The following is a 57,671-nucleotide window of genomic DNA, read 5'->3' as shown; positions in this document are numbered from 1 at the left end:
TGGCCGCCAATCACGTGGACCCGGAAAAAGGCGTGGAAAATGCGGAAGACGCCGTGGCCGGCGCCCGGGACATCATTGCGGAGATCATCAGCGAGGACGCCCAGGTAAGGGCTGACATGCGTGATTTCTTTTTCAAGACCGCCATGTACCGCAGCACGGTCGTGGACGGCAAGGAAGAGGAAGGCGCCAAGTTCAAGGATTATTTTGAGTGGGAAGAGCCCATCTCCAAAGCGCCGTCCCATAGAATCCTGGCCATGCGCCGCGGCGAAAACGAAGACGTTTTAAACCTGGAAATGGTTGTGGACGACGACCAGGCCCTGGAAATTATATACCAGCATTATCTCAAGGGCGACAGCCCGGCTTCCCAGGAAGTGAAGCTGGCTATTTCGGACGGTTACAAGCGCCTTTTATTTCGGGCTATGGAAACCGAAGTGCGCCTGGCCTCCAAGGAAAAAGCCGACGAAGAGGCGGTCAAGGTTTTCGCCGACAACCTCCGGCATCTGCTTTTGGCGTCCCCCCTGGGCCGCAAACGGGTGCTTGCCATCGACCCCGGATACCGCACCGGCTGCAAGGTGGTGGTCCTGGACCGCCAGGGAACCCTGCTGCACTACACCGCCGTGTTTCCCCATTCATCGGACCGCCAGGTTTTGGAAGCCGAGGAAACCCTCAAGAATCTGGTGCGGCAGCATCAGATCGAAGCCGTGGCCATCGGAAACGGAACCGCAGGCCGAGAAACTGAGGCCTTTGTCCGGCGCTTGAACCTGCCCCCGGAAGTCATGGTGCTGTCCGTGGATGAAAGCGGCGCCTCCATTTATTCCGCGTCCGACGTGGCCCGCAAGGAATTCCCGGACCATGACGTGACCGTGCGCGGCGCCGTGTCCATCGGCCGCAGGCTCATGGACCCTCTGGCCGAACTGGTGAAGATCGATCCCAAATCCATCGGCGTGGGCCAGTATCAGCACGACGTGGACCAGACCATGCTCAAGGGCGCTCTGGACGACGTGGTTATCAGTTGCGTGAACAACGTGGGCGTGGATCTGAACACGGCCAGCCCCCAGCTTTTGAGCTACGTGTCCGGCCTGGGCGCCCGCCTGGCTCAGCGGATTGTGGATTTCAGGACCGAAAACGGCCCGTTCCGCTCCCGCGCCGCCTTGAAGAAAATCCCCCGCCTGGGGCCGAAGGCATACGAACAAGCCGCCGGATTTTTAAGAATTCCCGACGCGGACAATCCCCTGGACGGCAGCGCCGTGCACCCGGAAAGCTATCACGTGGTGGAGGCCATGGCCAAGGACGCAGGCTGCGAAATTCCCCATCTCATGAGCGAGGAAAGCCTTCGCAAACAAATCGACCTGAACAAATACGTCACCGACAAGCTGGGCCTGCCCACCCTCACGGACATCATGGCCGAATTGGCCAAGCCGGGCAGGGACCCCCGCAAGGCCTTGGAAGCCTTCTCCTTCTCCAAAGACGTCACTGAGATGAAAGACCTGGAGCCGGGCATGGAGCTTCCCGGAATCGTCACCAACGTGACCAATTTCGGCGCCTTCGTGGACGTGGGCGTGCATCAGGACGGCCTGGTTCACATCAGCCAGCTTTCGGACGGCTTTGTCAAGAACCCGGCTGACGTGGTAAAGGTGCAGCAGCGGGTTAAGGTGCGGGTGTTGGAAGTGGACCTGCCTCGCAAGCGGATTTCCCTTTCCATGAAAAAGAAGATTGACGAACGGGATCTCCAACGCGGACCTAAAGGCGGCGGAGGAGGACGTCCTCCCAAGCAGAAAAAGGAAGACGCACCCTTTAACAACCCCTTCGCCAAACTGGGCAAACTGGGCAAGTAAATCAGCGCCCTTCAATCCCCGCGGAAAAATGCATAAACCTCAATCCGACCTGCTGATTATATATGAAATCACAGGTTGGGTTGAGTTTGCGAAACCCAACAGGCAATTTCATCCCCGCCGCTTTGACATCATCAGCGCGCAAAGAAGGCCGAAATTTGATTCGTTGGGTTTCGTATTGTTTTAATTGCTGATAAACAAATTGCCGTAAAACACTGGTTTTGAAGCCGCTCTTTTTCTTGCGCGAAGCGCCGTTTAAACATTTTTGATCGAACTTTTTGTAAAAAGTTTGCCGCCGGAGGCATTCTTTTTTTATAGTCTTTATGTCCTTTTTAAATAATCGTTTAAGGAGCGAATCCCATGCGGGCAGTGGTGCAGCGAGTCAAATCAGCCAGGGTGAAGGTGAACGGCAAGTCGGTGGGCGCCATTAACAAGGGCCTTTTGGTGCTTTTGGGCGTAGCCCCGGAAGATACATCCAAAGAGGTGGAATACCTTGCAAAAAAAATAGTCGGTCTTAGAATATTTGAAGACGGCAACGGAAAGATGAATCTCTCCCTGGATGAGGTCGGGGGGGAGATGCTGGTGGTTTCCCAGTTCACCTTGTACGGCGACTGCCGCAAGGGGCGCAGGCCTTCTTTTGTAGGCGCGGCTCCTCCTGAGTTGGCGGAAAAGCTCTATGAGGAGTTTGTAAACGTGGTGGATTTGCTGGGAATCAAAACGGAGACCGGAAAGTTTGGAGCCATGATGGACGTGTCCCTGGTTAACCAGGGCCCTGTAACCCTGATTGTGGAAAGCAAATAAGGAGGTTCCCATGAAAAAAGCGCGCACCGGTTTGTTGGCGGTATTGCTGGTTTTGGGGCTTTTTACGGCCAATGCCTTGGCCCATTGCGAAATCCCCTGCGGCATTTACGACGATCCCATGCGGATCGCCATGCTGAACGAGCATATCGCCACCATTGAAAAGTCCATGAAGTCGATCATAGAATTGGAAAGGGCGGATCATCCCCACTACAACCAGTTGGTGAGGTGGATTACCAACAAGGAGGACCACGCCAACCAATTCCAGGAGATCGTAACCCAGTATTTCATGACGCAGCGGATCAAGCCGGACGCTTCGGATTACGATAAGAAAATTGGCGTGCTGCACCGTATGCTGGTATACGCCATGAAATGCAAGCAGACCACGGACTTGCAAAACGTCGTGATTCTGCGGAATTTGGTCAAGGAATTTGAAACGCTCTATTTTGCTAAATAAACGAATAATTAACCATTAATTCCTAAAGTGTTGCAGGAGACTTGATGGCCGAAAGTTTAACGAAAAAACAAGCCCAGGATTTGTCAAAAAAACTCATGCGCAAGCCCAAACTGGTTTGGGATGCGCTGAGTAAAACCGAACAAGGCAAAGCCATGAAGTTCGCGGAAGGGTACAAAACCTTCCTGGATAACGCAAAAACGGAACGCAGGGCCGTGGCCGAGGCGGAAAAACTGGCTCTGGCCGCCGGATTCACCCCCGTGGAGGAGGCCGGAGCCAACGATCTTGTCTACAAGGTCTGGAAGAACAAATGCATCATCCTGGCCCGCCTGGGAAACAGGCCGGTTGCCGACGGATTGCATATTGTGGCGTCCCATATAGATTCCCCGCGCCTGGACATGAAGGCCAACCCCTTGTACGAAGATGTTGATATGGCCTTTTTCAAGACCCATTATTACGGTGGAATCCGCAAGCACCAGTGGTTCGCCCGGCCTTTGGCTCTCCATGGCGTGGCCGTCAACGGCAAAGGGGAAAGCATCGACATCCGTCTTGGCGAAGATCCCAACGATCCGGTGTTTACGGTCCTGGACCTGCTGCCTCACCTGGCGCGCAAGCTCCAGGCCGGCAAAAGCCTGGCCACGGCCTTTGAGGCGGAAAGGATGAATATCCTCCTGGGCAGCCTCCCTTTGGGGCCGGAAAAAACCTCAGACCGGTTCAAGCTCATGGCCATGAACCTGCTGCACGAAAAATACGGCCTGGTGGAGGAGGATTTTCTCACCGCGGAAATCGAAGCCGTGCCAGCCGGCAAGGCGAAGGACGTAGGCCTGGATAGAAGTCTTATCGGCGCTTACGGCCAGGACGATCGCTCCTGCTCCTACTGCGCCGTTCAGGCCTTGATGAAGCTGCGGAAAAAGCCGGAATTCACGGGCCTGGCCTTTTTGGTGGATAAAGAGGAAATCGGCAGCGAAGGCAATACGGGCGCCAAATCCAAATTCCTGGAAACCTTTATTGCGGATCTGTTGGAACTGACAGGGGAGGGCGCCTCGGCCCGAAATATAGGCTCGGCCCTCATGAATTCGAAAGCCCTGTCCGGCGACGTGGCCCCGGCCCTGGATCCGGATTACCAGTCCGTGCACGAGAAAAATAACGCGGCCAAGCTGGGCTACGGCATCTGCATGACCAAATATACGGGTTCGGGCGGTAAGTCCGGCGCTTCCGACGCTCACGCCGAGCATTTGGGATACGTCCGAAAAGTTTTTGAGGACAATAAAATTGTCTGGCAGATCGGCCAGTTGGGCAAGGTGGACGAGGGCGGAGGCGGAACCATCGCCAAGTTCCTGGCCGCCCATGGCATGGATGTGGTGGACTGCGGCCCACCCATCCTGGGTATGCACTCGCCTTTTGAAATCGGCTCCAAGGCGGACATGTACATGGCGTTCAAAGCCTATGCAGCCTTTTTCGAAGCGGGCTAAATTTTCAAGAGAATACACAACAAAGGCGGGACGGCTCATTTATCAACGCCCCGTCCCGCCTTTTTAATTTTATCTTTGCGCTACTCCCCTTTAAAATCGGGCTTCCTTTTTTCAAACATGGCGTTCAGGGCTTCCATGTGGTCGTTGGTGTTGTGGCATAAGGCCTGGAAGGCCGCCGACTGCTCCAGAAGATGAGGCAGGGTGAGGTATTGGCCCATGTAAAGAAGCCGCTTGGCCATACGCAGGGCTTCAGGCGGCTTGCATGCAATTTTATCGGCCAGTTCCCTGGCTTTTTCCATAAGCTGATCGTGCTCCACCACATAGTTGACCATGCCCATATCCATAGCGCTTTGGCCGTCGATGATATCCCCCGTAAAGGTGATTTCGCAGGCCTTTGCCATGCCCACGACGCGAGGCAGAAAATAAGCCCCGCCGTCGCCCGGAATAATGCCCACGTTCAGGAAGGTCTCGCCGAACTTGGCCTTGGTGGAAGCCACCCGCATGTCGCACATGAGCGCTAGGTCGCAGCCTGCGCCGATGGCCGGGCCGTTCACAGCCGCAATGGTCGGGACTTCCAATCCGTGTATAGCCATGGGGATGCGCTGGACGTTTTTCCTGTATCCGTCCATGAGCTTGGAAGGACTTCCGGCGAACATTCCTTCTTTCTTGGCCATTTCCTTCACGTTGCCGCCAGCCGAAAAAGCCGGGTCCGCGCCGGTGATGATAAGCACCCGCACGTCAATGTCGTTATTGATCATCCGGCAGACCTCTTCGATCTCCTGGATGGTGTTTGCGTTGGTGATGACGTTTCTGGTTTCCGGCATGTTCAGGGTCAGGGTTGCAACCCGTCCCTGGGTTTCGAAAAGGATGTCCTTAAACTTCATGGGGTTTCTCTCCGTTGTTTTTGGGCCAAAAGCCGTTTGATGAAAGGTTGATTTAACGCCTTATATCATCATGGCTTTGGCCGTTTTTGTCCAGGGGATTTTTACACGGGCGGGAAAAATCTATTCTTCCACTTCATACAAATATATCGGGTCATGATTCAAGGCGCCCTTGGGCTTGATCACGGTATAAGGGCTCCAGCCGGGCAGGGGGAAATTGGCCGAGGCCGCCTTGGCGCCGGGCTTGAGTTCGTCCTTGAGTTTTTGGGAGAGATCGTGCATGACGTCGGGAAACAGGTAGCAAAAAACGTAGTCCGCCTGGGAAAGGTCGGCCCGGAAGAAATCGCAGGCTTTGATTTTCGCCCTGGAGGAAAACAGGTTGCGGGTCTTAGCAGTGAGGAGCGCCAGGGGATTGAGGTCATAGCCTACGGCCCGGACTCCGTATTTTTTCACCGCGCCGGATATCACCCGGCCGTCCCCGCATCCCAGGTCTATAAACAAGGCGTTTTCCTCCATGGGCATGGATTCCAGGAAGGCCTTGACCCTGGCCTGAGGCGTGGCCACAAACAAGGCGCCCCGGGTCTTGGGCAGGACCATGGCGGTGCAAACCACATAGACGAATTTGATCAAAAAAAGCCCCCCAAGCAAGGCCAGGGGGGCGAGAATCCACATGGGCACGGGGCTGCTCCTTTGGCTGCCGGTTTTGTTCGCCGCCTTTATACCATAATTTTCACCCCATGGTCTCTTTTATCGGTCAGGATTTCAAAGGCCGCTCGATTGTTGGTGTACAAATGCGCCGTCTCGCCTTGTTTGTCTATGAGATCGATTTCGCATCGGGCGATTTTGGAGTTGAGGCAATGCTTCACACCGCCGGGAGGATTGTAATACGTCAGCCCCACAAAATCCTCAACCTCGGCCTCCACCCGCCCACGGATGGAAAACTCCTTGCTCTTGGAATGAAAATTCCAGGTGAAATAGTCGAACCTGCCTTGCGCCATCAGACTTTGGGGGATGGTGTTCAAAGCATATTCCTTGCCTTTGTGGCGAAGCACAACCACCGTCATGTACGGAGTCCAGACAGGCCCGAACTTTAGCCTTGCCGTCGCGAGCTCCAAAAAGCTGTCCGGGCTGTTGTCGAACCCCGCCACCTGTCCCCAGGCGTAAAGATCGGTGTGTTTGGTCCCCCAGTTATGGTTTTGGCTTCCGATCCATTCCTCCAACTTCCATTCCTGACCGTTCACCGTGACTGTTCCTGAAAAAGAGGCAAAAGGCAGGGGCACGCACGCCTTGGCCTTGGGAAGCCCGGCCTCGTATAATTTTTCCGCCAGCAGAAGCAGGGGAGGAGCGTATCCCGTATAGGCCAGGTCCCAGGAGATTTCATTGCCGCCTGTCTCGGCGCTGCCCTTTAGCGCCCCGCTATCCAGGGTGCAATCCCCGATATTGGCTTGCAGTCCGCTTTTGGAAAAAGACGTTTGGGATATGGGGACCTCAATTTTAGCGGCGGTGTGTTTGCCGGTTTCCTTGTCAAAGACCATGGCCCACACTTCGCCGATGGCCTTGTCCGGCTCGTTATTGGGCGAGAAGATGGTGTACCGGATCCAAAACGCCTGCGGCTTTGCAGGATGGTTGGCCCTTAAAAAATAGCTTTCGTAATGTCCTTGCTTTTGCCCTGGTGCGTAGCGGGTTTTATTCGCGTCTTCCCTGGTTGCCTGCATGGCCTGATCCCCCCTTTGGTGTTTGGAAGCGGTGAAATATTTCTACGGATGCTAAAGCTGACGATAAAAAAAATCGAAAAACCGAATTTTTCCCTCCGTAATGATTGCCGGGTGTTTTAAAAGGCGGTAAGCAGCTGCTCTTCGCCGCTTAACCGCCCCATGTATATACCAATGGCAGGCGTCCGTAAAGGCAAAGTTTTTGAAAGGGGATTAAACGTTTTGGAGATATTTCATTGAAACTGTAGGTAATCACGTACATCGGACGTTAAAACCCGCACCAAAAGCGACCAACACTAACTAAGTCAGAGGAATGGCTTTTGTGCAGATTAGAGTCCAGTATCGTTGAATTTTTTTATATCATCAAAAATGCACAAAATTTCATTATTAGTTAAAACTTTTATTTTTCCGATTGTGAGGCCTAAAGCCGGTGAATATTATTAACTCGCCTTCAACCTCAACCTGCTTCAGCCAGAGTTTGGTTGAGAGGATCAAGCTGCACAGGCGCCTTCTGACGGAAAGCGCCTGACACGCCCCCATTTTTATGAAGCGGCGGCATTGATGTGCTAGGTTTTGCAATTGTCGCGGAGGCAAGGGGAAGCATTAACCGCCAATTGCAGGGCCCTTCCTGTTTCTGGACAACGAGGGAGTTATGTTTTACCAGTTCCAGCCCGGTTCCCGGTCTATTATGACCCGGCCGGAACCACGAGAAGTGTCCACGTCGTACACCAGCATCATTCTGAATTACGTTGCTAACGTGCATCCGGAGATTGATCTGGACTTGCTTGTATCGCGCATCTCCGAACACAATGAGTACTTTATTCGGCCGGCGCCTGGAAAGATTCCCGAGCAGGTTTGCTTACGCCACCTCACCAATCCCAGGCTTTGGATTTCCAACCGGCTGGTTGCGGACGTCACATCCAGTCTGGAAGCTCTGATTGACGACCCCATGCTTGGTTACAAAGTGGGCAGATGGTCCCCCAACTGCGGCGCTTTTGTTAAAAATTCCCTGCTTGTGCCTTTTTTGGGCGTGGGGCCTGTATTGGGCCGGGCGCCGGAAATCCATGAGAAGTACACCCGCATTAAAAAGGTGGAGATTCTGATCAACAAGCCGGGGTGGCTGCGTATTCGAAAAACCCACAAGCCCGAGGCGATCATCACCTATTTCATGATCCTGTCGTGGATTGGAATGGCCGAGGCCTACGTGGAGTTGGCCGGAGTGGCTTCGCCGAAAGTATCGGTTGAGGTGGACCCGCGAGAGAACAACGCCTATTTTCTGGACATCAAGTACACCCGGACGCGGCTTACCGCCCGGTTCCGCAACCGTCTGGCCTGGTGGATTTTGCCGGCCCACACCCGGGAGAGCCTCATCGCCACGGATCAGATCGTTTCCGAGGAATACGATTACGCCGTGACCGAAGAAAAGATGGAGGACATTCTGGAGCTTCAGCGTAGCGGCATTGCCGCTTATTATGCGCACAAGATTGAAGACATTCTTTCCATCATCAACAAAAAATAATTCAAATCCCAAAAATAAAAACCGTTCCCTGGGCCGTCAAAAACGGCGCCGGAGAACGGTTTTGTTTGTATAAGTTCAGCAAGCGGGCTATTTGCCCGTGTTTTCAAACTCTCTGCGCAAATCCGACTTTTTAATTTTGCCCAAGGCTGTCATGGGAAGATCCTGCCGGAAAACAATCTGCTTGGGCACCTTATAGTCCGCAAGGCTCTGGATGCAGAATGACCTGAGTTCATCCTCGTTTGTTTCGGAGCCCGGATTGGGAACCACGTAATACCTTCCAACCTCTCCGTAGACGGGATCGGGAATGCCGATCCCGGCCACCATGTCCACCGCCGGATGAGTGGAAAGAATGTCCTCCACCTCTACGGGGAACACGTTCAAGCCTTCCTGGATATACATTTCCGTGCGCCGCCCCATGAGGATGATAAAGCCTTCCTCGTCCTTATAGGCCATGTCGCCCGTACGCAGCCATCCGGTCTGGTCAAATGTCTTGGCGGTTTCCTCCGGCATGTCAAAATAGCCGGTGACCACGCAGTCTCCTTTAAGCCACACTTCGCCGGTTTCGTTGACCGGAAGCTCCCGGCCGTCCAAGCCTACGATCTTAACGTCAAATCCCGGGAAAGGCTTGCCGACTGTGCGCCCCACCATGGTGTAATGGCAGTTCCAGGGAGTCATGAGAGCCCCGCCGGAAGACTCGCTGAGTCCGTAGAGATTCATGATGGTGGATTCGGGGTAGGCCCGATGCAAGCGCTCCACCAGGTCGGGCTCGGCGTTGGAGCCGCCGGTGATAATCACCCGGATATTGGAGACGTCCATTTTGTCGAAGCCTTCATGGGCCATGAGCATATGGTGGGTGGTGGGAAATCCGCCGATGATGGTGGGATGGTATTCCGCGGCCTGGTTCAAGACTTCCTCCGGCAAAAACACCGGAAGGAGAATGGTGGGGCCGCCGGCCAGAAGCATGGAAGCCATGCCTATGGTGATGCCGCCCACATGGGAGAGGGGCGAGGTCAGCATGAGGACGTCCTTGGAAGTCACCCTGACATGCTTGGTTTGAGCCCTGGCCGATGCTATCTGGCTTTTATGGGTGATGGCCGCCGCTTTGGGCTGGCCCGTGGTTCCGGAGGTGAAGGCGAACATGATCTCGTCTTCCGGCTCCACTTGGGCGTAAGCAGCCGCCAAAAGCTCCTGGTCCGGCTCCTCCTCCATGAGAGATTCCAGACTTTTGCAGCCGTTGGCGCCTTCGCCGCCGATAAAATAGCAGAACTCCAGGCCCTTCACCTTGCTTTTGTTCTGCTCGAGCAGTTCCACATAGTCCGTGTCGCCCACGTTTTTCAGGCTGACAACAGCGCGGGGCCGGCTCCTTTGCACCAGCTTGAGCAATTCCGGCGCAGGATGCCGGGGGCTTAAACCCACCACAGCGGCGCCGATTTTCGCTGCTGCAAAATACACCGCCAGCCATTCCGGCTGGTTCAGGGCGATGATTCCTATCCTGTCGCCCCTTAAAATCCCCTCTTTTAAAAACCCGTAGGCCAACTTGTCCGACAAGTCGTCCATTTCCTTAAAACTGATTTCCCTGCCGTAAAAATAATAAGCCGGAGCGTCCGGAGCCGCCTCGGCCATTTCCTTCAAAATCTGACCCATTAAATTCGCTTGTGACATGCCGCTCATAATCTTACTCCCTCAACATACTTTCCCGGGAACCCCGTAAGTTGACTTTTTGAACCACATACCCGGGGGGCAACAATTACTTCTCCGGGGACAAAAGGACCGGTTTTAAAAACCAACTTTACGTCCGCGGTAATCCTTGCTCATGATAACCAATTGGCGCTATGCGCTTTACTCGATGGGCGGACATTATCAGAAATATCCAACCAGTCAACCAATGGTTAAAATAGCAGAGAGCGTGCCATAACGGGAAATCATAATCCCGCAGGCGAGTTATACGTCGGCCGTTAAAGGCCGGTCAAGGGTAAGTTTTTAAAATAACAATTTATACGTTTTTGAAATTGGAAGCAGATTAATAAAAACAAGGGAGGGTATCTTTTTCAAGCAACATAAAATAAATCCCGTTAACGGGGCGTATTGCAACACAATGCGAAAAAATTCCTCCGTCTCAATCAACCGGGGGCCGCCGCTTTTTGCGGCCGGCCCCCGGCTTAATTGGAATCTTTGCAAATAGAATTACTTATTCGGACGCAAAGGTGTTTTCCAACTCACCCAGGCCTTTAATCCGGCACACAACCTTGTCTCCCGCCTTAAGAGTAATGGGAGGATCGCGGAATATGCCCACTCCGGATGGCGTGCCCGTGGAGATGACGTCCCCGGGAACCAGGGTGATATCCTGGCTGATGTATTCTATGACGGAAGGAATGTCGTAAATCAGGTCCTTGGTGTTTCCCTGCTGCATGACTTCCCCGTTCACGACAGCTTCCAGTTCCAGGTTGTTGATGTCTTGGATCTCGTCCAACGTTACAATGGCGGGGCCCATGGGGGCGAATGTGTCAAAGGACTTGCCGCGAAACCACTGCTTGTCCCCAAACTGGGCCTCCCGGCCGGACACGTCGTTTAAAATCATGAGGCCGGCGACGTGATCCAAAGCGTTTTCCTTGGATATCCGCTTGCCCTGTTTGCCGATCACCACGGCCAGTTCCACTTCCCAATCGATTTGGCCGGAACAAGCAGGTATAAGCACCGGGTCCGTGGGGCCGTTGACGGTATTGGCGGTCTTGCAAAAGAGCAGGGGGGCTGGCGGTACGGACATGCCGCCTTCCTTGGCGTGGTCCTCATAGTTCTTGCCAAGACAGATGATCTTGGACGGATTTGCCAGAGGAGGCCCCAGCCGGACGTCCATGGTCACGCCTGCGTCGCTCCAATTTTTTAACTTTTCCATCCATCCTTGCTCGAAAAACTCCCGTCCAATATCCGGTACATCATGGAACTGTTTTTTCAAATCCACAATGCGGCCGTATTTGAGCAGACCTGGGCGTTCCTTGCCTTTTTCTCCAAATCTTACCAGTCTCATTCCCCAATTCCTTATTCTAAGTGTTGGTCTTTTAAAAAAATTAAGTAGGAACATACCCCAATATGCGACGCATAAGCAATACGGAAACGCTGCAAAACCATTTACTAACAAAAAAGGCGCCGGTTAATACACGCCCCCGTTTTCCCGGGTCATGGGAACAAAGCGCACGGGGATGATTTTCTTTTGCTTCACTTCGCCGTTGGTTTTCGTCAGCAATATCAGGTTTTGATCTCCCCTCTCGCCCACCGGGATGACCATGCGGCCTCCTTCAGCCAGTTGCTCCACCAAAGGCGCCGGGATGTCCGTAGGCGCACAGGTGACGATAATGGCGTCAAACGGAGCATGTTCGGGCCAGCCTTTGTATCCGTCGCCAACCTTTACCTGCACGTTGCCGTAATGCAGCCGGGCCAGAATTTCCGCGGCTCGTTCTCCCAGGGGCGCCACGATTTCCATGGTGTACACCTCCCTGGCCAATTCCCCCAAAACCGCGGCCTGATACCCTGAACCCGTCCCGATTTCCAGCACCTTTTCCGATCCGTCCAATTTCAAAACCTGAGTCATGAGCGCCACGATGTAAGGCTGAGATATGGTCTGGCCTTCTCCTATGGGCAGGGGGTAGTCGTTGTAGGCCTGACTGCGATAGGACTCGGGGATGAACAGATGTCTTTCCACTTTGCGCATGGCGGCGAGGGTCCCGGCATCTTTTACTCCCCGTTTTTCAATCTGACTATACACCATCTGTTCACGCAATTTTTGATAATCAGGGCCAGGGGCGTTCCCGCCCGCCAAAACGGCGGACGCCCAAAACAGGCCTCCGGCCAGCGCCAGTGCAATCAGCACTTTAGATCCCATGGCTTCGCCTCCTGTTATTTTAGGGTATAGCTGTTGACTGATCTTATATAATAGGGCTATATATCATCCGAGTAAAACTTCAAAGCCTTAAGTTTTCCCTCATATTATACGGAGGAATTATGGATTTTTCGCCCCCTCCCTACGGTTTGTTTTCACCGGATATTGACCTGATGGTCAATCTTCCGGGCCTGGGCAAGCTGCGTGAAAAGCATCCCGCATACATCGCCCGCGCGGAAAATGCCCAAGCGGCCGCCCGAAAATTCGCTGTAAATCATATTTTACCCCGTTCTTTGGAAACTGACAAGAAATGCAGCCAGGATCCCGCCTATTTTGACTGGGATTTATGGCATGCAGCCAATCGGCAAAAATTCACCATAGCCTGCCTGCCGGAAAAAATGGGCGGCCTGGGATGGAGCGCCCTTGCCAATGCAGCCGCCGTGGAAGAGTTCTCCAGCGCCTGCATGGGCAGCACAGCCAATATCCTGTTCAATACTTTCGGGGTGTTGGGCGCCATGGTGGAGTGCAAAACCGGCATTGTACTTTCCATGATCAAAAAAATGCTCCAAGCCCAGCGGCAAGGCGCTCCCTTGTTTTACTCCTGGGCCATTACCGAACCGGGCGCCGGTACGGACATGGAAGACGCCAGGGCCATGGAGGCCATGCGCCCCTCATGTCACGCCCAAAAGGTTCGGGGCGGATACAGCCTGAGCGGCGTAAAATGCTTCATCACCAACGGCAGCCTGGCCCATTACGTCATTATAAACATGCCCGCGGATCCGGAACATCCCCTGGAATCCATGGCGACCTTTCACGTACCTACGGACGCGCCCGGCTTTTCCGTAGGCCGGGTGGAACGGAAATGCGGCCAAAAAGCCAGCCAGACCGCCGAGCTTTTTTTCGACCGGGTTTTCGTTCCCGACGCCGACGTCTGGGCCCGGCCAGGCAAAGGTTTTGACCACACCCGGGAGATATTATCCATAACCAGAGGCTTTGTGGGCTTGTGCGGTATGGGCATAGCCCGCGGCGCCCTGGAGCGGTGCATCCGCTACGCCGCAACCAAGCAGACGCCTCAAGGCCGCCTGATCGACCAGGATTGGGCGCGGTTCGCCCTGGCGGACATGATTAAGGATCTGCACATGGTGCGGGCTGCAGCCTACAACTTCGCCATGGCCCTGGACGCCTTCCACGTATGGAAGCTGTTCGACTCCCTGGCCGTCAAAGGGGCGGCTCGCCTGCCGGACAGGCTTCTGCTGTCCGATTCCCTGCTGGCCCTGGCCAAAAACACTCCGGCTTCGGAGGCCGGGTCCATCTTCAAGAAAAAAATCGTCACCGGCAAAGTCCTGGACGAATTCGTCAAGCACGGATCAGCCCTCAAGGTTGCCGGAACCGATCTCGCCATGAAGACAAGCTCCCGGGTTCTGGACATTGTGGGCCTGGAGGGCATGTCCCGGGAATTCGGCATGGAAAAATGCTTTCGGGACGCCAAAGTCACCCAGATTTACGAAGGCTCCAACCAGGCCAATCTGCTTGATTTGTTTCATGAGGAAATCGGCGTGCTGCTGCAGCGGGTTTTCTGAATTAGGAGATGTGGAATGGATTTTCCCAAGGAATATTTACAGGTTGTTAAAGAGATAGAAAAATTCGCCGTACGGGAGTTGCGCGAACCCGCTCTGGAATGGGATCTCAATCCCGATCCAAAGCATTTATTGGCGTTCTGGGAAAAAAGCCGATCCTTGGACCTGCCTTTCATCCCCGTCCCCGAAAGGTTTCAGGGCGTGGGATACGGCCCTTTATGCCAGGCCATGGCCGTGGAAGCCCTGGCCCGACAATGCCCTGGGGCGGCCTCCGTGTTTGTCCATCATTTTGCAGGATTATTTCCCGTGCAATTTGCGGAAGAAGGGCGGCAGAGCGAGTTATGGAGGGGGGTGACCAACGGACAGGGCGGGGGCATAGCAGGGGTAGTCTTGGACGGTGAACATGCATTAACCCTGACCATGAAAAATAACGATTGGGTTATCAACGGCCGATCCTCCCTGACCGCCAACGTCTCCTACGCCGGCTGGATGTGCGTTTTTACGAAAGCCAATAATCAGGAGAACCTCTGTCTAATCGTCCCTCTGGATGCGCCGGGCGTATCTTTAGGGCCGGACTCGGAGCTTCCCGGCCTGAAAATCAACCCCTTCCGTTCCCTGGTTTTTAAAGATGTAAAACTGCCGCCGGACGCTGTGATCAAAATTTCCGAAACATCTCAATCCATAAAAAGCCAGACGCGGGATCTTCTGCATGCATTCATCGCGGCAGCCGCATTGGGCGCGGCCCGTACGGCGTTCGAGAAAGCCCTGGCCTATGCCAAGGAGCGGTATCAATACGGCAAGATCATCATCCAGCACCAGGAAATCCGGCGCATGCTGGGCGCCATGCGCATGAACCTGGACGCGGCCAGAGCTTTTTTATACGCCTATTTCGACGAAAAATCCGGCGTCCATGCCGCGCATGTCAAAGCCTTTTGCACGGATGCGGCGTTCAACATTGTGGTGGACGCTATTCAAATTCACGGCGGTTACGGATACATGCACGAACAAGGCTTGGAAAAGCTCATGCGGGACGTGAAGGTATTGCAGGTCCTGGGCGGGTCCAATCCTCAGCTTTTGGTGGATTCGATAAAAGGATAACGTCGACCCGACAAACTATACCAAAGCGCCGTCATTCGAGTCATTTGTTCATTGATGTTTTAAAATTGCAACCCATCTCCAGCCGCTATTCCACAGCGGCACTGGGGCCCCAAGGCCAAAAGGCGCGGCCTGTGAAGATTTTCGAGATTGGGTAGGGTCGGCGGGCGGATGGAGTGGGTTGAATTCGTAATTTTGCTTGTTTTTGGATGGGCCGTTCGTCCGCCGGAATTTCATGGTTTCCAACAACAATCCGGCCGCTCCTGCTGCGCTGGCGCGCCCAGGCAGGATACTGCTCTGCCTGGGCCACCCATCATAGGCTGCGGCACAAAGCGTCATCCCGGCAAGGGCTATCCGTTTTTCAGGATCGTCCGCAAGCCGGGATCCTGCGTCTTTTTGGACTAGCCTTGGAAGACAATCACTCGCTCGAACTCAAAAAAGAAGAAAACAGACCTACGGAGCGAAAACAAAACGGGGAGGACATTCGTCCTCCCCGTTTTGTTTTTACGGACTATTTTCGAAAAGATTACAGCTTTTTCATGGTGTCCACCAATTCCTGGACGGCCGCTGCGGAATGCTTCAGGGCCTTGTCTTCGTCCTCGGTGAGCTTGATTTCCACGATTTCTTCAATGCCGGCGGCGCCCAGTTTGACGGGCACGCCGATGAACAGGTCGTTGATGCCGTATTGGCCGCTCAGCATGGCTGCGCAAGGCAGGATTTTTTTCTTGTCCTTTAAAATGGCTTCGGCCATTTCAACGGCGGCGGATGCAGGAGCATAGTAGGCCGATCCGGTTTTGAGCAGAGACACGATTTCAGCGCCGCCCGTGGCCGTGCGTTTGCACAGGGCCTCAATGCGATCCTGGGGCATCAATTCGGTGATGGGAATGCCGGCCACGGTGGAGTACCGGGGCAGGGGAACCATGGTGTCGCCGTGTCCGCCCAGCACAAAGGCGTGGGTGTTTTCCACGGATACGTTCAGTTCCATGGCGATGAAAGCGCGAAAACGGGCGGAGTCCAAAACGCCTGCCATGCCCATGACGCGTTCCTTGGGGAATCCGGAAGCTTCATAAGCCACGTGGCACATGGCGTCCAGCGGGTTGCTCACCACGATGATTTTGGCGTTGGGGCTGTATTTGGCCACTTGCTCGGTCACCTGGCGCATGATCCCCATATTGGTGCTCAGAAGGTCGTCCCGGCTCATGCCCGGCTTCCTGGGAATGCCGGCGGTGATGATCACCACGTCGGAATCGGCGGACATTTCATAGGAGTTGGCGCCCGTTACGGAGGCGTCGTGCTTTTCGATGGGCGCCGCTTCGGTCAAATCCAGCGCCTTGCCCTGGGGCATGCCTTCCATAATGTCGATCAACACCACGTCGGCCAGTTCTTTTTCACACAGCCGTTGAGCTGCGGTAGCACCAACGTTTCCGCCGCCAATCACGGTTACTTTCTTGTCCATGTTAAGCTCCTTTAATGTTGCGGTCCATGATTTATTGTTGCCAGGTCAATTTATATTAGTAACAAGCCAAAGCCTTCTTGTACCAATGCTTTGCGGAGCAATATGAGGCTGTCAAACAGGATCAATTCGTCCACTTGCTCAACGGAAAGCCCCTTTCCATCAAATGATGGAGAAAACCCTTCCCATTAATCACAGCTTCCGGGGAATGTCAACCAAATACGGGAAAGCAATTTAACGATTCCCGTAAAATGCCGTCCTCTTCTTCCTTATCCAAATAAACAGAACCCCAAGCCCTTATGGCAAGAAAAAAAAAGGAACAAAACCTTGGCAAAAGGGAATCAAGTGAAACGCAGGCGGGATGGATCTTTTTAAAATGCGATGAAACCGTAAAATGCCTTGATATCATGCCGTCGAAAAGGTATTCTTGTTTCCATCGTCAGACCGCCGGACTCAAAACCGGTATTCCGGCGAACAGGTCTTTTTTAATCTTCCAGCCAGTTACATAGCAGTCTTTTTAACCGGGGCGCCCAATGGGGCCATTGAAGCGTCGCCCATTTCGTCGCGCCGGGCGCTTAAAGTTAACTTTAAGATTAATATACTGAAGGAGGCGCTTATGTATGACTTCTTACTCACCCCCGAAGAACAGGAACTAAAAAAGGAAACCAGGGAATTCGTGCGCGAGGAGGTCTCCGGCGACTTCCTGAGAAGGCTGGATAAGGACGAAATCGTCTATCCCCGGGAGTTTGTGGAAAAGCTGGCTGAAAGAGGGCTCAGGGGCATTCGTTTTCCCAAGAAATACGGCGGGCGGGGCATGTCCTGGGTTGCGGACGTGGCGGCCACCGAGGAAATCGGCTGCCTGGGCATGGCCTTGGGCTGCGCGTTCGTTATGCCGTCCATTGTGGGGGAGGCTTTGAACAAGTTCGGCACGGAGGAGCAAAAGCAAAAATTTCTGAAGCCCTATATCGAGGGGAGTTTGGTGGCGGCCGAAGCCCTTACGGAGCCTCGTGGAGGATCGGATTTTTTCGGCGCCATGACCCGCGCTGACGACAAGGGGGATTATTTCCTGTTAAACGGCATGAAGCGCTTTGTGGTGGGGGCGGACGGCGCGGACTTTTTTCTGGTTTACGCCAGGACGAATTTCGATCCCGAGGCCCACAAATACAGCCGCCTGAGCCTGTTTATCGTGGAGAAAGGGCCGGGCGTGGAAACCGAATACCTCTTCGGCCTCATGGGATGCCGTGGCGGCGGCACGGGCAGGCTGGTTTTTCGGGACGTGAAAGTTCCCAAGGATAACCTGGTGGGCCAGTTGCATGGCGGCGCCTTGTGTTTTCATCAAATGATGATCCCCGAACGGCTCACCTCCGCCGCCGGATGCCTGGGCGTTTGGGGCGCCCTGGATTTGGCCGTGCGGTATTCGGACAAACGCCGCACCTTCGGCAAGGAAATCCGCAAGTACCAGGGAATCAGCTTTCGGGTGGCCGAGTCCATTACAAAGCTGGACGCAGCACGCGGCTTGACATACATGGCGGCCAAAGCCGTGGACGAGAACTATCCCAACATGCGCCGAATCGTTTCCGAAGCCAAGCGCTTCGCCACCGAGTCCGCCTGGGACGTGGTCAACGACGCCATGCAAATCATGGGCGGAATCGGCTATACGGACGTCTACCCCATAGAACGAGCGGTCCGGGACACCCGCTTGGGTATGATCTGGACCGGAACCACGGAAATTATGAACCTCATGATTCAGCACGAATACTACAATGAGGTGCTTTCTCCCGACTACAACCGCCGCAAGATGGAGGATGACGCCATGCAGCCGGACGATTCCGAACGCTGCCTGACCGACGACGACATGATCAAGGTTTTCGGCCCGGGTTTGGAATGAAATGTAGCAGAGGGGCTGCCGTGCCGGCAGCCCCTCTGCTACATTTAAAACATCCAGATAATCCAACCTGTAATTGCCACATTTTAAAGATTAAGATACAATCCTCCCAATCCGAATTTCTCGTTCCCATGCTTTGCGTGGGAATGCATACGGGCGCCGCAATATAGATGGCCTCGTCCATCCGCCCGAAGATATCCCAGCAAAGGCGCCGCCATGTCCGCATCCCACATCCTGGTCGACCAATACATGAATTATCTATTGGTGGAAAAAGGCCTGGCTCAAAACACCCTGGAGGCCTACGGAAAGGACCTGGGCGTTTTCACCGACTTTCTCCAGGAGAGAAAGATTGACGATTTGACCAAAGCGGACACTCCAGACATTCTCCAGCATTTGATCGAACTTCGCGCCCAGGGCCTGGGCGCTCGTACAAGGGCGCGGCATCTGGTGGCTATCCGGGGCTTGTTTTCCTTTTTGGAACAGGAAAAGATCATCAAACATAATCCCGCCAAGCTGGTGGATCTGCCCAAAACCGGCATGCATCTGCCGGACGTGATTTCCGTGGAGGAGATCGAGCAATTGCTGGAGGCGCCCAACGAGATGGACATTCTGGGCGCGCGGGACAGGGCCATGATGGAGCTTGCCTACGCTTCGGGCCTGCGGGTGTCGGAGTTGATCCATGTAAAGGTGCAGGACATTCATCTGGACGCGGGATTCGTCCGGGTTATGGGAAAGGGGGCCAAGGAGCGCATCGTCCCCATGGGCAGGCAGGCCAGGGAAAAGATAAAAACCTACATGGATAACGACCGGCCCATCCTGTTGAAAGGCAAGCCGGGCGAGTTTTTGTTCGTGGTCAGAGGAGGGCGCCCCATGACCCGTCAGGCCTTTTGGAAATTGTTGAAAAAATACGCCTTAAAGGCCGGAATCGCCAAGAATATCACCCCGCACACCTTGCGGCATTCCTTCGCCAGTCATTTGCTGGAAGGCGGCGCCGACCTGCGGGTGGTCCAGGAAATGCTTGGGCACGTTGACATTTCCACCACCCAGATATACACACACGTGGCAAGAGAGCGATTGATTGAAATTCACGAACGCTATCATCCCCGGCATTGATAAGCGCCGGGTCAAATTTTATTTGCGAGGACGAATATGAAAATCTACCAGTATCCTTCCCAGGCTGCGGAAAAACGGTTTAAGTCCATGGTGGACCGGGGCGTCTCGTTCCGGGTCAAGGACGTAAAAGCCGTATCCAAAATTTTGGAAGACGTGCGGAAAAACGGCGACCAGGCGGTGGTGGACTACTCCAACCGCTTTGACGCCGGCGGCATGACCGTGGAATCCATGCGGGTGACCGACCAGGAAATGCAGGACGCCCTGGCTCAGGTGGACCCCGAGTTTCAAAAAGCCATGGAACGGTCTCATCGCAATGTGGCGGATTTTCATCGGAGGCAGCTTCCCAAGTCCTGGATCACCACGGACAGGCCGGGCACGGTTTTAGGCCAGATGATTCGGCCTGTGGACGCGGCGGGCGTCTATGTGCCGGGAGGGCAGGGCGGAAGCACGCCTTTGGTCTCCTCCGTCATCATGGGCGGGGTTCCCGCAAAGATCGCCGGCGTGGAGCGGGTAATCATGGTTACGCCTCCCAGGGCCGACGGAACCGTGCATCCCTATCTTTTGGCCGCGGCCCGTCTTACGGGGATCGACGAGATCTATAAAATCGGCAGCGCCTGGGCCGTTGCAGCCATGGCTTTCGGAACCGAAACCATCAAGGCTGTGGACGTCATTGTAGGCCCCGGCAATATTTACGTGACCATCGCCAAAAGCCTGGTGGCTGGAACCGTGGGCATCGACATGATCGCAGGCCCCAGCGAGGTCCTGGTCATTGCGGACCACACCGCCGACCCCGATTGCATAGCAGCCGACCTTCTTTCACAGGCCGAACACGACCCCATGGCAAGCTCCATCCTGGTGACCACAAAAAGGAAGATCGCCCTCAACGCCAAAAAAGCCCTGGCCGAACGGGTGGCCAAGCTCTCCCGCCGGGAAATCGCGGAAGCATCGGTGCAGAAAAACTGCGTGGCCTTTGTGGTGGAAGACCTGGACGTCGCCGCGGACCTGTCCAACGCCATCGCCCCGGAGCATTTGGAACTCCTGGTGGAAGATCCTTTCGCATACTTTCCGAAAATCAAGCACGCAGGCGCCATGTTCCTGGGACAGTACACTCCCGAACCCGTGGGAGACTACGTGGCAGGGCCCAATCACGTGCTGCCCACCCAAGGCACGGGACGTTTCTCCTCTGCTTTAAATGTGGATAACTTCCTCAAGAAAATCAGCCTCCTGCACTATTCCAAGGAGACCTTCGACGCGGAAGCCGAGGACATCATCCGCCTGGCCGAGGTGGAAGGCCTCACCGCCCACGCCGAATCCGTCAAGGCGAGACTGAAAAAATAGGGGCGAAAAAACGAAAGAGCGAAAAGAAAAACTGCAAAACTGCGCCTCCGGCGGCCAACTTTTTGTAAAAAGTTGGATCAAAAACTTTTGAATTGCGCTTCGCGCACGGACTCAACAGGCCCAAGAAAAACGCGACGGGTTAATTTCTTGTTTGGGGTGGCCCAGGCAAGGCTTTTTCTGCCCATAAGTAACTTTTAAACGATAACTCTTAATATTTCAGAATGTTATTTGACGCGCGCTCCCATGCTGTGCGTGGGAGTGCATACCAGGGCAGCACAAATCTGTGACAATATTCAAACCCAAAAATCAAAGCAAATTCTTTCCAACCTTGCCGAATTTTTAAAAATAATATCCTTATTCAAGCACCAAAAATCCGTTATTAATATAAAAAATTAGGAAGGCGCCTTTTTATCTTGACGTCTCCCCATGGATGCCTATATTGTTTTCAGAAAAAGGAAGGCGCCTTCCTAATTAACTCTGACAACGAAAGGAGAGATGTTTAATGTTTAACCATAAAAGAGAACATGGCTTCGGCGAAGGCAGAGGCCGCAGAAAGCACATTCACCATCATGGATTCGGGTCGAATCGGCATGGCGGAAGGCCCCGCCTTATAAGAGATTTGGGCTGCCGCGGTCTATCCTGCATGGACGCCATGGCCCCGGCGGACTTCATCAGACAGGCTGAGGTTATGGACCCGCCGGACATGGCGATCAACACGGCGACTTGCCCTTTGTGCAAGAATCATTGCCCTATTGACGATCCCGGATGCAAAAAAGGGGAAGCCTATTTCAAGGCCATGAACCCCGATGAAAGGGTGCAATAATGAACGAAACAAACGAACAGGCAGCGCATGTCAACGGCGGAGATCTGGCGGAATTGTTTCATCGGGTTTCGCGCATGATGGGCAGGTCCCATCATCACCGTTCCGGATTTCGCCGCCATGGCCAAAACCGGGCCCTCTCCGTCATCATGGAAAAAGGGCCTATCAACCAGCGGGAATTGCTGGAAATTTTGGACGTCCGGTCTTCTTCGTTAAGCGAGATGCTGGCCAAGTTGGAGCGGAAGGAACTCATCGTACGCCAACGCAACGAGGAGGATAAAAGGAGCTTTATCGTCTCAGCCACGGAAAAAGCCAAAACCGATTTTTCCGGCCGCAGCAGAGGGGGAAGGAATTCAGAAAGCGTATTCACCTGCCTGGAGGATGAAGAACGCAGCCAGCTAAGGAATATCCTGGAAAAAATGATCGCCTCCCTGGGCGATGAGGCTCCGGGTCGGCGCACCGGATTCGGCCGCTGCAGAGACGGCAGAGGGAGGAGAGGCTTTAACGAAGGAAGCCGCAAGGGCAGGGGGCGAAGGCCTCGCGGACGCGGCGGCAGGGATGAACAATCCGTCGAATAGACGCCATTCTTGAGTCCTACAAGTTATGGCGCTTCCACCCATGCCCACGAGCGAAGCGCCATTGAAATGTTCAACTCTATTTTTTTAAAGCCTGATTGATTGAGTCGGCAGAATACCGCAATCTACAACAATTGGCCTTGATTGATACTTATCGCCCGCCGAAATTTGTTGATTTCCGGAGGCATTTTTGGCCGCGCCTTTTGTTCTTGCGAACCCAGGCAAAAAAAGCCTTGCCTGGGCCACCCTCCCTGAAAAATAATAACCCGCACGTCACGTTTTTCGTGGGCCTGTTGAGTCCGTGCGCAAAGCGCCATTTAAAAGATTTTGCGGAGCTTTTTACAAAAAGCGACCCGCCGGAGGCATTTTTTCCTTTCTCTTTAAGTCAAAGCCTGTTCGATATCTTCCTTTAAATCGTCGATGTGTTCGATGCCGATGGACAGGCGCAGGAGGAAGTCGGAAATGCCCACCCGGGCGCGTTCTTCCGCGCTCATGGGCTTGTGGGACGTTTCCTTGGGGGAGCAGATGGAAGACTCCACGCCTCCCAGGCTCACGGCCGGCTGGATCACCTTGAGTTTTCTTAAAAAGACGTCCACGTCCCCGATGGGTTCGTCCACTTCAAAGGACATCATGGCGCCGAAGCTCTTCATTTGTTTCTTTGCGATGTCATGGCCGGGAAAGCCGGGCAATCCCGGATAATTGACCTTGACGATCTTGGGATGCGCCTCCAGGAATTCGGCCAGGGCCTGGGCGTTTTCGCACTGCCGCTCCACCCGGATGGCCAAGGTTTTCAGGCTGCGTTCCAGCAAATAGGCGGCAAAGCTGTCCAGGCTGCCGCCCAGATGCCGGGCCAGGTCCAGGATCGGCTGCATTTTTTCCTTGGAAGCCAGGGCGAATCCGCAGCACACGTCGCTATGGCCTCCCATGTATTTGGTGCCGCTGTGCACTACGATGTCGATCCCCAGGGCCAGGGGAGCCTGGTTGATACTGGTTCCGAATGTGTTGTCCATGAGAGAAGTTACGCCATTTTCCCTGGCCCAATCCGCCGTGGCCTGGATGTCCAGGATGTTCATCAGGGGATTGGTGGGGGTCTCGATGATCACCATGGTTGTGTTGGGCTTTTTGGCGGCCATGATCGCTTCCGGGCTTGTGGCGACGAAATCGTATTCCAGGCCCAGGCGCTCAAAGTCGGCGGTGGCCATGGAGTGGGTGCCGCCGTACAGGTCGTCCAGCAGGATTATGTGATCCCCCAGCCTGGTATGGGCCAGGATCGTTGTGCTGATGGCGGCCATGCCCGAGCTGAAGAGCAAACCGTCTTCCGCGCCTTCCAGGGCGCAGACTTTTTTTACGACAGCCCCTTGATTGGGCGTGGTGAAATACCTGGGGTAGCAAACCTCTTCTTTATCCATATATCCATAGGCCGTGGAGGCGTATAAAGGGCTGTTCAATCCCTGGTATTGATTATCCTGTAGAGTTCCTGCCTGCACGCACTGGGTTTCCTTTTTCATAACGAATCTCCTTTTATGTGAGCAATACACCCGGCGCTGATTTTTTGTCCAGAACATTTTCAAAACGGTTAAGTTGCATATTCCATTGACCTTATGGACCATTTTTGTCAAATAATGTATAAGGATCTATCAGAAGCCTATCAATCCGGAGACGGAAACCGCCATGAACAAGCGAAGGGAAGAAGACAGCCTGGGGCCTGTTTGGGTGGCCGAGGACGCCTATTACGGCTCTCAAACCCAAAGAGCCGTGGAAAACTTTCCCATCAGTTCCACGCTTTTTCCTCATGCTGTGATTTTGGCCATGGTCAGGATCAAGCGTCTGGCCGCCGGCGTCCACCAATACCTGGACCTGCTGCCCGCGGAAATCGCTGAGGCCATCGTCCAGGCGGCCCAAGAGCTGGAATCCGGCGCCATGAACGATCAGTTCCCGGTGGATGTGTACCAGACCGGGTCGGGCACCTCATCCAACATGAACGTGAACGAGGTGCTGGCGGGCCGCGCCAATGAGATCCTTACCGGCAAGAGGGGCGGAAAGCATCCGGTGCATCCCAACGATCACGTTAATCTGGGGCAATCCTCCAATGACGTGGTTCCGTCGGCGGTGCACATCGCCTGCCTTATGAGCCTGGATGACGATCTGCTGCCGGCGTTGAAAATTCTGCACGCCAGCCTGGAAAAACAGGCGAAAGCCTTGCAGCCGGTCCTCAAGACGGGCAGAACCCATTTTATGGACGCCCTGCCGGTTCGTATGGGCCAGGAGTTTGGAGGTTACGCCAGACAAGTGGAACTGGGCATGGAGAGAATCCAGGGCGTATATTCCAGGCTCGGCGAGCTCGCCTTGGGCGGAACCGGCGTAGGCACGGGCCTGAACGCCCATCCGGATGTGGCTCGAAGGGTGGTGCGTAAACTGGTCAAGGAAACCGGGCTGCCATTCTCCCTGGCCAAAAGCCGTTTTGAGGCCATGGGCGCAAGGGACGGCCTTGTGGAGCTTTCCGGGGTCTTGAAAACCCTGGCCGTCGGGCTCATGAAAATCGCCTCGGACATCCGTCTGATGGCCAGCGGACCGCGTTGCGGAATAGGGGAGATCCGTTTGCCCGCGCTTCAGCCCGGCTCGTCCTTTATGCCGGGCAAGGTCAACCCGGTCCTTCCCGAATCCGTCCTCCAGGTAGGGGCCAGGGTGATCGGCAACGACGCAACGGCCGCTGTGTGCGGCCACATGGGCAGTTTGGAGTTGAACACCATGATCCCCGTTCTGGCCCAGTGCGTGTTGGAAAGCATCAAGTTGCTGGCTTCCTCCTCGCGGGCTTTTGCGGAAAAATGCATAGACGGGCTGGAGGCGGACGAAATCCGATGCCGGGACATGCTTGACCAGAGCACGGGGCTCGCCACTTTGCTAGTTCCGGACATGGGGTACGATCAAGCCGCCGAGTTGGCCCGCGAGGCCCATGAATCAGGAAAAACCGTCCGGGAGTTGGCCATGGAAAAAGGCCTGCTTTCCGCCAGAGAATGGAAAGATCTTTTGGAAGGATTATAAATGAAAATTCTCGTCTTATTAGCTCATCCGGATAAAAACAGCTTCAATCACGCCATTGCCCAGACCGTGGTGGACCAATTGGAGCTCAGCGGCCATAAGGTGTTTTTTCATGATTTGTACGAAGAGGGGTTTAACCCGCTTTTGCCTGCTGAGGAAATCCCGTCCGACGCCAAGCTGCCCCCCGAAATCGACTCCCATTGTTGGGAGCTGGCTTTGGCCGAGGGCATCGTCATCGTGCATCCCAACTGGTGGGGCCAGCCGCCGGCCATTTTAAAGGGTTGGGTGGACAGGGTGGTTCGGCCCGAGGTGGCCTACCGTTTTCTGGAAGGGGACGGCGGCGAAGGCGTGCCCGTAGGCCTTTTAAAAGCGCAGACCGCGGTGGTGCTTAATACGTCCAATACACCGGGCCAGCGTGAGGATGAGCTCTTTGGCGATCCCCTGGACATATTATGGCGGGAGTGCATTTTCGGCTTGTGCGGGGTGGAGTTTTTTCATCGCCGGATGTTTCGGGTTGTATGCACGTCCACCGAGGACGAAAGGCGGGGTTGGCTGGCGGAGGTCAAGCAGCTTATTAAGTCAGCTTTTAATAAATAATACCAAATAATTGATTGTATTTATATAAACCAACGCTTAAGATACCCAGGAACCCAAACTATCCATGAAAACCGCCATCCAGGCCCTGGCCTACGAACTGCCGCCCATCCGCCTTTCTTCCAGGGCCATCGAGGATCAACTGCACTCCACCATGGAGCGCCTGAACATGCCCCGGAAAATCATTGAAGGGCTCACCGGCATTCGGGAAAGACGATTGTGGGAACCCGAAACCCTGGTAAGCGACGCAGCAGCCCGCGCCGCCCAAAAAGCCCTGGACAACGCCGGGATAAGCCCTCGAGACATCGGCTGCCTTATCAGCACCTCCGTTTGCAAAGATTACGTGGAGCCTTCCGTGGCCAGCATGGTGCACGGCGCCCTGGGGTTGCCGCCCGAATGCCTGAACTTCGATGTTTGCAACGCCTGCCTTGGCTTCATCAACGGCATGGAAACCGTGTCTCTCATGATCCGTTCAGGCGCTATTGATTACGGCATGATCATCAACGGCGAAAGCTCGCGCGAGCCCATCGAAGCCACCATAGCACGCCTGAAAAACCCCGAAACCGGCGCCGAAGCCTTTCGGGAGAACTTCGCCACACTGACCTTGGGGTCCGGAGCGGCGGCCATGATCTTATGCAGGGAGGATCTGGCGACCACAAGCCATGTGATTAACGGCGGAGTCAGTATGGCGGCCACCCAGCATTGCCGGTTGTGCCTGGGCCAGAAGGACTCCATGGTTGCCGACGCCCCCAGCGTGATGAAATACGGCGTGGAACTGGCCGGCCGCACCTGGGAGAAGGCGGCCCAAAGCCTGGAAAACTGGACCGACGAAACCATAGACGCATACATCCCCCATCAGGTCAGCGCCCGAAACACAAGGGTTTTGTGCCGAAGCCTGGGGCTAAATCAGGATAAAATGTATTTAAACTACCCCTTGCTGGGAAACATAGGCCCGGCGGCCATCCCCATCACCCTGGCCATGGCCGAGGAAGTGGGAAGGGTTAAGACGGGAGATCATGTGGCTTTGTTGGGCATCGGGAGCGGTTTGAATTGCTCTATGATGAGCCTCACATGGTGATTTTTCAGGGAATGTTTGCATAAAACCGAATAAAGATGCTATTCATTACTCGGTTGGAATCAATCCCCGCACGGGTCGCCCAAAAATCCAACTCAATAAAAACAAAAACAGAACATGAAACGCCTTCGTTAGTTGGAGCAGGAAAGATATGAAACTCTCGGTTGTCATCCCCGTGTACAATGAATTGGAAACCCTCAGGGAAATCCTGGACGCAGTTCTCGCCGTGGAATTGGAAGACATAGAAAAGGAAATTGTGGCCGTGGACGATTGCTCCACGGACGGGACGACCGATCTCCTGAAAAAGCTGAGCGATGAACTGGGAATCAAGGTCCAGTTCCACGAGGTCAATCAAGGCAAGGGCGCCGCTTTGCGTACGGGATTCAAAGCGGCCACGGGCGACATCATCATCATCCAGGACGCGGATCTGGAATACGACCCCAACGAGTATCCCAAACTTTTAAAGCCCATCATCAGGGGCAAGGCCGACGTGGTGTACGGCTCCCGGTTCGCCGGAGGGGAGTCCCATAGGGTCTTGTATTTCTGGCATTCCGTGGGCAACAAGTTTCTGACCCTTCTTTCCAACATGTTCACCAATCTTAACCTTACAGACATGGAAGTCTGCTACAAGGTCTTTACCAAGGACGTGATCTCCCAACTGACCGTTTGCGAAAATCGCTTTGGATTTGAGCCGGAAATCACGGCCAAGGTGTCCAGGATGGGATGCCGGATTTATGAGGTGGGCATTTCCTACGCGGGCCGCACCTATTCGGAAGGCAAGAAAATCGGCTGGAGAGACGGCTTTCGCGCCATCTGGTGCATTCTTAAGTACAACCTGATAGAAAAATAACCGAGCCATGACCAAAAACAGGGCGGCCTTCATATTTCTTGGACTGGGCTTTATTCTTTACCTGGCGCCTGTCTTGTTGCTTTGCGCAACTCCCCCCTACACCAGGGACGCCCTGGTGCACCACATGGCCGTCCCCAAAATCTGGCTTAATTCCGGCGGAATCTGTGAAATCCCTTGGGCCGACTTTTCCTACCATCCCATGAATTTGCAGATCCTGTACTACCTTTCCTTAGTCTTCAAGTCGGATATTGCGCCTAAATTCGTCCATCTTTCCTTCGCCCTGGCTACGGGCCTGATTATCTTTCTGTATTTACGGACGAAAATCTCCAAGCCGTGGGCCGCCTTCGGCGCGTTGTTTTATCTTACCGTCCCGGCCGTCCTGAAGCTCCAGACCATAGCCTATGTGGACCTTGGGCTGGCCTTTTTCGTCTGCGCTTGCGTGCTCGCCCTATTCAAATGGATGGAGCAAGGGTACGGCGTGAATGGTTGGCTTATCCTGGCGGGCGTGTGCATGGGCCTTGCCGTGGGAACCAAACCCAACGGCATACTGGCCTGGGGCCTGATGTGCCTGCTGGTGGTGTATTTTGCAGCAAGGGACGCCGAGCAGGCCCAGTGGAAGGCCGTCTGGTGGGGCGGGCTTTTTTTCCTGTGTGCTCTTATTGTGGTAAGCCCTTGGTATATTAAGAATTACATCCAGGTCGGCAATCCTTTGTATCCGCTGTTTTCTCCCGGAGGATCGGCGTATCCCCTGTTTGCAAACGACAAGGCCGGGGAGGACATCAGCATTTTCCTGCTCAGGAAACAGCTTTTCGGGGAAGGGTTGCTGGAATACCTATTGATACCCATTCGTATGTTTTTCAGCGGCCAGGATGACACGCCCCAATTTTTTGACGGAGTGCTGAATCCCTTGCTCCTGTTAGCAGCGCCTTTTGCTTTTGGATGGAAAAAACATAGGAAGCAAGTCGCGTTCATGGGGCTTTTTTGCCTTTTGTACATTATTATGGCCTTTTTAAAAACCGCGCCGAGAATTCGCTATATAATCTGCACCATCCCTTTTTTGGCCGTCATGACCGCCATGGGCCTGGCCTATCTCCAAAACGCCTTATCCGAACACTTTAACGGAAAATCCGCCCAAGCGCTTGTCTGGCTGCCCGTGCTGGTTGCAGTTTTAGGTTTGGGCGTCAACGCCCGGTATCTGACCGCCTATTTCGCCAAGGCCGACCCAATGCCCTACGTGACGGGCCGGGAGTCCAGGGCTGATTTTTTGGAAAAGCGCGTCAGGGAGTACAAGGCGGTGGAATTCATCAATGATTCCCTGCCTCAAGACGCCGTTGTGATGCTTGTATTTATGGGCCGGCGCGGATACTACTTGGACAGGCGATATTTTCATAAAAACATGGGCGGGGTTCGGGAGATTGACCTGGCCATCCAGGACATGATGGAGGGAAAATCCTCCTCGGGCAGGCTGCACTCCTACGGGGCGACCCATCTGCTCGTCCAAACCAATCTTTTCATTAATCATATAGTTAATGAGTTTGGAGAAGCCCGGGGCAAAGAAATCCTCGGCCAGTTTCTGGCGCAGAATCCCGTCCTTTTTCAAAATAAGGAAGACGCCGTGTTGCAAGTGGGGGCTGCTTCCTGAATGCGATCAGGGAAAAAACTGGATATCGGTCAAGTCCGGCTTTACGAATCCCGGCCCGCGAAATCTGGCTAAAACAGGTTGATTGTGCTCGTTATCCCGCAGGAATAAAATCGCAGTTGAATCCGCATGGATGATTTTCCAGCCTTTGTTGAGCGCCGCAAGTTTTTGAAAAAATTTGGTGTTCGGCGTTAAAAGGACGTCGCCTTTGTACTTGTCCAGCCGGCGCCATTCTTGCCAGGGAAGGGCAAAAGCCAGCATATGATCCTGAATAACCTGCTCCGGGTAGCAGGTCCGGAACCTGCCGTCTATGGAAACCAGCATATTCGGATACAAGTGCCACATGGCGAATTCGCCCCAGTCAAAGGGTAAAATCAGCCCGCCTGTTAAATTATTGGCCTTCATGTATCTGACCGCGTGAACCGGGTAGAAGTCCTGATCTACTACGATCCGCAGGTTTGTGGTTTTGTACAGGTCCACGGTCTTGTAGCATTGAACGGCGCCCGCGGCGAAAAAGGCTGCGGCGATGACGCCGATGGTCGGAAGGGTCATGACGGTTTCAGGATGCTTCTTTTTAAATCCAGCGACCGCTTCGCCGATCCAGTCCACAAGCCACGGGGCGACAGTAATGGCGAAAAAGGGCAAGTGCCGTACATGCTTCAGGGAGGCGTATATAGTGAAAAAAACGACCACCGCCTCCCATTTGCGGATTTTTTCCGGCTTCAGGCATACGGCGGCAAAAAACATGGCCATAAGCAGCTTGGCCTGCCAATGGGAAAAATCCATCAACGGCAGGGGCTCCCATTCACTGATGGCCCGGGGGACGGAAAGCGTCTGGGAAAAAAACAAAAGCAGTTTGTATCCGTAGGGATTTACAAGGGGCGCGGCAAAGGTGAGGAGGGTCCAAAACCAAAGACTTTTTAACGAAAACTCTTTTTTGCCTGAAACCCATTGCATCAGGGTCGCCCAGCCCGCGGCCAGTCCCAGGACCACCACGCCCATCAAAAAGCCCCCGTGCAACTGCACCCAAATCACTGTGGAAATCGGCAGTAAAAACAGGAGGTTTTTACCGCCTGAAAAAAATTCCCTCAAAACAACGATAAAAACGGTGTAAAAGAAAAATGAAAACACTTGGGGCCGCACGTTAAACCCGGGAGCGGCTGCGAAGGCGGCCAGGGAAACCACCAGAGCCGCCGCAATAATCGGCTGGTCACGGCAAGTTTTGATGAGCATAAAAACAATGCAAAGGCCGATAAGCAACTTGCCCAGTAACAGGCCTGCATCGCCGAAATTGGCGTAGGCGACCCAAAAAACCAATTCGGTCAGCCATTCGTGATTAATCCAAATATGTCCGAAAGCCGTCAGGGAAAAAGGATCCGTCGCGTGCAGGCTGCCGTTCTCCACAAGGGCCTGGCCGAATCTCAAATGCCCCCAAAGGTCCGGATCAGCCATAATAAGGGAAAACGCCCACAAAGCGTTTGCAATCGCCAGAAACCAGGCGGCGCCTGTTAACAGCCTTGACCACTGAGGGGAATTGGGGGATACAGAGTTCAATTGATTTTCCATGGTTGCGGCGTTTGCAATAAAAGGTTAGGGTTGATTCAGAGAAATATAGTCGGTTCTATATCACGACTTACCTCTTTTGAAAAAGGGTTGATCATTGAATAATAACAACCGGGCGGAAGGAATTTTAGCGCTTCTCATTATTAGCGGCATTATCCTGGCCGCATTCTCCCCGTTGTTGGCCAACCATTCCTTTCTCTGGGACGATGAGTTGAATCTGCTGCAAAATCCCCGGGCGACCTCTCCGGACTTGAACGGAATCATTCGCTACTGGACCGAACCTTACTTGAACATGTACATCCCGGTGGTTTATTCGGCCTGGAGCCTTATAGCTATGGCCGGCCAGGCTTTGGGGCTTCATGACGGAGGAGGGCCGTTAAGCCCGTGGCTGTTCCATGTCGTCAATCTGTTTTTCCACCTGATTAACGGGCTGCTGCTATATTTGCTGCTTGAAAAACTGGTGAAAAACAAACCGGCCGCCGCAATAGGCGCTTTGCTTTTCGCCCTTCATCCCGTCCAGGCGGAAGCGGCCTCCTATATCACGGAGCTTAAAACCTTGATGGCCTTCGCTTTTTCCGTGGGGGCCATGAACATATACTATGCGTACAAACTTAACCCGAAAAAAAACGGGGCTTTGCCCATTGGCGCAGCTGCAGGCGCTTTCCTGCTTTTTGTCCTGGCCCTCTTGTCCAAGCCAACGGCGGTGGTTGCTCCGGTATTCATTTTTATTATCAATCTGTTAGTCCTTGATTGGGGGTGCAAAAAAAGCATCAAGGAAGCCGCGCCTTGGTTTTTGGTCATTATTCCGTTTTTGATAATCACCAAAAGCGTTCAGCCTCCGTACTCCCATCAATTTGTATCAAGCATGGGAGAGCGCATTTTAATCTACGGAGACGCCATCGCCCATTATATGGCCAAGACGGCCTATCCGGCGCCTTTGGGGATCGATTACGGAAGGACGCCCCAAAACGTCCTAAATACGGGGTGGGGCTATTTTGCCTGGATCATCCCGGCTGTCATCGCCGGAGGCCTGCTTATATTAGGAAAAAAAGCAAGGCCTTATCTTGCGGGAGCGCTGATTTTCATCGCAGGATTCGGTCCGGTTTCCGGGCTTTCCCCCTTTGTATTTCAGACCATCTCCACGGTGGCGGACCGGTACATGTATTTTTCCATGGCGGGAGTTTCCCTGATCGCAGCCCTAATAATAGCCCGGCAACCGCATGCCATAGTCAAAGGAGTGGCTGGGGCCGTCTTGCTGGCCCTGGGCCTGCTCGTCAACCTGCAAGTGCGGACGTGGGACGGCAATGAAAATCTTTATATTCAGGCTATTAAAGCCAATCCCAACAGCGCGATGTCATACAACAACCTCGCCTCCCAGTATATGCACGGGACGACCCAGGGACTCATGTTCTACCATCGGGCTTTTACATTGAAGCCCGATCACGCTGTTGCGGTAAGAAACCTGTGCAGCAGCATTTTGAGCATGCGGAATGAGCATCCTGCCCAAAACCTGCGCTTTTTGGTCAGGCCGGAGGATCAATTCAAGGCCGTAAGTTATTATAATTACGCCGTAAACCTGGCTCGCACCGAGGATTATTCCCAAAGTCTTTTATGGATGGGAAAAGCCCTTGCCCTTGATTTGTTCAATCCAAAAATATTAAATAATTATGCCGTCTTATGCTGGAAAATCAAAGACTACAAAACCGCTCGCACCCTTTTTGAACTGGCGGGAGAGCTATATCCGGAGAGCCCCGATATAGCGGAAAATATTCTCCTGACTTTACCGAGGCCGGAATCCAGTGATACAAAGGCGGAAAACCTTATTTTTTTCAATGCAATCAAAACAGGATGAACCATGAACGTTGATAGAATGCGAAAAATCGACCGCTATGCCGGCGTCCCTCTTTGTTTTGTCATGACTCTGATCATCAAATGCCTTAGGTTCGTCATGCCTGTGCGCCGCAAGCAGGTGAAAAACGTCCTGTTTATTGAATTGTCCGAAATGGGCAGCGTCATCCTGGCGGATCCGGCCATGAAAAAAGCCAGGGACGGTCTGGGCGCCAACGTCTTTTTTGCTATTTTCGAGCGCAATCAAAAAAGCCTGGAAATTCTCAACACCGTCCCCAAAGAAAACGTGTTCGGCATCAAAAGCGGCCCATTTTGGGAGCTTACCAAGGATTGCCTGCGCTTTCTCCTCTGGACCAGGAAAAACAATATCGACACGGTCATTGACCTGGAGTTATTCTCCCGCATTACGGCCTTGCTTTCCGGCATGTGCGGCGCAGACAGGATTGTGGGATACCATAGCTTTCATACGGAAGGGCTTTACCGCGGCGACATGATCACCCATAAAACCGCTTACAATCCCCACATTCACATATCCAAAAATTTCATCGCGCTGGTAAACTCTTTAATAACGGCGAACCAGGAAGAGGTTCCGTTTTCCAAAACCCTGATAAAGGACGAGGAAATCCGCCTGGAAGCAGTGACGCCCAAGCCCCAGGCATTAGACTCCATGCGAAAAGCCATTAAGGCTTTGCATCCGGACTACGACCCCGAGGCGCACAGGATTGTGCTCATCAACCCCAACGCAGGGGAATTGCTTCCTCAAAGGCGGTGGATGCCCGAAAACTTCGTGTCGGTCATGAAAATGATCCTGAAGGCCCACGAAGACGTTTTGGTTCTCATCACCGGAGATCCCTCGGAAAAAGAGGAGGCGGACGAACTCAAGGCCAGGGTAGGGCATGACCGCTGCATCAATTTCGCCGGTCAATGCCAGTTGACCGAGCTGCCCGTCCTATACTGCCTAGCGACGCTCATGCTCACCAACGACTCCGGCCCGGCGCATTTCGCCGCCGTAACGCCCATGCCCACGCACGTGATTTTCGGGCCGGAAACGCCGGCGTTGTACGGATCATTGGGAAATTGCATTCCCATCTTTGCAGGGCTTGCCTGTTCGCCATGCGTCAGCGCCGCAAACCATCGCAAGACTCCTTGTACGGATAATGTGTGTTTGCAAGTAATTACACCGGAAATGGTATTCGGGCTTCTGCAAGAAACCCTGGCCGTTAACGAGGAATAAGGGCAGGGCGCTCCTGATTGACAAAAACCGGCTTAGCTGGCAATAATCAGAGGTCTCAAAACCATTAACCTTTAAATTACTGGTTTGCCTATGCAATCCGATAAAATCCTGGCGGGTTTAAAGGAACTTGCCGAAAAAATCGGGATCAAAGTCACTGAACAGGTGCTGAAATCTCCGGGCATCCATGTGCGCAGCGGGCTGTGCACCGTGCGCGGAGAAGAGCGATTCATCCTTGATAAAAAACTGAACCAGGGCGACAAGATTGAGGTGCTTGCCGACTGCCTGTGCCTCATGGACACCAACGGCGTTTTTCTGGTTCCGCAAATCCGTGATCTCCTTGCCAAACACCGTAAAAGGGCGGAACACAGTCAAAAGCAGGAAGATGCCGAAACCGTCCACGCCGTTGAAGAAGACCACCGCATCGAGGCTTTGATTGAGGCCCTGGACCTGGATAATTCGGATTCCGGCGAAGCCGAAGAGAACCAGGCGAGCCAGGAAGAGACTTCCGAATTGGCTTCTGAAGTCGAAACTCCGGATGATTCAGACCCTAATTTAGAGTCAGGGGGGCAGGCGTGAAATGGGCGCCTTTAGGCGGCGATTTTTTGCACGGATTTCAAAGTTTACATAATATATATTATCGGACATAGCGGATTTTGGTTTCCGTTTGGTCAATACGACATATAAGGAGCGTGTTCTACACAGACCCAATGAACCCAGCCCAACACACACAAAAAAGACGCATCCATACCGTCTCTCAATTAACCGCCATTATTAAAAGCGTGCTGGAAGAAGCCTTGCCCTTTGTCTGGGTGACCGGCGAAATTTCCAACCTCCGCATTCCATCCTCCGGGCACTGTTATTTCACCTTAAAGGACGATCGCGCGCAAATTCGGAGCGTTATGTTCAAGGGGCATGCCAAAAACCTTAAGTTTGAACTGGAAGACGGCATGAGCGTAGTTTGCCTGGGACGGGTTGCGGTGTATGAACCCCAGGGTGCGTACCAGGTTCTTGTAGAGCATATGGAACCTGCCGGCATGGGCGCTCTGGCCCTTGCTTTTGAACAGCTAAAGGCCAAATTGTCTGACGAAGGCCTGTTTGCAGAAGACCATAAGAAATCGTTGCCTTACCTCCCCCAGATCATAGCAGTCGTTACAAGCCCAACCGGCGCTGTGATTCACGATATTCTGCGTGTTTTAAGCTACCGATTTCCCAAAGTCCATGTCCAGGTATGGCCGGTCAAAGTTCAAGGCGCCGACTCTGCTGCACAAATTGTACGATCTATAGACCTGATTAATCAGCAATATCAGGTTGATGTCATTATTCTTGCTCGGGGAGGCGGCTCCTTGGAGGACTTAGCCCCATTCAACTCCGAGGAAGTCGCCCGCGCTATATTCGCCAGCGCCATTCCTGTAATTTCTGCGGTCGGTCATGAAACCGATTACACCATCGCGGATTATACAGCCGACAGACGGGCTCCCACACCCAGCGCCGCTGCTGAAATCGTCTTGCCGGAGTATCAGGGTCTTGAGCTTTTATTAAAGGAATATGCGGCCCGGTTAAAGGGCGCGTTCGTTTTAATGCTGCGAAAAGAACGCGACAACCTTGTGAATTTCAAGAAGAGGCTGCCCCCTCCCCGGAGACAGGTGGATGACTGGCGTTTGCGTCTGGACGATTATCAGCAACGCATAATCACCCTGACCAAACGGGGTTTTGTGGAGAACCGGAACAATCTTTCGACGGCGTTATACAAGCTTAACAAGTTGTCGCCATTGCATAAAACCCCAAATTTTAAAGTATTGCTTGAATTTCAGTTCCGGCAAATGACAGGCGCAATGCAGCAACAAATACGAGCCGATAAGGCAGCCCTAAAACAGGCCCGGGCCAGCCTGGAAGCCCTCAACCCCTCCGCCATCCTGGAACGGGGATACAGCATTACCCGAAAGACTCCCGGCCTGGAAATCGTTCGAAACGCCGACGATTTAAGCCCTGGAGACGAGGTGGAAATCACTCTGGCTTCCGGCAAGGCCGCCGCCCAAATAAAAAGCATTGAAAAAGGAACCAAATCATGAAAAAAAACGCAACGTTTGAATCAGCCGCCCAAGAGTTGGAGCAAATCGTGTCTCAAATGGAAAAAGGGGACCTTCCTCTGGAAACCGCCCTGGCCAAATTTGAAGAAGGTATGAAATTATACGAATTTTGCTCCAAAAAGCTGGACGAAGTGGAAAAAAAGGTTACCCTTATACTGCAGGATTCCGAAGGAAACCTGAGGGAAGCCCCGTTTGGAACAGAATAACGCCCTATCCCGGCCGAATCCGGGCAAGAAGATAAAATGACGGAACCAAGCTTGCAATCTGATTTGAATTCCTTTGACTTAAAAGCCTTTCTTACCGAATACGGCCAATTGGTTGCGGCCGCCATGGAAAAACGCATCGCCCGGTATCCTGCAGAAAGCCGGGTCACCCAAGCCATGCGCCACTCCCTGTTCGCCGGAGGAAAGCGTCTGCGCCCTATTCTCTGCATGACCGCCGCCGAAGCTGTAGGCGGTGACAAAGATCTCGTTATGGACGTGGCCGCAGCCTTGGAGTTTATCCACACCTATTCCCTGATCCACGACGATCTCCCAGCCTTGGACGACGATGATTATCGCCGGGGAACCCCTACCTGTCACAAGGCTTTTGACGAGGCCACCGCCATTCTCGCCGGCGACGGACTTTTGACCAGCGCCTTTGAAATCCTTTCCCACGCAGCAGACGACGGCCTATTGCCTGCGGAAAAAGTCCTGACCATCATCGCCCGCATCAGTCACGCCGCCGGCTGCAACGGCATGATCCTTGGTCAAATGCTTGATATCGAAGGAGAAAGCAAGTCTTTGACCCGTGAGGAATTGGAAAGCGTCCACAATAATAAAACCGGGGCCATGATAGAGGTTTCGGTATTTTCAGGCGCTTATCTGGGCGGTGGAACCCCGGAGCAAATCGCGTCCCTGGACGTCTACGCCAAAAATGTGGGCCTGGCTTTCCAGGTGATAGACGATATCCTTAATGTGGTTGGAGACCCCAAAGTCATGGGCAAGGCCGTGGGAACGGACGCGGAGCTTGGTAAAAGCACCTATCCGGCGCTCATGGGCTTGGACGGCGCCCGGGATTTTGCCGAACGCCTGATCAACAAAGCCTTGCAAGCCATTGTTTCCTTTGATAACAAATGTGATCCGTTGCGTTCCATAGCAACTTATATACTTACGCGAAGCCGCTAACTCCCCTGCCCTTTGAGTTTTTATCGGCGCAGAGCGGTTTCAGGGACTTTTTGTGAATGGGCGAAACAAAATACCTTAAAGATATAAAATCCCCCGGCGACCTTAAGAAGCTCCCCATGGAGGAGCTGCCTGAATTGGCAAAGGAAGTCAGGGAGTTAATCATAGAAACGGTTTCCAGGACAGGCGGACATCTGGCCCCCAGCCTTGGGACGGTGGAACTGACCATCGCCCTGCATTATGTGTTCGATCTTCCCAAAGATAAAATCATCTGGGACGTGGGGCATCAGTCTTACACCCATAAAATCCTTACCGGCCGCGCCGACCGATTTCACACCCTGCGCACTCACGGAGGCCTCTCCGGCTTCGCCCGTATGAGTGAAAGCCCTTACGACGCCTTTACCGTGGGCCACTCCAGCACGTCCATATCCGCTGGCGCCGGCATAGCAACAGGCAAGTGCCTAAACGGGGATTGCTCCAAGGTCATTTCCGTCATCGGCGACGGCTCCATGACCGCCGGACTGGCCTACGAAGGCCTGAACCACACGGGGGACTTAAAAAAAGACCTCATCGTGGTTCTGAACGACAACGAAATGTCCATTTCCCCCAATGTAGGCGCCTTGTCCAATTTTTTGTCTCGAAAACTCACCGCCAAAACCTTTATGGACTGGCGCACCGAGTTTAAGGGCATCCTCAGTTCCACGCCGAATATTTACAAGTTTTTCAAGAAGATGGAGGAGTCCTTCAAGGCGTTTGTCACGCCGGGCATGCTGTTTGAAGCCTTTGAGTTCCAGTACATAGGCCCCATTAACGGCCACAGGCTGGATCATCTGATAAAAACCCTGGAAAACGTGAAAAATGCCGGCACGCCGATCCTTTTCCATACCACGACGGTCAAAGGCAAGGGCTACGAGCCTGCGGAAAAAAACCCGACCTATTTTCATGGCGTGGGCTCCTTTGAAGTGGCTACCGGAAACTGCTGCAAGATTTCCGGCGCCAAAGCGCCCTCTTACACCAATGTTTTCGGGGACGCCATCGTGGAATTCGCCCGGGAGAACGACAGGATTGTGGCCGTCACCGCCGCCATGCCTGAAGGCACCGGCCTGACCAGTTTTCACGACGAGTTTCCCACCCGATTTTTTGACGTGGGCATTGCCGAACAGCACGGCGTGACCTTTGCCGCTGGCCTTGCCGCCGAGGGCTTTCACCCGGTGGTGGCTATTTATTCCACCTTTTTGCAGCGGGCCTTTGATCAGGTTTTGCACGACGTGTGCCTGGAAAACCTGCCCGTGTGCTTCGCCATGGACCGGGGCGGCCTGGTGGGCGAGGACGGCCCCACCCATCACGGCGCCTTTGACCTGTCCTTTTTGCGCTGCATCCCCAATCTGACCATCATGGCGCCCAAAGATGAAGACGAACTCCGCAACATGCTGTATACGGCGGTCAACCACAACGGGCCTACGGCCATCCGCTACCCCCGGGGGCAGGCGGTGGGGGCGCCTTTGTCCGAAAAGCCCAGCCTGCTGCCCGTCGGCAAGGCCGAAGTGCTGCACGAAGGCGAAGACGTGGTTATCCTGGCCGTGGGCCGGATGGTCTGCGAAGCCCTGGACGCCCGGGAGAAACTGGCCGAAAAGGGCGTTTCCGCCGGAGTCATTAACTGCCGTTTTATCAAACCCCTGGACATGGAAACCATCGCCGAGGCCGTCAAAAAAACTCCCCGGGTGATCACGGCGGAGGACAACGCCCTCATGGGCGGATTCGGCAGCGCAGTGCTTGAGGCGATCCAGGAAGCCGGCGTCACGGGCGTACGCGTCTTTCGGGTGGGCCTGCCCGATCAGTTTGTGGAGCACGGCGCCCCCGGAATTCTGCGCGCCAAATACGGCGTGGATTCCCAGGGCATTGTTGATGCTGCAGGAAAACTACTGAACGATTTCCCTTTGAAATCCAATGGCTAAAAAGCAACGCCTCGACACGATGATAACCGAATTAGGCCTGGCGCCCTCCCGGACGCGCGCCCAGGCCTTGATTTTGTCCGGTCAGGTTTTGGTGGACGACGTTCCCCAGGATAAGGCCGGCGCCATGATCTCGCCCGAAGCAAACATCACGGTGCGGGGCCAGGACATGCCCTATGTCAGCCGGGGCGGGTTAAAGCTGGAAGGCGCCCTGGAACAACTTGGCCTTTCCGTGGAAGGCCTGGACTGCATTGACGTAGGCGCCTCCACGGGCGGGTTCACCGACTGCCTGCTTCAACGCGGCGCCTCCCGGGTCATCGCCGTGGACGTGGGATACGGCCAGTTCGCCTGGAAGCTCCGCCAGGACGACCGGGTTGTGGTCCTGGAGCGGACCAACATCCGCCATACGGTCCCCGAGGACCTCCCCTGGAAGCCGGAACTGGCGGTCATCGATGTATCCTTTATATCCCTTAAAATCGTAATCCCTGTGCTCCTGGAGCTCATGGCGCAGCATTGCCGCATCATCCCCATGGTCAAGCCTCAGTTTGAGGTGGGCAAGGGCGAAGTGGGCAAAAACGGCGTGGTTAAGGATCCCGTCAAACACGCCAAGGTTTTGGAGGACATGGAGGCCTTTTTCAAAGGGCTTGGCCTGGAATGCATTGGCCCGGCGCCCTCCCCTATTCTCGGCCCCAAAGGCAACAAAGAATTCTTTTTCCTCCTCACTCGCGCATAGCTTTTTAATGCGGGGCGTTTCATTGTTTTTTTGACACAACTTGCGCCGTATATTATTCTAAAAATTTCTATAGCAAAGTGCGGCCGCCCCAATCGCTGTGACATGGTCGGCCGCAAATACAAAATGATCCCGGAATATTGATGAGGAGTGAACGATGCGTATGCGCTTTGCAGCATGGGCTTGCTGCCTGATGTGTGGTTTAGTCTGCCTGATTTTTCCCGTTGCCGCCTCGGCCGGCGGCCAGAAAGAGGTGGGCCTGCAGGTTTTGGATTTTCCCTCGGAAAAAGTGATGGTCGCATTTTACGAACGACACGCTCCCGGCGCCAGCGACGCCATGGCTTCCATGAATATCTCCGGCTGCGGAGACTTCCGCCTATACAAACTGGTGGATTATAAAGACGGCGCCGACAAAACCGTCTCTCTCCCCTGGGGGCATCGGCTTGTTGATGGGAAACAATGGGGCGTCTGGGAAAAATGGTTCCGGAACTCCATGAAAAAGCGCTGTGATAAATCCAGAAGGCTTCCGCGCGACATCCCCGATGCGGTATGGTACTCCCTATCCCCGGAAATGAGTGTCAAGGCGGCGGAAAGCCAGTCCGTGGAAGACTTCAAAAGAATGCTGGACGCCTCCGAGGTTCCAGGCATCACCCAATACGTGATCGAGCAGGATAAATATCGCTGGTGGCCGCCCAAAGCGCCGGACGAATTGCCCTTTTAAGGGCGGGGCTTAGCACTTCGATGAGGTTCGTTGTTGAACCACAGGAATTGGCTCAAATGAGACTTGGCATCCTTTGGAGAATCTTGTTCTCCTCTATCCATGGGGAAGACAATGGGCGGATCGAATCCGATAAGTTTAATCAAAACAAACACCAAAGCCTAATATAAAGCAAATACTCTCCCAAAAAGGGTTGATTTTTTTGTTGTTTGAGGCTACGTTTCCGTTTTCTTTAGGGTCAAGGGGCGTATTAGGCCTGATTGAGGAGGGACTGCAGATAGCACTTATAAACCTACAAAGCTAAGGTTTTAAAATATCACGAAAAAGGAGACCGGGTATTCATGAATGAAAAACTAAGAAACGTGGCATTAATAGCCCATGGCGGCGCTGGCAAGACATCGTTGGCCGAAGCAATCCTTTTCAACGCCGGAACAACCAACCGGTTGGGCCGGGTGGAAGACGGAAACAGCACCATGGACTTTGAGCCGGAGGAACTGAAACGGACCTCCAGTATCAGCACGGGTTTCGCCACTTGCGGCTGGAAGAAACACGAGTTTAGCATAATGGACACCCCCGGCGACCAGAACTTTTTCTCCGACACCCGTTTGTGCCTCCAGGGCGCGGATGCGGCCATCGTGGTGATCGATGCCGTGGACGGCGTCAAGGTGCAGACCGAACAGGCCTGGGAACTGGCCGACGAATACGGCCTGCCCCGCTGCATCTTCGTCAACAGGCTGGACAGGGAACGCTCCGAATTCCTGAAAACCGTCCAGGACGCGGAAGAATCCTTCACTCTCAGGCCCATCATCACCCAGGTTCCCATCGGCAAAGAGCATGAGTTCAACGGGGTGGTGGACCTTTTGAAAATGAAAGCCTACGTTTACGACGACAAAGGCAAGGCCTCCGAAATCGAGATTCCCGCCGATATGGCCGACATGGTGGAAGAACAACGCGAAGCCTTTATAGAAAATGTTGCTGAAGCGGACGACGAACTTCTGGAAAAATACCTGGAAGGCGAAGAGCCCTCCAACGACCAGTTGAAGGCCGCCCTGAAAAAAGGAACCCTCGAAGGCATTTTCGCCCCCGTGCTTTGCGGCTCCGCCACCAAAAACGTGGCCGTGGACCTGCTCATGGATTTCCTCATCGACGCCATGCCCTGCCCCTACGACAGGCCCGCCATCAAGGGATACCTGGATAACGCCGACGCAGAGGAAGTGGAACTGCCCCCGGACCCGGACGCGCCCTTTGCTGCTCTGGTCATCAAAACCATGGCCGGTTTTGCAGGCAACCTGAGCGTCATGCGCGTTTTCTCCGGCTCTCTGGGCGGCGACGGCGGCTTTTACAACGTCAACCGCTCCTCCAAAGAACGCTTCAGCCAGTTGCTGACCGTGTTCGGCAAAGACACCAAGCCCGTCACCCAGGCAGGCCCCGGAAGCATCGTGGCCGTTGCCAAGCTCAAGGACACCAAAACCGGCGACACCTTGTGCGACGATTCCCGCAAGCTGATCATCAAGCCTGCTGAGATTCCTAACCCCTTGATTTCCTACGCCGTGGTTCCCAAGGCCAAGGGCGACGAAGAAAAAATCTTCTCCTCCCTGACCAAAATCGCGGAAGAAGATCCGGCCCTGGTGCTGGACCGCAACGCAGAAACCAAGGAAATCCTGGTCCGCGGCATGGGCCAGGTGCATATTGAAAACGCCGTCGAAAAAATGAACCGCAAGTTCGGCGTCAGCGTTAACCTGAACCTGCCTCAGGTGCCTTATCGCGAAACCATCAAGAAAAAGGTCCGCGTCCAGGGCAAACATAAAAAACAGACCGGCGGCCACGGTCAGTTCGGCGACTGCTGGGTGGCCTTCGAGCCCATGGAAAGAGGCGCGGGCTTTGAGTTTGTGGACGCCATTGTAGGCGGCGTAATTCCCAAGACTTACATCCCGGCCGTTGAGAAGGGCATCGTGGAAACCGCAGTCAAGGGCGTTCTCGCCGGCTTCCCCACAGTGGACTTTAAAGCCACCCTGGATTTCGGCTCCTTCCACCAGGTGGACTCTTCGGAAATGGCCTTTAAAATCGCCGGCGCTCTGGCTTTCAAAAAAGCCATCCCGGATGCTGGCGCCGTGCTGTTGGAGCCTATATACAAAATCGCCGTTATCGCACCGGACGACTTCACCGGCGACATCATGGGCGATTTGAACTCCCGCAGGGGCCGCGTGCTCGGCATGGACTCCAAGGGCAAAAACCAGGTGGTGGAAGCCCATGTGCCGCTTTCCGAAATCCTGACCTACGCCCCGGACCTTAACTCCATGACCGGCGGCCGCGGCATGTACACCATGGAATTCTCCCATTACGACGAAGTGCCGGCTCAGCTCGCCCAGAAGATCATCGAGGCGGCGGCCGCAGAAAAGGAAGAATAATTCCTTTCATTCCATAGGCATTAAAAAAGGGGAAGCCTTCGCTCGGAGGCTTCCCCTTTTTGCATTTATAGATGTGAATCTACGCGCCGCAGCATTTCTTGTATTTTTTCCCGCTGCCGCAGGGGCAAGGCGAATTCCGGCCGACTTTGTCGTCCTTGCGCTGGACCGGCTTTTTCTTCACGGCCTGATCGCCGCCGTGGGAGAAAGTCATTTCCTGTTCCTTGGGCTTGATCTCTTCGATTTTTTCCGGCTCTTCCTCAAAGCGTACGAAGAAAAGCAGCTTGACCACTTCCTCCTGAATCTTATCGATCATCTCCTGGAACATTTCAAAGCCCTCTTTCTTGTAAACGATCAAGGGCTGTTGCTGAGCGTAACTCCGGAGGCCGATACCCTCCCGCAGGTGGTCCATGGAAAGCAAATGGTCCTTCCACAGGGAATCCACGGTCCGGAGCATGACGTACTCCTCCAGGTTTCGCCACTGGTCGGAGCCAATGGACTTCTCCTTGGCGTCGTAGACCTCAATGGCGGTCTGGTACAGGATATCTCCGAGTTCCTGGGACTTGATTTTATCTTTGATTTCGTCGTCGACTTGAACGCGAATGCCGAACTGGGCGTACATATCGTCGTTGATGGCATCCCAGTCCCAGTCTTTGGCGTGGGTCCGGTCGTCTGCGTGGACGGCTGCAATGCCCTCGGTCAAATCTTCGATCATAGCCTCGATATTGGGCCGCAGGCTCTCGCCGCTGAGGATTTCCCGGCGCTGGCGGTAGATCACCTCGCGCTGCTGGTTCATGACGTCGTCGTATTCCAGAATATGTTTACGGCCCTCAAAGTTGTGAGCTTCCACCTTGGCCTGGGCGTTTTCAATGCCCCGGGAAAGGATTTTAGCCTCAATGGGCTCGCCTTCCTGCATACCCAGGGTGTTCATAATTTTGGACATGCGCTCCCCGCCGAAAATGCGCAGCAGATCGTCGTCCATGGACAAATAAAAACGGGAGGAGCCCGGGTCGCCCTGACGGCCGGAGCGGCCCCGGAGCTGATTGTCGATCCGGCGGCTTTCGTGCCTTTCCGTACCGAGAATGTGGAGGCCGCCCAGTTCCTTGACGCCCTCGCCCAGCTTGATGTCCGTACCGCGGCCGGCCATGTTGGTGGAGATGGTGACGGAGCCCGCCTGCCCTGCGTTGGCCACAATCTGGGCTTCGCCTTCGTGGTTCTTGGCGTTCAGTACGTTGTGGGGCACGCCCCGCTTTTTAAGCATTTTCGCCAGGGTTTCAGAGTCGTCAATGGATATGGTGCCCACCAGAACCGGCTGGCCTTTGCGGTGCAATTCCTGGATTTCATTGATGACCGCTTCGTACTTCTCCCGCTTGGAACGATAAATGACGTCCGGGAAATCCTTACGAATCATGGGCATGTTGGTGGGGATGACCACTACGTCCAGGTCGTAAATCTTTTTGAATTCAGGCGCTTCCGTGTCCGCCGTGCCGGTCATGCCCGAAAGTTTTTCGTACATGCGGAAGTAGTTCTGAAAAGTGATGGAGGCCAGGGTCTGGTTTTCGTTTTCGATCTTCACCTTTTCCTTGGCTTCCAATGCCTGATGCAGGCCGTCGCTGTAGCGCCTGCCGGGCATGAGGCGGCCCGTGAATTCGTCCACGATGATGACCTCGCCCTGTTTGACGATGTAGTCCACGTCTCTTTTGAAAAGGGTGTGGGCCTTCAGGGCCTGGTTGACATGGTGCAAAATTTCCATGTTTTTGTGGTCGTACAGGTTGTCCACCCCGAGTCCGCTCTCCACCACCCTGACGCCCTCTTCCGTCAGCACAACGGTGCGGGCTTTTTCGTCGATGGTGTAATGATCCTCCTCCCTGAGCCTGGGGATGACCACGTCCACCTGATAGTACAACTGGGTGGATTTTTCCGCAGGGCCCGAAATGATCAAAGGCGTTCTGGCTTCGTCGATCAGGATGCTGTCCACTTCATCCACGATGGCGAAATGATGGTCCCGCTGCACGAATTGGCCCCGGGAATACTTCATGTTGTCCCGCAGATAGTCAAAGCCGAATTCGTTGTTGGTGCCGTAGGTGATGTCAGCGTTATAGGCTTCCTGGCGCTCGTCGTCGTCCAGGCCGTGCACGATGGTTCCCACGGTCATGCCCAAAAACCGGTAGATCTGGCCCATCCATTCGGTGTCGCGCGCGGCCAAATAATCGTTCACCGTAACCACATGCACGCCCCGGCCGGTCAGTGCGTTCAGATAAGCGGGCAGCGTGGCCACCAGGGTCTTGCCCTCGCCGGTTTTCATCTCCGCGATGTTTCCCTGATGCAGGACGATGCCGCCGATAAGCTGCACGTCAAAATGCCGCATTTCCAGGGTGCGGATGGAGGCTTCGCGAACCGCGGCAAAAGCGTCGCACAGGATGTCGTCAAGAGTCTTGCCGTCAGCCAGCAGCTTTTTGAACACCTCGGTTTGAGCCCGCAACTCATCGTCGCTCATGGCCTGGTACTTGGGCTCCAACTCATTGATGTGATTAACCGTTGGACGGAAAGATTTAATAACCCGGGAATTTTTGGTGCCGAAAATTTTTGCTAGGGTTTCGCCTATCATTTAAAATTTCGCCTTTCAGAATACACGTATTGACTTAACAGGTTATGCTCGTAAAACCGGATGGGCTGAAAGCCGTGGACGCCTTTTCCTTTGGAAGATTGGCATGGCGCCGCCAGCGTGCGAGTGCGTATTGGGGGTATAGCAAAACCATTGCTCCTGCACAAGCCCTTGTTTGGCTTGAAAATCCAAATTTAACAACTGCATACAAGAAGAATTGGTTCAGACGGGGGTATTTTTCCTCTTCCTCTTGCATTGGTAAAATATAAGCATGATTTGCGGAGTCGGCAATCGGATCAAACGCGAAATAATGATAAGACATGGAAAAAAGCGGCTATGACCAACATAAGAAGGCAAAATTTAACGAGCAAACCGGAATCGGCATTCGAGTGTTTGGGGGAGGAGGAGAAGAAGAGAACCAAGCCGCACTTTGGGCATCTGGCGCCTTCATACCGGTTTTTTGATTCCAGAGATTCCTGCTTTAACGTCCACTTTTTACCAGACCAGAGCAGCTTGGTTTTGACTCCAGCGGAAAAGCCCATGAAAAAGTTGACAGGCCCGGATTCGGCTTTGGCAATTAGATAGCCCTCTTCCATGGGCTGACGGCAAACAGGACAAAGCAGGTCTTTATTGACGGAATTCATTATATTTTAACTTTCCAATTTGTTGTCGGGTCGCTGCGCGCGAGATTTTTAGGTTTTGGGCTCGCATTCGGCGAAATAGCGCCGTCAGGATTCAAATGCGTTTTCACCGCTCCGCGTGACCCGACAAAAATCACCAATATTTCAAGTTGTTATGTGGGTCGGGTTACGCGGAGCTTTCCGGGATGAATGTAGAATACGGAAGCGCAAAATCTTCCCGAAATGGTATGGAGTCCTGAGTCCTCATGCGAAGCGACCCGACAAAAGGTTCACCCTTCCAAATCGGACGCCTCATTCCCGGGCGGTTTTGTTCATCCATCCAACCAACATAAACTCCTCAAACGTCAAACGTAGACTTGACCCCATTTATTGCGCCGTCAAAGGCGTCAGGGGAGCTACGTACTTGCCCGGATCAACCAGTCCCTGGTGCAGGTTCTGGACGGCGCTCAAGGGCAGCACGCCTGTGGTCTTGAATGGAACCCGGCCGGAAAAAAAACCTCCGCCAACCAGATGAACCACCCCGCTGGCCTTGTAATCCACGTCTTCCACGGCTTGGCCTGATTGCAGTTGAACAAGAAGTTTCGCCAATAAGGGAACAAGATTCAAATTGGAGGCGTGGGCTTCCGCCTCGATAATCTGGGACCCAAACCCAGGCACCTCGGCCTGCTGGCCCGACACAATGGAGATCAGCTTGCTTCCTGATAGATAGATGTCCCCTTCCGAACCCGCTACCTGCAATGGGTCGGCGTTCTTATTGACCACGCGCAGTTTCACCTTGAACGAGGTCTCAAATAACGTGGCGTCCTGCACGGCGATACTGGCCAGGGTGACTTCAGGAGCTTTGTATCCCACCCCAAAGGTGGCGCAAGAGAATAAGGCAAGGATGCACAGGCCGGCGGCTATAAAAAGAGCGATATTTCTCATCTACAATCTCCTGATATGCTTGTTTACCATGTTTTAGAAACCTTTGGTCTAACAATACCACACGCGCTACTCCGGTCAAGGATTTGGAGCAACCCAGCGTGAAAACAATGGTATTTTTCCTGTTGACACGAAAGAGTAACGCTGTTACTTTAATCTATCGTCAAATCGGCCTTGATTGACGAACCAAATCTCATTTCTTGGCCTTTGCAAAATAGGAAATACGCCATGCCCAAGCCCCCGCGCACGCCGCAGGAAGTGGAAGCATTTCGGGAGAATATTCTGGCTCACGCCGTGGAACTGATCTCCGCGAAGGGCTTTGAGGGCTTCAGCATGCGCAAGTTGTCGGCCAGGTTGGGAATCGCCGCCAAAACCATCTATAATTATTACACAAACAAAGATGAACTTTACTTGGCTATTCTCACCAAGGGGTTTAACCGGCTCCATCGCCAATGCGAAAAGGCCCGGGATTCCCAAGACGAGCCGTTGGACCGCATCGAGGCCATGGTTTCGGCCTTTCTGGATTTTGGGTTGAACGAGTCCCATGCGTACAACCTCATGTTTACATGGCACGTGCCCAAGTACAACGATTACGTGGGCAGCGATATGGAGCCGGCCGCCCTGCTGGAATTGCAAGCTGCTCTAAAAATGGTGGATCTTTTTGTTGACGCCATTGGGGCTTGCGCATCCCCCGGATTCTTTATCCGGGAAGAGGACGCTCGAAAGGTCCTGATTTCCATATTTACGCGGCTGCATGGCTTTATAGCCAGCTATAACAATACCTTGCTTCAATACATGCATTCCGGCCCCATGGATTTGGTTCCCGGCATGCGGGAGGAAATCCGGGAGGATTTTTTACGGCGTCTGGAGCGGATTCAATTGCCGGAACGCAGCCTTTCCACTGCGTAGGAGCTTTTTTTATGAAGGAACCTTTGATCCTGGACATCAAGGGAAACTCCCTGGACGACGGCCCGGGCATACGGTCCGTGGTGTTTTTCAAGGGGTGTCCCCTATCCTGCATGTGGTGCCACAACCCGGAAAGCAAAAGGCGGGAGCTAGAACTCTCCTACGATCCCAAAGACTGCGTGCATTGCGATACATGCATGGAAATCTGTCCGGAAAAAGCTCTTTCGCCGGACAACCCATTTTTTATTGATCGGGAAAAATGCGCCCTGTGTATGCAATGCATAGAGGCCTGCCCTTCCGGCGCCCTCTCCCGGGTGGGTAAGGTCATGGAGATTGACGCCATTGTCCGGGAAGTGGCCCGGGACAAGCCCTTTTTTAAGACCTCGGGCGGAGGCGTCACCCTATCAGGCGGAGAACCCACTTTGTCCATGGACTATCTGAGCCGCCTTGTTCAGGCCTTTAGAGAGCAGGAAATTCACGTTCTGGTGGAGACCTGCGGCATGTTCCGCATGGAGGATTTTCTGGAAAAAATCTATCGCCATATCGATGCAATTTATATGGACATCAAGATCATGGACAAAGCTGACCACCAGGAGTATTGCGGGACCTCCAACGAAGTGATCCTTAAAAATTTTAAGGCTTTGAACAAATTGTATCAGGAAGGCGGCGTGGAAATATTGCCGCGCACGCCTTTGATTCCCGGCATTACGGATTCGGATGAAAACATGCGGGCCGTCGTTGCTTTTTTGCAGGAGTGCGGCGTGAAAAAGGCCGATGTGCTGCCCTATCACCCGCTTTGGCAAGAAAAAAATTTCAAGATCGGCGTCAAAGACTCCCGGGGCGACGCCCCGGCCATGCAGTCTTTTCTGGATAAAAACAGGCTTCAGGCCTGCCGGGAGGCCTTCCTGGCAGCCGGCATTCAACTGGGGTAACGCCCTATCCGGGCCTCTCCGGCCCATGGAGGAAGATAGCCATGCTGTTTCAATTCCAATCCAATGGTTCGTCATCAAAACCAGGGTTTTCCTTCACCAACCTGCTCATTAAAAACCTGCTCAGGCTCATGGCCTTGAATTTCAACCTCCGGCCGGGTTTGAACAAGTATCTTAAAAGCGTGGACGGGTGGATGAATTTCAGCGCCAACCTGCGTACGGAAAACAACAGCCTGAACGCCTCCATCGTCTTTAAGGACGGCAAGGCCTTTGTCCCGTCCATCGCGCCCGATCCCTGCGACATCTCCCTGATCTTTCGGGATGACAAGACCGTGCGCAAACTCCTGGGAAGCACGCCCACGGAGCAGATTTTCATGCTGTTGAAAAGCGAACTCCGGACCCAGGGCAACCAGACATATCTTAACTTGTTGTTTTTCTATCTTAATTTACTATTAAAAAAGAAAGCATACAAGCTCCTTGAAAAGGAAAAACAGGCTTCGGCCAAACAAGCCAAAGAGCTTGTTCCTGACTCCAAGCCGGAGTTGAGCCAAGCCTTGTTGGATAGAAAAAACCATCGAATAAAGGGAAAAAAGGTGGACCCTGGGGTGCGATTTTTGGATGATCCGTATCTCTCCCAATATTCCCTGAGCGATTTTCCCAGGCTGGCAAAATTTCTGGACATCCACTTTACCCAAAAAGGGGAGATTTGCCCGGAGCGGCCGAAAATCCTGACTGACTGGTTCAAGGAGCACGGGTTTGAAAAAGACGCTTCGGGTAATGATTGGATACCCGAATTGCGCCAGGGCCTGGCATTCAAGCACCTCATGGAAAACCGCAAGCCCATCATCCGCAAGGACGATCTTCTGGCCGGAACCTCCACCACCAAGGAGGTCGGGGTGATCGTGTATCCCGACGCCCATGGCGCCATGCTCTGGGGGGAATTATACACGGTTCCCCATCGTTCCTTGAATCCCTACGATGTTTCGGAAGATACGGTCAGGCTGCTTCATCACGAAGTATTTCCATATTTTATCCATAGAAACTTCAAGGAATGGGTGAGGTATAATTACCAATCACCCTTGTGCCAAGCCATTGACGAACGCTACGCCGTCTACTTCATCTTCAAACAGGCCGCTCTCTCCCATACCATTCCGGACTTCCCCAAAATCCTGTCCATGGGCGCGTCCGGCGTCATAGCCGAAATCAAAGGGAAGCTGAGCCGGGAAGGCTTGTCGGAGCGCGAAAAGGGTCTGCTGGAAGGCATGATCCACTCCATGGAGGGCATGATCGTCTACTCCAAAAAACTGTCGGCCCAGGCGGCCGAAGAGGCTCGACGGGAAACCGATCCCAAACGCAAGGCCGAGTTGGAAACAATCGCCCAGGCCTGCGCCCAAGTGATCGAAAATCCGGCCCGAAACCTGGACGAAGCCGTCAACGCCGTGTGGATTACATGGGTCGGCATGCACATGGAAAACACCAACGCCGGGCTGTCCATGGGCCGCCTGGATCAATGGCTGCAGCCTTATTACGAAGCGGATCTGGAAAAAATCTCCGATGAAAAGGAGCGGAAAGCCTACATCAAACACGCCATCGAGCTTGTGGGGTGCTTGTTTATGCGCTGCACCGACCATCTGCCCCTGACCCCGGACCTGGCCAACTGGTATTTCGGCGGAAGCTCCTCGGATCAGGCCATCACCCTGGGCGGCGTCACTCCCGAAGGAGAGGACGCGGTGAACGACATGACCTACATTTTCCTGAAAGTCACGGAAATGCTGGGCATTCGGGATCCCAACGTAAACGCCCGGTATAACAGGGAGAAGAACAGCGACGCCTATCTCAAGCGCTTGTGCGAGGTCAACCTCATCACGGCGGCCACGCCCTCACTCCACAGCGACCAGGCCGTGATTGAGTCCCTAAAGGAATTCAATTACGCCCAGGAGGACCTGAACAACTGGTCCGCCACCGGCTGCGTGGAGCCCACCCTATCGGGCAGGCATATCGGCCACACCAATTTCCAGATGATGAACATGGTGGCCGCGTTGGAAATGGCGCTTAACAACGGACTTCATCCGCTTATGAACTGGCGGCTGGGGCCGGAGACCGGCGAACCCGCGCAAGGCGCCTTCAAAACCTTTGACGATTTTTTCGAGGCTTTCACCGAGCAGTTCGCCTTCCTGATCGATCAATCCGTGGAATACAACAACCTTATGGGGCTGGCCCACCAAGCCATCCGCCCCACCCCGTTCCTGTCCTCGCTCATTGACGACTGCATCAGCACAGCCACGGACGTCACCCACGGAGGGGCGCGGTACAATAGCTCCGGCGCCGCCTGCATCGGCCTGGCCGACGTGACAGACTCTCTCATGGCCATCAAAAAGCTGGTGTATGATGACAAATCCGTCAGCTTCGCCGACCTGAAAAAGGCCGTGGCCGATAATTTTCAGTCGGAGCCGGCGCTTCACGCCCTGATCACCCACAAGGTTCCTTTGTTCGGTTCGGGCAGCGAGGAAGCCGTGGAAATGGCCAACCGGGTCGCCAAGTTCGCCCATGATCATTACGGAACCCATACCAACTACCGGGGCGGCAAATACACCGTGGGGTTCTGGTCCATGTCCAACCACGTGATATACGGCACATTAAGCGGCGCCCTGCCCTCGGGCAAACTGGAAGGCAAGCCCTTCACCCCGGGGCTTACGCCTCAGCCCATCGCCTCGCCCAACCTGCTGGACAACATCCGGGACGTGGCGAGGCTTTCGCCCAAATACATTACAAACAACATTGCGTTTAACGTCAAAATAGTGCCCGGACCTAACGATACCCACGAACAGACGGTGGACAACATGTTCTCGTATGTTAAAACCTATTTCGATCTGGGCGGCATGCAAATGCAATTAAACGCCGTCACCTCGGAAACGCTTAAGGACGCCATGGCCAATCCTGAGAATTACCGCAATCTTCTTGTGCGGATTTCCGGATATAACGCCTATTTCATCACCCTGAACCGGGACATGCAACTGGAATTGATCGAAAGGGCCCAATACGGGCTGTAGGAAGGAATGCTGATGAAAGATCTCCACGGCAAGACAGCCTTTATCACAGGCGGCTCCTCAGGAATCGGCCTGGAAACCGCCCGCTTGCTGGCCTCTAAAGGCTGCCACATCGTCCTGTTTGCCAGAAATCCCGAAAAATTGGAAAAGGCCCGCAGCCTACTCCTGAACTACCGCAAGGCCCTGTCCCAAAAGGTGGAAATCCACACAATGGACGTGACCGATCCGAAAAACGTGGAACAGGCCGTAAAGAAAGCCGTGGAAACCGCAGGAGCGCCGGACGTGGTCATCTCCAACGCGGGCAAGGGGTTTGGAAATTATTTTGAAAACACTCCCTTTGAGGTGTTTGACCAGGTTATGCGGACCAACGTCTACGGCGTCCGTAATATGACCGCCGCCGCCCTGCCCTATCTGCAACAAAATCAGGGGCATTTGGTTATTGTAGCCTCCTTGGCAGGCATGGCGGCCCTGCCGGGCTACACCGCCTACGGAACCTCCAAATTCGCCGCCGTGGGCTTTGCAAAATGCCTGCGGCCGGAGCTTAAAACCAAAGGCGTGGGCCTGACCCTGGTCTGCCCGCCGGAAGTTTACACGGCCATGGTGGAGGAGGAACTGAAAACCCTGCCCAAGGAATACCGGGCCGTCAAGCTCATGGCCGGCATCGAGCCGTTGGAAAAAGTGGCCCGGGACATTGTCCGGGGAATCGAGAAAAACCGGTTTGTGGTCATCACCGGCCTGATGGCCAAGATGTCCTATTACTTGGTTAAATTTTTCCCCGGCCGGATCAGCAATTGGGTTACTGATCTGATGGTCCGACAACACGCCCAAAAAGGATGAAGACTAAAAAACGCCTCCGGCGGCAAACTTTTGAAAACATTTGATCAAAACCTGTAAATGGCGCTTTGCGCAAAAGAGAATAGCGGATCAAGCCAAACTTGATCCGCTATTTGCTTATAAAACAAATCTGTTAAAGCCACTCGGGTCTTCTTTAGCGCACCATGGCGAAGCCGATGCGGAAGGCTTCGGTTCTTTCGTCATAATGAAGCAGGCTTTCCGCCAGGGAGTTGACGTATTGGGCTTGCAGGCACAGGTTCAGGTGCTTCCAGATCAGGTTATGCAGGGGATAGGTCAGGTCCGCCTGGACGGAGGCGCCTTCATGAGCCAGGCGGAAGTTGGTCCCCAGCACAAGGCCGTCAGCCTTGCCCACTTTCAGGTCGATGTCGAAATAGCCGCGATAGCTCGCCAGATCCGGGTTGGTTTCATCTTCGTTGTTTATATACGCCCAAATTTTGGAGGACGCGCTAAAGCCCAGTTTGGTTCTTTTGTGTATTGCAGCAAAACCGGGGCGAATGTACAGGAAGTTGGTGCTGCGGGAGGCTTCTTCATCCCGGCCGTTTGACTCATGCTGAAATCCGGCTTGGTAAAACAGGCCGTGCATCCAGGCGGGGCGGGTTTTTAAGTTGCCGGAAGCATAGAAGAATTCCGGTTTGTAGCTGGTGTCTTTAAAGGGGGCGGATTCCGACTGCAGATCCCAGAAAGAGGTCTGGGTGTAGGCGAAATGCAGGCCGGCCAGCCAGGGGTGTTTTTGTGTGAATTCGTCTTCAGGCTTGAAAAAGCGATACCGGAAGCTGAACTGGAACTTGCTGTCCTCGGGGTCGGCGCCCACCAGGAAATACATGGGCTCGTAGGGCGCCAGGTTGGTCAGATAGGGCTGATATTGAGCGAACAGGCTTTCCACCGAAACTTCCTTGCCGCCCTCTCCTTCTTCAGAAGCCGGAGTCAAATCTCCGCCGTTTTCCTGTTCAGCGCCCTCTTTTTCCACCTTGATTTCCGGCTCTTTTGCCGTGAACAGTTGAGCCTGATCCGGTACGGCCTCCTCCACTTCAAACATCAGGGGCGGCGCGTGATAAGCGTCCACTTTAAAAACAGCCAGGCCCGAAAAATCCGTGGGAAAAACCACGTCGTATGCCAGCTTTTTAAAGCCCTGGGCGGGTATAGCGACGGCCTCCCCGGATTGGGGAGAAGCCAGGCGCCCCTCCAGCGTTTTGTTTTCCGGCCATTCCCCCAGGCTGAATTTCAAAACCGGCCTGCCCTGAAATTGCATCTCCCTGTCTTCGGGATTATGCACGTACAGATAAAACCGCGTCGTCCCCCCGGCCTGCACCTCACTGCTGGGCGGCGCCAGGACAAAATCCAGGGTTTGTTTTTTTATCGTTCCCCATGCTGGAGTTGTAAGACACAGGGCTAAAAAGGCGATGAGGATAGCCTTAAAACCGTTGATTTTCATTGTGATTTTCCGCTTTCTTTTGCGTGGGCGCCAGTGAAAACGTTGCGCTTTGGTGTTTTAGGACTAATTAGCATGCTCCCAGCCGCGATTCAAGGCATTAGAGGCTTAGCCGAGAAATCGCCCATCCCCGCCAATTCCTGGGAACCATTAGAGCGATCTATTTTCAATCCTGTGAAACTGGAACTGAAAACGAATACAATTCGGAATATTAAACATGTAGCGTCGCTATACAATATGTATTAGAACTTGACCTTTTTTAGGGATTTCGCGTATAATTCGTCCCATCATTTCCATGGGGCTGAATTTCAACCACGCATTTCCATTTATGCACCCAACTACCTGAATTAAAGTCTTTTCCAATAATATTCACAGCAATATCCCGGGACTTGCTTCCAGGGACTCACCGCAAAGCCAGGAGGTAGGAAATGGAAGAAAGAATTTGGCATCAGCATTACGATTATAGCGTCCAGACCAGCTATCGCTTCCCCAAGGTTCCGGTCAACGGCCTGCTGGACATTCCCGCCAACGCTTTGCCGGACAAGCCGGCAATCGATTATTACGGATCCAAAATCAGTTTTTGGGATCTGAGGATCATGTCTCTGAAGCTGGCCAACGCCCTGGCTGATATCGGCGTCAAAAAGGGAGACCGGGTGGGGCTTCATCTTCCCAACATCCCCCAATACATTATCGCCTATTATGCGGCTTTGTCCCTGGGCGCCATTGTGGTGAATTTCAACCCGCTGTATACCCCGGACGAGTTGACGGCTTTGGTCAAGCAGACCGGGATAACCACCTTCGTCACCTTTGACATGGTCATTCCCAACGTGAAGGAAGTGGTCAAAATGGCGCCCATCCCCCGCATCATCGCCACTTCGGTCTTCGACTTTTTGGAAGGATCGGAGGTCAGCACCCCGGAAAGCCTGCAGATGGAACCGGGATGGCGTCATTTTTCCACGTTGCTCAACGAATCCAAAAGCGAAAAAAAGCCCAAGGTGGAAATCACGCCGGCGGATCCGGCCATGATCCAGTTTACAGGCGGCACCACGGGCATTCCCAAAGGCGCGGTGCTCACCCACGCCAATATGGTCACAGCCGCTTATAGCTGCTTTTTGTGGGGATCCGCCTCTCAAATGTATAAAACCCCGGAACAGCGTTCTGTGGTGTGCGTACTGCCCTTCTTCCATGTCTACGCCAACATTGTATGCCTCAACTGGGCGGTCTTGAACTGCGCCACCATGATTCTGGTGCCCCGGTTTGAAATCGATCCCCTCATAGACCTGCTGTCCAAAGTGGAAAACAGCGTGTTCCTGCCTGCCGTCCCAACCATGATAAACGCCATCGTAAATCATCCCAAGGCGGCGGAAATTGAAATCGCCAAAAAGCTGGACATGCTCAACAGCGGCGGCGGCCCCATCCCCGTGGAGTTGATCGACCAGGTGAACGACCTGGGCATCGCCTACAGCGAGGGCTGGGGCATGAGCGAAACCACGTCGCTGGGCATCGCCAATCCGGTTATGGGCCTTAAAAAGCCGGGCTCCATCGGGGTGCCCTTTCCCGGCATGGACGTGCGCCTCATGGACATCGATACCGGCGACAAGGAAGTCCCCCAGGGAGAACCGGGCGAACTCACCGTCAAGGGCCCCCTGGTTATGAAGGAATATTGGGACAACCCGGAAAAGACCGCCGAAGCGCTCCGGGACGGCTGGCTCTACACGGGCGACATCGCCACTATGGATGAGGAGGGCTATTTTTACATCGTGGACCGCAAAAAGGACATGATCATCGCCGGCGGGTATAATATCTACCCCCGGGACATTGACGAGGTCTTGTATCAGCATCCTAAAATCATCGACGCCGTAACCATCGGCGTACCCGACGCCTACAGGGGCGAAACGGTCAAGGCCTACGTGGTAATCCGCCCCGGCGAAGACCTGCGCGCCCAGGACGTCATCGATTTTTGCAAAACCAAACTGGCCATCTACAAGGTGCCGAAAATCATCGAGTTCCGGGACGAACTGCCCAAGTCCGCCGTAGGCAAAATCCTGCGAAAAGTCCTCAGGGACGAGGAACTGGCCAAGTCAAAATAAAAAAGCCTAAACTGCTGAACTGCAAAAAATAAAGTTGCCTGCCTCCGGCGGTTAACTGCAAGAACTGCCTGCCTCCGGCGGTTAACTGCGAGAACTGCCTGCCTCTGGCAGATAACTGCGAGAACTGCCTGCCTCCGGCGGCCCTCTTTTTGAAAAAAGAGGGGCAAAAACTTTTTAAAATGCGCTCCGCGCAAAAGAGTAGACAAGTATGTAATTCTCAAGCGCCCCTGCATCACGCAGGGGCGCCGCTTGCTGACATTTCTGAATGTCTCCATCGGAAATCCGTCATTCTTGACCGCCTCTATCTGAAATCCAGGGGCTTTGCCCTTGATATTTCGGGCTGCCCGACAAAGCCGCATCCCCACGCATCCTCAACGGGGCCTACACACGTACTTTCATAACAAATACTCAACAGATGAGCCTCTTTTAATTGAATCCTATGGATACATGGTTGTTTAATGTTTAAAAATGCATTATCTAAACCGTATAAAATATTTTTTGCGGAGGGGATGGATGGAATCAGCAAGGGGCCTTCTTTATCATTTTTTGAAAAATCAATTTATCAGATGGACCGTTTCCAGTCGGAAATGGGTTTTATCAAGGGGGGGATGTCTGGTTGTTGCTGCTGCTATTATTTTGTTTGGTTTTCAGGGCGAAATGATAGTGCATGCTAAAAACGAAAATATCGATATTTCAAAGGTTGTAATCGTCCAATATGACGAAGGCCAGATAAAAAGCTACAAGATCTCCCGAGAGCATTTAAAACAGATGTCCAAAGAGCTTGGCGTAACCCAAACGTAACCGTCTAAACAACCGCATCTTCACGGGTTAATCGGGATGTGGCATAAGAATTTCCATCTTTTGAAAGGAGATTCCATGTCGCAAGAAGCCATTTATCCGACGAAGAGCCGAGAAGATCGTTTTTCCGCACCAAGCCAAGACCTGTCCGATCC

The 57,671-nt window shown here is 53.8% G+C and carries 46 protein-coding genes (1 of these 46 running past the window's edge); 33 read left to right on the top strand and 13 right to left on the bottom strand.

Annotated elements, in window-relative coordinates; all coding sequences use genetic code 11:
• The 4 genes from BUE18_RS21360 to BUE18_RS21345 form a co-directional block, all read left to right on the top strand.
• Positions 1–1,835, top strand: the 3' portion of a protein-coding gene (locus BUE18_RS21360) for a Tex family protein (RefSeq protein ID WP_073478214.1). Its footprint begins 421 nt before the window's first position; the window shows 1,835 of its 2,256 coding nt (coding positions 422–2,256); its start codon lies beyond the left edge, outside the window; it ends in the stop codon at positions 1,833–1,835.
• A gap of 357 nt (positions 1,836–2,192) precedes the next feature.
• Positions 2,193–2,633: a D-aminoacyl-tRNA deacylase gene (gene dtd / locus BUE18_RS21355; RefSeq protein WP_073478213.1), complete on the top strand. Its 441-nt coding sequence runs from the start codon at positions 2,193–2,195 to the stop codon at positions 2,631–2,633.
• Positions 2,634–2,643: 10 nt separating this feature from the next.
• The gene (locus tag BUE18_RS21350) at positions 2,644–3,087 is read left to right on the top strand and encodes a superoxide dismutase [Ni] (protein ID WP_073478212.1); all 444 of its coding nucleotides are present in this window, start codon (positions 2,644–2,646) and stop codon (positions 3,085–3,087) included.
• A gap of 44 nt (positions 3,088–3,131) precedes the next feature.
• Complete coding sequence (locus BUE18_RS21345) at positions 3,132–4,556, top strand: aminopeptidase (RefSeq protein WP_073478211.1); 1,425 nt, start codon at positions 3,132–3,134, stop codon at positions 4,554–4,556.
• An 80-nt stretch (positions 4,557–4,636) separates the two neighbouring features.
• Here the strand turns inward: BUE18_RS21345 and BUE18_RS21340 are convergent, their stop codons facing one another.
• From BUE18_RS21340 to BUE18_RS21330, 3 genes are all read right to left on the bottom strand, one after another.
• Entirely contained in the window at positions 4,637–5,440 is an 804-nt protein-coding gene (locus BUE18_RS21340) for a crotonase/enoyl-CoA hydratase family protein (protein WP_073478210.1), read from the bottom strand.
• Positions 5,441–5,560: 120 nt separating this feature from the next.
• On the bottom strand, positions 5,561–6,109 hold the full coding sequence (locus BUE18_RS21335) for a class I SAM-dependent methyltransferase (RefSeq protein WP_073478209.1): 549 nt from the start codon (positions 6,107–6,109) through the stop codon (positions 5,561–5,563).
• Positions 6,110–6,153: 44 nt separating this feature from the next.
• Entirely contained in the window at positions 6,154–7,152 is a 999-nt protein-coding gene (locus BUE18_RS21330; protein ID WP_073478208.1) for a hypothetical protein, read from the bottom strand.
• Positions 7,153–7,801: 649 nt separating this feature from the next.
• On the opposite strand from BUE18_RS21330, the gene BUE18_RS21325 reads away from it, so the two are divergent.
• Positions 7,802–8,668, top strand: coding sequence for a hypothetical protein (locus BUE18_RS21325; RefSeq protein WP_073478207.1), 867 nt, complete (start codon positions 7,802–7,804; stop codon positions 8,666–8,668).
• A gap of 87 nt (positions 8,669–8,755) precedes the next feature.
• Here the strand turns inward: BUE18_RS21325 and BUE18_RS21320 are convergent, their stop codons facing one another.
• The 3 genes from BUE18_RS21320 to BUE18_RS21305 all read right to left on the bottom strand — a co-directional run bounded on the left by BUE18_RS21320 (position 8,756) and on the right by BUE18_RS21305 (position 12,545).
• The gene (locus BUE18_RS21320) at positions 8,756–10,339 is read right to left on the bottom strand and encodes a class I adenylate-forming enzyme family protein (protein ID WP_073478206.1); all 1,584 of its coding nucleotides are present in this window, start codon (positions 10,337–10,339) and stop codon (positions 8,756–8,758) included.
• Between the two features lie 517 nt (positions 10,340–10,856).
• Positions 10,857–11,693, bottom strand: a complete 837-nt coding sequence (locus BUE18_RS21310; RefSeq protein ID WP_073478204.1) for a fumarylacetoacetate hydrolase family protein — start codon at positions 11,691–11,693, stop codon at positions 10,857–10,859.
• A gap of 123 nt (positions 11,694–11,816) precedes the next feature.
• Positions 11,817–12,545 (bottom strand): protein-L-isoaspartate(D-aspartate) O-methyltransferase, encoded by a 729-nt coding sequence (locus BUE18_RS21305; RefSeq protein ID WP_083611206.1) that lies wholly within the window; start codon positions 12,543–12,545, stop codon positions 11,817–11,819.
• A gap of 119 nt (positions 12,546–12,664) precedes the next feature.
• Here BUE18_RS21305 and BUE18_RS21300 point away from each other — a divergent pair, with 119 nt between their 5' ends.
• Together BUE18_RS21300 and BUE18_RS21295 are read left to right on the top strand one after the other, a co-directional pair.
• On the top strand, positions 12,665–14,122 hold the full coding sequence (locus tag BUE18_RS21300; RefSeq protein ID WP_073478203.1) for an acyl-CoA dehydrogenase family protein: 1,458 nt from the start codon (positions 12,665–12,667) through the stop codon (positions 14,120–14,122).
• 15 nt (positions 14,123–14,137) lie between these two features.
• The gene (locus BUE18_RS21295) at positions 14,138–15,217 is read left to right on the top strand and encodes an acyl-CoA dehydrogenase family protein (RefSeq protein WP_073478202.1); all 1,080 of its coding nucleotides are present in this window, start codon (positions 14,138–14,140) and stop codon (positions 15,215–15,217) included.
• A gap of 523 nt (positions 15,218–15,740) precedes the next feature.
• On the opposite strand, the gene mdh is transcribed toward BUE18_RS21295, so the two are convergent.
• Positions 15,741–16,670: a malate dehydrogenase gene (gene mdh, locus BUE18_RS21285; RefSeq protein WP_012609962.1), complete on the bottom strand. Its 930-nt coding sequence runs from the start codon at positions 16,668–16,670 to the stop codon at positions 15,741–15,743.
• Between the two features lie 613 nt (positions 16,671–17,283).
• On the opposite strand from mdh, the gene BUE18_RS21275 reads away from it, so the two are divergent.
• From BUE18_RS21275 to BUE18_RS21255, 5 genes are all read left to right on the top strand, one after another.
• Positions 17,284–18,555, top strand: a complete 1,272-nt coding sequence (locus BUE18_RS21275) for an acyl-CoA dehydrogenase family protein (RefSeq protein ID WP_073478199.1) — start codon at positions 17,284–17,286, stop codon at positions 18,553–18,555.
• A gap of 213 nt (positions 18,556–18,768) precedes the next feature.
• Entirely contained in the window at positions 18,769–19,665 is an 897-nt protein-coding gene (xerD, locus tag BUE18_RS21270) for a site-specific tyrosine recombinase XerD (RefSeq protein ID WP_073478198.1), read from the top strand.
• Positions 19,666–19,701: 36 nt separating this feature from the next.
• Positions 19,702–21,003 (top strand): histidinol dehydrogenase, encoded by a 1,302-nt coding sequence (hisD, locus tag BUE18_RS21265; protein ID WP_073478197.1) that lies wholly within the window; start codon positions 19,702–19,704, stop codon positions 21,001–21,003.
• A 502-nt stretch (positions 21,004–21,505) separates the two neighbouring features.
• Positions 21,506–21,826, top strand: coding sequence for a hypothetical protein (locus BUE18_RS21260; protein ID WP_073478196.1), 321 nt, complete (start codon positions 21,506–21,508; stop codon positions 21,824–21,826).
• On the top strand, positions 21,826–22,401 hold the full coding sequence (locus BUE18_RS21255; protein ID WP_073478195.1) for a MarR family winged helix-turn-helix transcriptional regulator: 576 nt from the start codon (positions 21,826–21,828) through the stop codon (positions 22,399–22,401). Before BUE18_RS21260 ends, BUE18_RS21255 begins: the two co-directional genes overlap by 1 nt.
• Before the next feature lie 377 nt (positions 22,402–22,778).
• Here the strand turns inward: BUE18_RS21255 and BUE18_RS21250 are convergent, their stop codons facing one another.
• Complete coding sequence (locus BUE18_RS21250; protein ID WP_073478194.1) at positions 22,779–23,906, bottom strand: trans-sulfuration enzyme family protein; 1,128 nt, start codon at positions 23,904–23,906, stop codon at positions 22,779–22,781.
• 163 nt (positions 23,907–24,069) lie between these two features.
• Between BUE18_RS21250 and BUE18_RS21245 the strand changes: the two genes are divergently transcribed.
• The 5 genes from BUE18_RS21245 (at position 24,070) to BUE18_RS21225 (ending at position 29,598) form a co-directional block, all read left to right on the top strand.
• Entirely contained in the window at positions 24,070–25,440 is a 1,371-nt protein-coding gene (locus BUE18_RS21245) for a class II fumarate hydratase (protein WP_073478193.1), read from the top strand.
• The gene (locus tag BUE18_RS21240; protein WP_073478192.1) at positions 25,441–26,034 is read left to right on the top strand and encodes an NAD(P)H-dependent oxidoreductase; all 594 of its coding nucleotides are present in this window, start codon (positions 25,441–25,443) and stop codon (positions 26,032–26,034) included. It begins immediately after the preceding gene.
• A gap of 64 nt (positions 26,035–26,098) precedes the next feature.
• Positions 26,099–27,109, top strand: coding sequence for a 3-oxoacyl-ACP synthase III (locus tag BUE18_RS21235; RefSeq protein WP_073478191.1), 1,011 nt, complete (start codon positions 26,099–26,101; stop codon positions 27,107–27,109).
• Between the two features lie 148 nt (positions 27,110–27,257).
• Complete coding sequence (locus BUE18_RS21230; RefSeq protein ID WP_028314154.1) at positions 27,258–27,956, top strand: glycosyltransferase family 2 protein; 699 nt, start codon at positions 27,258–27,260, stop codon at positions 27,954–27,956.
• A 7-nt stretch (positions 27,957–27,963) separates the two neighbouring features.
• Positions 27,964–29,598 carry an ArnT family glycosyltransferase gene (locus BUE18_RS21225; RefSeq protein ID WP_073478190.1) on the top strand — a complete coding sequence of 545 codons (1,635 nt, stop codon included), beginning with the start codon at positions 27,964–27,966 and terminating at the stop codon, positions 29,596–29,598.
• A 6-nt stretch (positions 29,599–29,604) separates the two neighbouring features.
• On the opposite strand, the gene BUE18_RS21220 is transcribed toward BUE18_RS21225, so the two are convergent.
• A complete protein-coding gene (locus BUE18_RS21220) occupies positions 29,605–31,047 on the bottom strand; it encodes a hypothetical protein (RefSeq protein WP_170868428.1) in 1,443 nt (480 codons plus the stop codon).
• Positions 31,048–31,255: 208 nt separating this feature from the next.
• Between BUE18_RS21220 and BUE18_RS21215 the strand changes: the two genes are divergently transcribed.
• The 10 genes from BUE18_RS21215 (at position 31,256) to fusA (ending at position 43,298) form a co-directional block, all read left to right on the top strand.
• Positions 31,256–33,010 (top strand): tetratricopeptide repeat protein, encoded by a 1,755-nt coding sequence (locus BUE18_RS21215; protein ID WP_073478188.1) that lies wholly within the window; start codon positions 31,256–31,258, stop codon positions 33,008–33,010.
• 3 nt (positions 33,011–33,013) lie between these two features.
• A complete protein-coding gene (locus BUE18_RS21210; RefSeq protein WP_073478187.1) occupies positions 33,014–34,240 on the top strand; it encodes a glycosyltransferase family 9 protein in 1,227 nt (408 codons plus the stop codon).
• A 90-nt stretch (positions 34,241–34,330) separates the two neighbouring features.
• Positions 34,331–34,816, top strand: a complete 486-nt coding sequence (locus BUE18_RS21205; RefSeq protein ID WP_073478186.1) for a hypothetical protein — start codon at positions 34,331–34,333, stop codon at positions 34,814–34,816.
• A 131-nt stretch (positions 34,817–34,947) separates the two neighbouring features.
• Complete coding sequence (xseA, locus tag BUE18_RS21200) at positions 34,948–36,309, top strand: exodeoxyribonuclease VII large subunit (protein ID WP_073478185.1); 1,362 nt, start codon at positions 34,948–34,950, stop codon at positions 36,307–36,309.
• Positions 36,306–36,533 carry an exodeoxyribonuclease VII small subunit gene (gene xseB, locus BUE18_RS21195; protein ID WP_073478184.1) on the top strand — a complete coding sequence of 76 codons (228 nt, stop codon included), beginning with the start codon at positions 36,306–36,308 and terminating at the stop codon, positions 36,531–36,533. The genes xseA and xseB overlap by 4 nt, the downstream gene beginning before the upstream one ends.
• A 36-nt stretch (positions 36,534–36,569) precedes the next feature.
• A complete protein-coding gene (locus BUE18_RS21190) occupies positions 36,570–37,493 on the top strand; it encodes a polyprenyl synthetase family protein (protein ID WP_073478183.1) in 924 nt (307 codons plus the stop codon).
• Between the two features lie 56 nt (positions 37,494–37,549).
• On the top strand, positions 37,550–39,445 hold the full coding sequence (gene dxs, locus BUE18_RS21185) for a 1-deoxy-D-xylulose-5-phosphate synthase (RefSeq protein WP_073478182.1): 1,896 nt from the start codon (positions 37,550–37,552) through the stop codon (positions 39,443–39,445).
• A complete protein-coding gene (locus BUE18_RS21180) occupies positions 39,438–40,175 on the top strand; it encodes a TlyA family RNA methyltransferase (protein ID WP_073478181.1) in 738 nt (245 codons plus the stop codon). The genes dxs and BUE18_RS21180 overlap by 8 nt, the downstream gene beginning before the upstream one ends.
• Positions 40,176–40,335: 160 nt before the next feature.
• Positions 40,336–40,893, top strand: coding sequence for a hypothetical protein (locus BUE18_RS21175; RefSeq protein WP_139264836.1), 558 nt, complete (start codon positions 40,336–40,338; stop codon positions 40,891–40,893).
• 338 nt (positions 40,894–41,231) lie between these two features.
• A complete protein-coding gene (gene fusA, locus BUE18_RS21170; protein ID WP_073478179.1) occupies positions 41,232–43,298 on the top strand; it encodes an elongation factor G in 2,067 nt (688 codons plus the stop codon).
• Positions 43,299–43,377: 79 nt separating this feature from the next.
• On the opposite strand, the gene secA is transcribed toward fusA, so the two are convergent.
• The 3 genes from secA to BUE18_RS21155 all read right to left on the bottom strand — a co-directional run bounded on the left by secA (position 43,378) and on the right by BUE18_RS21155 (position 47,465).
• Positions 43,378–45,903 (bottom strand): preprotein translocase subunit SecA, encoded by a 2,526-nt coding sequence (gene secA, locus BUE18_RS21165; protein ID WP_073478178.1) that lies wholly within the window; start codon positions 45,901–45,903, stop codon positions 43,378–43,380.
• Positions 45,904–46,196: 293 nt separating this feature from the next.
• On the bottom strand, positions 46,197–46,544 hold the full coding sequence (locus tag BUE18_RS21160) for a PF20097 family protein (RefSeq protein WP_073478177.1): 348 nt from the start codon (positions 46,542–46,544) through the stop codon (positions 46,197–46,199).
• A gap of 363 nt (positions 46,545–46,907) precedes the next feature.
• Positions 46,908–47,465 (bottom strand): LEA/WHy family protein, encoded by a 558-nt coding sequence (locus BUE18_RS21155; RefSeq protein WP_073478176.1) that lies wholly within the window; start codon positions 47,463–47,465, stop codon positions 46,908–46,910.
• A gap of 225 nt (positions 47,466–47,690) precedes the next feature.
• Here BUE18_RS21155 and BUE18_RS21150 point away from each other — a divergent pair, with 225 nt between their 5' ends.
• Genes BUE18_RS21150 through BUE18_RS21135 form a run of 4 tightly spaced genes read left to right on the top strand, consistent with a single transcriptional unit; the run spans position 47,691 to position 53,181 of the window.
• Positions 47,691–48,371: a TetR/AcrR family transcriptional regulator gene (locus tag BUE18_RS21150; protein WP_073478175.1), complete on the top strand. Its 681-nt coding sequence runs from the start codon at positions 47,691–47,693 to the stop codon at positions 48,369–48,371.
• 11 nt (positions 48,372–48,382) lie between these two features.
• On the top strand, positions 48,383–49,300 hold the full coding sequence (locus BUE18_RS21145) for a glycyl-radical enzyme activating protein (protein ID WP_073478174.1): 918 nt from the start codon (positions 48,383–48,385) through the stop codon (positions 49,298–49,300).
• A 41-nt stretch (positions 49,301–49,341) separates the two neighbouring features.
• The gene (locus BUE18_RS21140; protein ID WP_073478173.1) at positions 49,342–52,347 is read left to right on the top strand and encodes a pyruvate formate lyase family protein; all 3,006 of its coding nucleotides are present in this window, start codon (positions 49,342–49,344) and stop codon (positions 52,345–52,347) included.
• 12 nt (positions 52,348–52,359) lie between these two features.
• A complete protein-coding gene (locus BUE18_RS21135) occupies positions 52,360–53,181 on the top strand; it encodes an SDR family NAD(P)-dependent oxidoreductase (RefSeq protein WP_073478172.1) in 822 nt (273 codons plus the stop codon).
• Positions 53,182–53,332: 151 nt separating this feature from the next.
• Here the strand turns inward: BUE18_RS21135 and BUE18_RS21130 are convergent, their stop codons facing one another.
• Positions 53,333–54,631 carry a phospholipase A gene (locus tag BUE18_RS21130; protein ID WP_073478171.1) on the bottom strand — a complete coding sequence of 433 codons (1,299 nt, stop codon included), beginning with the start codon at positions 54,629–54,631 and terminating at the stop codon, positions 53,333–53,335.
• Positions 54,632–55,056: 425 nt separating this feature from the next.
• Here BUE18_RS21130 and BUE18_RS21125 point away from each other — a divergent pair, with 425 nt between their 5' ends.
• Positions 55,057–56,718 carry a long-chain-fatty-acid--CoA ligase gene (locus BUE18_RS21125; protein ID WP_073478170.1) on the top strand — a complete coding sequence of 554 codons (1,662 nt, stop codon included), beginning with the start codon at positions 55,057–55,059 and terminating at the stop codon, positions 56,716–56,718.
• 513 nt (positions 56,719–57,231) lie between these two features.
• Positions 57,232–57,519, top strand: coding sequence for a hypothetical protein (locus tag BUE18_RS21120; protein ID WP_073478169.1), 288 nt, complete (start codon positions 57,232–57,234; stop codon positions 57,517–57,519).
• The last annotated feature ends 152 nt before the right edge of the window (positions 57,520–57,671 follow it).

Origin of the sequence: Desulfatibacillum alkenivorans DSM 16219, from assembly GCF_900142135.1 — a bacterium.
Classification (GTDB): Bacteria; Desulfobacterota; Desulfobacteria; order Desulfobacterales; family Desulfatibacillaceae; genus Desulfatibacillum; species Desulfatibacillum alkenivorans.
This window is presented reverse-complemented; position numbering and strand designations above follow the sequence as displayed.

Bases quoted from the DNA above. Each gene is read 5' to 3' on its own strand.
- dtd (WP_073478213.1), top strand. From the start codon at position 2,193: ATGCGGGCAGTGGTGCAGCGAGTCAAATCAGCCAGGGTGAAGGTGAAC.
- BUE18_RS21350 (WP_073478212.1), top strand. From the start codon at position 2,644: ATGAAAAAAGCGCGCACCGGTTTGTTGGCGGTATTGCTGGTTTTGGGG.
- BUE18_RS21345 (WP_073478211.1), top strand. From the start codon at position 3,132: ATGGCCGAAAGTTTAACGAAAAAACAAGCCCAGGATTTGTCAAAAAAA.
- BUE18_RS21340 (WP_073478210.1), bottom strand. From the start codon at position 5,440: ATGAAGTTTAAGGACATCCTTTTCGAAACCCAGGGACGGGTTGCAACC.
- BUE18_RS21335 (WP_073478209.1), bottom strand. From the start codon at position 6,109: ATGTGGATTCTCGCCCCCCTGGCCTTGCTTGGGGGGCTTTTTTTGATC.
- BUE18_RS21330 (WP_073478208.1), bottom strand. From the start codon at position 7,152: ATGCAGGCAACCAGGGAAGACGCGAATAAAACCCGCTACGCACCAGGG.
- BUE18_RS21325 (WP_073478207.1), top strand. From the start codon at position 7,802: ATGTTTTACCAGTTCCAGCCCGGTTCCCGGTCTATTATGACCCGGCCG.
- BUE18_RS21320 (WP_073478206.1), bottom strand. From the start codon at position 10,339: ATGAGCGGCATGTCACAAGCGAATTTAATGGGTCAGATTTTGAAGGAA.
- BUE18_RS21310 (WP_073478204.1), bottom strand. From the start codon at position 11,693: ATGAGACTGGTAAGATTTGGAGAAAAAGGCAAGGAACGCCCAGGTCTG.
- BUE18_RS21305 (WP_083611206.1), bottom strand. From the start codon at position 12,545: ATGGGATCTAAAGTGCTGATTGCACTGGCGCTGGCCGGAGGCCTGTTT.
- BUE18_RS21300 (WP_073478203.1), top strand. From the start codon at position 12,665: ATGGATTTTTCGCCCCCTCCCTACGGTTTGTTTTCACCGGATATTGAC.
- BUE18_RS21295 (WP_073478202.1), top strand. From the start codon at position 14,138: ATGGATTTTCCCAAGGAATATTTACAGGTTGTTAAAGAGATAGAAAAA.
- mdh (WP_012609962.1), bottom strand. From the start codon at position 16,670: ATGGACAAGAAAGTAACCGTGATTGGCGGCGGAAACGTTGGTGCTACC.
- BUE18_RS21275 (WP_073478199.1), top strand. From the start codon at position 17,284: ATGTATGACTTCTTACTCACCCCCGAAGAACAGGAACTAAAAAAGGAA.
- xerD (WP_073478198.1), top strand. From the start codon at position 18,769: ATGTCCGCATCCCACATCCTGGTCGACCAATACATGAATTATCTATTG.
- hisD (WP_073478197.1), top strand. From the start codon at position 19,702: ATGAAAATCTACCAGTATCCTTCCCAGGCTGCGGAAAAACGGTTTAAG.
- BUE18_RS21260 (WP_073478196.1), top strand. From the start codon at position 21,506: ATGTTTAACCATAAAAGAGAACATGGCTTCGGCGAAGGCAGAGGCCGC.
- BUE18_RS21255 (WP_073478195.1), top strand. From the start codon at position 21,826: ATGAACGAAACAAACGAACAGGCAGCGCATGTCAACGGCGGAGATCTG.
- BUE18_RS21250 (WP_073478194.1), bottom strand. From the start codon at position 23,906: ATGAAAAAGGAAACCCAGTGCGTGCAGGCAGGAACTCTACAGGATAAT.
- BUE18_RS21245 (WP_073478193.1), top strand. From the start codon at position 24,070: ATGAACAAGCGAAGGGAAGAAGACAGCCTGGGGCCTGTTTGGGTGGCC.
- BUE18_RS21240 (WP_073478192.1), top strand. From the start codon at position 25,441: ATGAAAATTCTCGTCTTATTAGCTCATCCGGATAAAAACAGCTTCAAT.
- BUE18_RS21235 (WP_073478191.1), top strand. From the start codon at position 26,099: ATGAAAACCGCCATCCAGGCCCTGGCCTACGAACTGCCGCCCATCCGC.
- BUE18_RS21230 (WP_028314154.1), top strand. From the start codon at position 27,258: ATGAAACTCTCGGTTGTCATCCCCGTGTACAATGAATTGGAAACCCTC.
- BUE18_RS21225 (WP_073478190.1), top strand. From the start codon at position 27,964: ATGACCAAAAACAGGGCGGCCTTCATATTTCTTGGACTGGGCTTTATT.
- BUE18_RS21220 (WP_170868428.1), bottom strand. From the start codon at position 31,047: ATGGCTGATCCGGACCTTTGGGGGCATTTGAGATTCGGCCAGGCCCTT.
- BUE18_RS21210 (WP_073478187.1), top strand. From the start codon at position 33,014: ATGAACGTTGATAGAATGCGAAAAATCGACCGCTATGCCGGCGTCCCT.
- BUE18_RS21205 (WP_073478186.1), top strand. From the start codon at position 34,331: ATGCAATCCGATAAAATCCTGGCGGGTTTAAAGGAACTTGCCGAAAAA.
- xseA (WP_073478185.1), top strand. From the start codon at position 34,948: ATGAACCCAGCCCAACACACACAAAAAAGACGCATCCATACCGTCTCT.
- xseB (WP_073478184.1), top strand. From the start codon at position 36,306: ATGAAAAAAAACGCAACGTTTGAATCAGCCGCCCAAGAGTTGGAGCAA.
- BUE18_RS21190 (WP_073478183.1), top strand. From the start codon at position 36,570: ATGACGGAACCAAGCTTGCAATCTGATTTGAATTCCTTTGACTTAAAA.
- dxs (WP_073478182.1), top strand. From the start codon at position 37,550: ATGGGCGAAACAAAATACCTTAAAGATATAAAATCCCCCGGCGACCTT.
- BUE18_RS21180 (WP_073478181.1), top strand. From the start codon at position 39,438: ATGGCTAAAAAGCAACGCCTCGACACGATGATAACCGAATTAGGCCTG.
- BUE18_RS21175 (WP_139264836.1), top strand. From the start codon at position 40,336: ATGCGCTTTGCAGCATGGGCTTGCTGCCTGATGTGTGGTTTAGTCTGC.
- fusA (WP_073478179.1), top strand. From the start codon at position 41,232: ATGAATGAAAAACTAAGAAACGTGGCATTAATAGCCCATGGCGGCGCT.
- secA (WP_073478178.1), bottom strand. From the start codon at position 45,903: ATGATAGGCGAAACCCTAGCAAAAATTTTCGGCACCAAAAATTCCCGG.
- BUE18_RS21160 (WP_073478177.1), bottom strand. From the start codon at position 46,544: ATGAATTCCGTCAATAAAGACCTGCTTTGTCCTGTTTGCCGTCAGCCC.
- BUE18_RS21155 (WP_073478176.1), bottom strand. From the start codon at position 47,465: ATGAGAAATATCGCTCTTTTTATAGCCGCCGGCCTGTGCATCCTTGCC.
- BUE18_RS21150 (WP_073478175.1), top strand. From the start codon at position 47,691: ATGCCCAAGCCCCCGCGCACGCCGCAGGAAGTGGAAGCATTTCGGGAG.
- BUE18_RS21145 (WP_073478174.1), top strand. From the start codon at position 48,383: ATGAAGGAACCTTTGATCCTGGACATCAAGGGAAACTCCCTGGACGAC.
- BUE18_RS21140 (WP_073478173.1), top strand. From the start codon at position 49,342: ATGCTGTTTCAATTCCAATCCAATGGTTCGTCATCAAAACCAGGGTTT.
- BUE18_RS21135 (WP_073478172.1), top strand. From the start codon at position 52,360: ATGAAAGATCTCCACGGCAAGACAGCCTTTATCACAGGCGGCTCCTCA.
- BUE18_RS21130 (WP_073478171.1), bottom strand. From the start codon at position 54,631: ATGAAAATCAACGGTTTTAAGGCTATCCTCATCGCCTTTTTAGCCCTG.
- BUE18_RS21125 (WP_073478170.1), top strand. From the start codon at position 55,057: ATGGAAGAAAGAATTTGGCATCAGCATTACGATTATAGCGTCCAGACC.
- BUE18_RS21120 (WP_073478169.1), top strand. From the start codon at position 57,232: ATGGAATCAGCAAGGGGCCTTCTTTATCATTTTTTGAAAAATCAATTT.